Origin of the sequence: Vibrio bivalvicida, from assembly GCF_001399455.2 — a bacterium.
GTDB classification, from domain to species: domain Bacteria; phylum Pseudomonadota; class Gammaproteobacteria; order Enterobacterales; family Vibrionaceae; genus Vibrio; species Vibrio bivalvicida.
The window spans coordinates 1-55815 of sequence record NZ_LLEI02000027.1; the positions used below are offsets into that span (position 1 = coordinate 1).

At 44.9% G+C, this 55815-nt stretch carries 56 protein-coding genes, 1 tRNA gene, 1 rRNA gene and 1 riboswitch; of the genes, 17 read left to right on the forward strand and 41 right to left on the reverse strand.

The features are described from left to right. The first annotated feature begins 425 nt into the window (after nucleotides 1-425). On the forward strand, nucleotides 426-875 hold the full coding sequence (locus APB76_RS10045; RefSeq protein ID WP_049845341.1) for an RNA recognition motif domain-containing protein: 450 nt from the start codon (nucleotides 426-428) through the stop codon (nucleotides 873-875). Here the strand turns inward: APB76_RS10045 and murI are convergent. From murI to APB76_RS10060, 3 genes are read right to left on the reverse strand one after another with little or no spacing between them, the layout of a single operon-like run. Next, nucleotides 841-1641, reverse strand: a complete 801-nt coding sequence (murI, locus tag APB76_RS10050) for a glutamate racemase (RefSeq protein ID WP_054963405.1) — start codon at nucleotides 1639-1641, stop codon at nucleotides 841-843. The two genes, APB76_RS10045 and murI, sit on opposite strands and share 35 nt — an antisense overlap. Nucleotides 1642-1687: 46 nt before the next feature. Then, a complete protein-coding gene (locus APB76_RS10055; RefSeq protein ID WP_049845339.1) occupies nucleotides 1688-2359 on the reverse strand; it encodes a Dph6-related ATP pyrophosphatase in 672 nt (223 codons plus the stop codon). Between the two features lie 55 nt (nucleotides 2360-2414). After that, complete coding sequence (locus tag APB76_RS10060) at nucleotides 2415-4235, reverse strand: TonB-dependent receptor domain-containing protein (RefSeq protein WP_054963404.1); 1821 nt, start codon at nucleotides 4233-4235, stop codon at nucleotides 2415-2417. Between the two features lie 55 nt (nucleotides 4236-4290). After that, a riboswitch (cobalamin riboswitch) is annotated at nucleotides 4291-4492 on the reverse strand. A 199-nt stretch (nucleotides 4493-4691) separates the two neighbouring features. Here APB76_RS10060 and trmA point away from each other — a divergent pair. Continuing rightward, nucleotides 4692-5801 carry a tRNA (uridine(54)-C5)-methyltransferase TrmA gene (gene trmA, locus APB76_RS10065; RefSeq protein WP_054963403.1) on the forward strand — a complete coding sequence of 370 codons (1110 nt, stop codon included), beginning with the start codon at nucleotides 4692-4694 and terminating at the stop codon, nucleotides 5799-5801. A gap of 67 nt (nucleotides 5802-5868) precedes the next feature. Here trmA and APB76_RS10070 read toward each other — a convergent pair whose 3' ends face one another. Beyond that, nucleotides 5869-6258, reverse strand: coding sequence for a YijD family membrane protein (locus APB76_RS10070; protein WP_054963402.1), 390 nt, complete (start codon nucleotides 6256-6258; stop codon nucleotides 5869-5871). Beyond that, the gene (gene fabR, locus APB76_RS10075; RefSeq protein WP_049845315.1) at nucleotides 6258-6899 is read right to left on the reverse strand and encodes an HTH-type transcriptional repressor FabR; all 642 of its coding nucleotides are present in this window, start codon (nucleotides 6897-6899) and stop codon (nucleotides 6258-6260) included. Before fabR ends, APB76_RS10070 begins: the two co-directional genes overlap by 1 nt. Before the next feature lie 258 nt (nucleotides 6900-7157). Between fabR and sthA the strand changes: the two genes are divergently transcribed. Then, nucleotides 7158-8588, forward strand: coding sequence for a Si-specific NAD(P)(+) transhydrogenase (gene sthA, locus APB76_RS10080; protein WP_074181705.1), 1431 nt, complete (start codon nucleotides 7158-7160; stop codon nucleotides 8586-8588). Between the two features lie 63 nt (nucleotides 8589-8651). Here sthA and fghA read toward each other — a convergent pair whose 3' ends face one another. From fghA to APB76_RS10110, 6 genes are all read right to left on the reverse strand, one after another. Beyond that, entirely contained in the window at nucleotides 8652-9491 is an 840-nt protein-coding gene (gene fghA / locus APB76_RS10085) for an S-formylglutathione hydrolase (protein ID WP_054963401.1), read from the reverse strand. Nucleotides 9492-9566: 75 nt separating this feature from the next. Then, nucleotides 9567-10715 (reverse strand): S-(hydroxymethyl)glutathione dehydrogenase/class III alcohol dehydrogenase, encoded by a 1149-nt coding sequence (locus APB76_RS10090; RefSeq protein WP_054963400.1) that lies wholly within the window; start codon nucleotides 10713-10715, stop codon nucleotides 9567-9569. Between the two features lie 229 nt (nucleotides 10716-10944). Beyond that, nucleotides 10945-12282, reverse strand: a complete 1338-nt coding sequence (dinF, locus tag APB76_RS10095; RefSeq protein WP_049845311.1) for an MATE family efflux transporter DinF — start codon at nucleotides 12280-12282, stop codon at nucleotides 10945-10947. A 41-nt stretch (nucleotides 12283-12323) separates the two neighbouring features. After that, nucleotides 12324-13136, reverse strand: a complete 813-nt coding sequence (locus tag APB76_RS10100) for a class I SAM-dependent methyltransferase (protein WP_054963399.1) — start codon at nucleotides 13134-13136, stop codon at nucleotides 12324-12326. A gap of 89 nt (nucleotides 13137-13225) precedes the next feature. Continuing rightward, the gene (gene lexA, locus APB76_RS10105; protein WP_049845309.1) at nucleotides 13226-13846 is read right to left on the reverse strand and encodes a transcriptional repressor LexA; all 621 of its coding nucleotides are present in this window, start codon (nucleotides 13844-13846) and stop codon (nucleotides 13226-13228) included. 108 nt (nucleotides 13847-13954) lie between these two features. Beyond that, the gene (locus tag APB76_RS10110; protein WP_054963398.1) at nucleotides 13955-14317 is read right to left on the reverse strand and encodes a diacylglycerol kinase; all 363 of its coding nucleotides are present in this window, start codon (nucleotides 14315-14317) and stop codon (nucleotides 13955-13957) included. Between the two features lie 204 nt (nucleotides 14318-14521). Between APB76_RS10110 and plsB the strand changes: the two genes are divergently transcribed. After that, nucleotides 14522-16957 carry a glycerol-3-phosphate 1-O-acyltransferase PlsB gene (gene plsB / locus APB76_RS10115; protein ID WP_193395081.1) on the forward strand — a complete coding sequence of 812 codons (2436 nt, stop codon included), beginning with the start codon at nucleotides 14522-14524 and terminating at the stop codon, nucleotides 16955-16957. A 62-nt stretch (nucleotides 16958-17019) separates the two neighbouring features. On the opposite strand, the gene ubiA is transcribed toward plsB, so the two are convergent. After that, complete coding sequence (gene ubiA, locus APB76_RS10120; RefSeq protein WP_049845306.1) at nucleotides 17020-17874, reverse strand: 4-hydroxybenzoate octaprenyltransferase; 855 nt, start codon at nucleotides 17872-17874, stop codon at nucleotides 17020-17022. After that, the gene (locus tag APB76_RS10125; protein WP_054963396.1) at nucleotides 17875-18414 is read right to left on the reverse strand and encodes a chorismate lyase; all 540 of its coding nucleotides are present in this window, start codon (nucleotides 18412-18414) and stop codon (nucleotides 17875-17877) included. A 165-nt stretch (nucleotides 18415-18579) separates the two neighbouring features. Here APB76_RS10125 and APB76_RS10130 point away from each other — a divergent pair, with 165 nt between their 5' ends. Continuing rightward, a complete protein-coding gene (locus tag APB76_RS10130; protein WP_054963395.1) occupies nucleotides 18580-18987 on the forward strand; it encodes a flagellar basal body-associated protein FliL in 408 nt (135 codons plus the stop codon). Between the two features lie 44 nt (nucleotides 18988-19031). On the opposite strand, the gene glpG is transcribed toward APB76_RS10130, so the two are convergent. The 6 genes from glpG to ftsY form a co-directional block, all read right to left on the reverse strand. Further along, on the reverse strand, nucleotides 19032-19865 hold the full coding sequence (glpG, locus tag APB76_RS10135) for a rhomboid family intramembrane serine protease GlpG (protein ID WP_054963394.1): 834 nt from the start codon (nucleotides 19863-19865) through the stop codon (nucleotides 19032-19034). A 4-nt stretch (nucleotides 19866-19869) separates the two neighbouring features. Continuing rightward, a complete protein-coding gene (gene glpE, locus APB76_RS10140; protein ID WP_049845302.1) occupies nucleotides 19870-20196 on the reverse strand; it encodes a thiosulfate sulfurtransferase GlpE in 327 nt (108 codons plus the stop codon). A gap of 452 nt (nucleotides 20197-20648) precedes the next feature. Next, nucleotides 20649-21506 (reverse strand): RNA polymerase sigma factor RpoH, encoded by an 858-nt coding sequence (rpoH, locus tag APB76_RS10145; RefSeq protein ID WP_049845301.1) that lies wholly within the window; start codon nucleotides 21504-21506, stop codon nucleotides 20649-20651. 183 nt (nucleotides 21507-21689) lie between these two features. Next, a complete protein-coding gene (ftsX, locus tag APB76_RS10150) occupies nucleotides 21690-22658 on the reverse strand; it encodes a permease-like cell division protein FtsX (protein WP_049845300.1) in 969 nt (322 codons plus the stop codon). Next, a complete protein-coding gene (ftsE, locus tag APB76_RS10155; RefSeq protein WP_049845299.1) occupies nucleotides 22648-23322 on the reverse strand; it encodes a cell division ATP-binding protein FtsE in 675 nt (224 codons plus the stop codon). The genes ftsX and ftsE overlap by 11 nt, the downstream gene beginning before the upstream one ends. A gap of 78 nt (nucleotides 23323-23400) precedes the next feature. Next, a complete protein-coding gene (gene ftsY, locus APB76_RS10160; protein WP_064429700.1) occupies nucleotides 23401-24594 on the reverse strand; it encodes a signal recognition particle-docking protein FtsY in 1194 nt (397 codons plus the stop codon). A 208-nt stretch (nucleotides 24595-24802) separates the two neighbouring features. Here ftsY and rsmD point away from each other — a divergent pair, with 208 nt between their 5' ends. Beyond that, nucleotides 24803-25405 (forward strand): 16S rRNA (guanine(966)-N(2))-methyltransferase RsmD, encoded by a 603-nt coding sequence (gene rsmD / locus APB76_RS10165; RefSeq protein WP_054963407.1) that lies wholly within the window; start codon nucleotides 24803-24805, stop codon nucleotides 25403-25405. Between the two features lie 10 nt (nucleotides 25406-25415). Beyond that, a complete protein-coding gene (locus tag APB76_RS10170) occupies nucleotides 25416-25682 on the forward strand; it encodes a DUF1145 domain-containing protein (RefSeq protein ID WP_049845297.1) in 267 nt (88 codons plus the stop codon). Nucleotides 25683-25728: 46 nt separating this feature from the next. Here the strand turns inward: APB76_RS10170 and APB76_RS10175 are convergent, their stop codons facing one another. The 4 genes from APB76_RS10175 to APB76_RS10190 form a co-directional block, all read right to left on the reverse strand. Further along, on the reverse strand, nucleotides 25729-26313 hold the full coding sequence (locus APB76_RS10175; protein ID WP_049845296.1) for a YhgN family NAAT transporter: 585 nt from the start codon (nucleotides 26311-26313) through the stop codon (nucleotides 25729-25731). A 141-nt stretch (nucleotides 26314-26454) separates the two neighbouring features. Next, nucleotides 26455-26691: a YecH family metal-binding protein gene (locus APB76_RS10180; protein WP_054963392.1), complete on the reverse strand. Its 237-nt coding sequence runs from the start codon at nucleotides 26689-26691 to the stop codon at nucleotides 26455-26457. Nucleotides 26692-26753: 62 nt separating this feature from the next. After that, a complete protein-coding gene (locus APB76_RS10185) occupies nucleotides 26754-27377 on the reverse strand; it encodes a lysoplasmalogenase (RefSeq protein WP_054963391.1) in 624 nt (207 codons plus the stop codon). Nucleotides 27378-28311: 934 nt separating this feature from the next. After that, nucleotides 28312-28677, reverse strand: coding sequence for a hypothetical protein (locus APB76_RS10190; RefSeq protein ID WP_049845293.1), 366 nt, complete (start codon nucleotides 28675-28677; stop codon nucleotides 28312-28314). Nucleotides 28678-28944: 267 nt separating this feature from the next. On the opposite strand from APB76_RS10190, the gene APB76_RS10195 reads away from it, so the two are divergent. Beyond that, the gene (locus tag APB76_RS10195; RefSeq protein ID WP_054963390.1) at nucleotides 28945-29277 is read left to right on the forward strand and encodes a DUF2500 domain-containing protein; all 333 of its coding nucleotides are present in this window, start codon (nucleotides 28945-28947) and stop codon (nucleotides 29275-29277) included. Here APB76_RS10195 and APB76_RS10200 read toward each other — a convergent pair. From APB76_RS10200 to rhtB, 7 genes are all read right to left on the reverse strand, one after another. Beyond that, entirely contained in the window at nucleotides 29274-30287 is a 1014-nt protein-coding gene (locus tag APB76_RS10200) for an acyltransferase (protein WP_054963389.1), read from the reverse strand. The genes APB76_RS10195 and APB76_RS10200 overlap by 4 nt on opposite strands. Before the next feature lie 100 nt (nucleotides 30288-30387). Beyond that, complete coding sequence (gene arsJ / locus APB76_RS10205) at nucleotides 30388-31608, reverse strand: organoarsenical effux MFS transporter ArsJ (protein ID WP_054963388.1); 1221 nt, start codon at nucleotides 31606-31608, stop codon at nucleotides 30388-30390. Between the two features lie 71 nt (nucleotides 31609-31679). Next, entirely contained in the window at nucleotides 31680-32171 is a 492-nt protein-coding gene (locus APB76_RS10210; protein WP_054963406.1) for a cyclin-dependent kinase inhibitor 3 family protein, read from the reverse strand. 158 nt (nucleotides 32172-32329) lie between these two features. After that, nucleotides 32330-33331 (reverse strand): ArsJ-associated glyceraldehyde-3-phosphate dehydrogenase, encoded by a 1002-nt coding sequence (locus APB76_RS10215; RefSeq protein WP_054963387.1) that lies wholly within the window; start codon nucleotides 33329-33331, stop codon nucleotides 32330-32332. Between the two features lie 24 nt (nucleotides 33332-33355). Next, nucleotides 33356-33697, reverse strand: coding sequence for a metalloregulator ArsR/SmtB family transcription factor (locus APB76_RS10220; RefSeq protein ID WP_004745032.1), 342 nt, complete (start codon nucleotides 33695-33697; stop codon nucleotides 33356-33358). Nucleotides 33698-33794: 97 nt separating this feature from the next. Continuing rightward, nucleotides 33795-35021, reverse strand: coding sequence for an EAL and HDOD domain-containing protein (locus APB76_RS10225; protein WP_054963386.1), 1227 nt, complete (start codon nucleotides 35019-35021; stop codon nucleotides 33795-33797). Between the two features lie 21 nt (nucleotides 35022-35042). Further along, a complete protein-coding gene (gene rhtB, locus APB76_RS10230; RefSeq protein WP_054963385.1) occupies nucleotides 35043-35660 on the reverse strand; it encodes a homoserine/homoserine lactone efflux protein in 618 nt (205 codons plus the stop codon). A gap of 86 nt (nucleotides 35661-35746) precedes the next feature. Between rhtB and APB76_RS10235 the strand changes: the two genes are divergently transcribed. Next, a complete protein-coding gene (locus APB76_RS10235) occupies nucleotides 35747-36733 on the forward strand; it encodes an alpha/beta fold hydrolase (protein ID WP_054963384.1) in 987 nt (328 codons plus the stop codon). Between the two features lie 109 nt (nucleotides 36734-36842). After that, the gene (locus tag APB76_RS10240) at nucleotides 36843-37670 is read left to right on the forward strand and encodes a Cof-type HAD-IIB family hydrolase (RefSeq protein WP_054963383.1); all 828 of its coding nucleotides are present in this window, start codon (nucleotides 36843-36845) and stop codon (nucleotides 37668-37670) included. A 62-nt stretch (nucleotides 37671-37732) separates the two neighbouring features. Here APB76_RS10240 and APB76_RS10245 read toward each other — a convergent pair whose 3' ends face one another. Further along, complete coding sequence (locus tag APB76_RS10245; protein WP_054963382.1) at nucleotides 37733-38203, reverse strand: EVE domain-containing protein; 471 nt, start codon at nucleotides 38201-38203, stop codon at nucleotides 37733-37735. 38 nt (nucleotides 38204-38241) lie between these two features. Between APB76_RS10245 and APB76_RS10250 the strand changes: the two genes are divergently transcribed. Together APB76_RS10250 and APB76_RS10255 are read left to right on the forward strand one after the other, a co-directional pair. Continuing rightward, entirely contained in the window at nucleotides 38242-39774 is a 1533-nt protein-coding gene (locus APB76_RS10250; protein WP_054963381.1) for a COG3650 family protein, read from the forward strand. Then, nucleotides 39771-40400 (forward strand): tRNA-uridine aminocarboxypropyltransferase, encoded by a 630-nt coding sequence (locus tag APB76_RS10255; protein ID WP_054963380.1) that lies wholly within the window; start codon nucleotides 39771-39773, stop codon nucleotides 40398-40400. Before APB76_RS10250 ends, APB76_RS10255 begins: the two co-directional genes overlap by 4 nt. Here the strand turns inward: APB76_RS10255 and APB76_RS10260 are convergent. The 7 genes from APB76_RS10260 to lptM all read right to left on the reverse strand — a co-directional run bounded on the left by APB76_RS10260 (nucleotide 40384) and on the right by lptM (nucleotide 47549). Then, nucleotides 40384-42858: a bifunctional diguanylate cyclase/phosphodiesterase gene (locus APB76_RS10260; RefSeq protein WP_054963379.1), complete on the reverse strand. Its 2475-nt coding sequence runs from the start codon at nucleotides 42856-42858 to the stop codon at nucleotides 40384-40386. The two genes, APB76_RS10255 and APB76_RS10260, sit on opposite strands and share 17 nt — an antisense overlap. A 96-nt stretch (nucleotides 42859-42954) precedes the next feature. After that, nucleotides 42955-43677, reverse strand: coding sequence for a 5-amino-6-(5-phospho-D-ribitylamino)uracil phosphatase YigB (gene yigB / locus APB76_RS10265; RefSeq protein ID WP_054963378.1), 723 nt, complete (start codon nucleotides 43675-43677; stop codon nucleotides 42955-42957). Continuing rightward, complete coding sequence (gene xerC, locus APB76_RS10270) at nucleotides 43677-44606, reverse strand: tyrosine recombinase XerC (RefSeq protein ID WP_054963377.1); 930 nt, start codon at nucleotides 44604-44606, stop codon at nucleotides 43677-43679. Before xerC ends, yigB begins: the two co-directional genes overlap by 1 nt. Beyond that, entirely contained in the window at nucleotides 44578-45282 is a 705-nt protein-coding gene (locus tag APB76_RS10275; RefSeq protein ID WP_049845278.1) for a DUF484 family protein, read from the reverse strand. Before APB76_RS10275 ends, xerC begins: the two co-directional genes overlap by 29 nt. A 22-nt stretch (nucleotides 45283-45304) precedes the next feature. Continuing rightward, nucleotides 45305-46135, reverse strand: a complete 831-nt coding sequence (dapF, locus tag APB76_RS10280) for a diaminopimelate epimerase (RefSeq protein ID WP_054963376.1) — start codon at nucleotides 46133-46135, stop codon at nucleotides 45305-45307. 10 nt (nucleotides 46136-46145) lie between these two features. After that, a complete protein-coding gene (gene lysA / locus APB76_RS10285; protein ID WP_049845276.1) occupies nucleotides 46146-47399 on the reverse strand; it encodes a diaminopimelate decarboxylase in 1254 nt (417 codons plus the stop codon). Between the two features lie 30 nt (nucleotides 47400-47429). Beyond that, the gene (lptM, locus tag APB76_RS23535; protein ID WP_408058679.1) at nucleotides 47430-47549 is read right to left on the reverse strand and encodes an LPS translocon maturation chaperone LptM; all 120 of its coding nucleotides are present in this window, start codon (nucleotides 47547-47549) and stop codon (nucleotides 47430-47432) included. Between the two features lie 75 nt (nucleotides 47550-47624). On the opposite strand from lptM, the gene cyaY reads away from it, so the two are divergent. Further along, nucleotides 47625-47939 carry an iron donor protein CyaY gene (gene cyaY / locus APB76_RS10295; protein ID WP_049845274.1) on the forward strand — a complete coding sequence of 105 codons (315 nt, stop codon included), beginning with the start codon at nucleotides 47625-47627 and terminating at the stop codon, nucleotides 47937-47939. A 46-nt stretch (nucleotides 47940-47985) separates the two neighbouring features. Here cyaY and APB76_RS10300 read toward each other — a convergent pair whose 3' ends face one another. Next, nucleotides 47986-50514 carry a class I adenylate cyclase gene (locus tag APB76_RS10300; protein ID WP_049845273.1) on the reverse strand — a complete coding sequence of 843 codons (2529 nt, stop codon included), beginning with the start codon at nucleotides 50512-50514 and terminating at the stop codon, nucleotides 47986-47988. A 335-nt stretch (nucleotides 50515-50849) separates the two neighbouring features. Here APB76_RS10300 and hemC point away from each other — a divergent pair, with 335 nt between their 5' ends. Genes hemC through APB76_RS10320 form a run of 4 tightly spaced genes read left to right on the forward strand, consistent with a single transcriptional unit; the run spans nucleotide 50850 to nucleotide 54946 of the window. After that, on the forward strand, nucleotides 50850-51788 hold the full coding sequence (gene hemC / locus APB76_RS10305; RefSeq protein ID WP_054963375.1) for a hydroxymethylbilane synthase: 939 nt from the start codon (nucleotides 50850-50852) through the stop codon (nucleotides 51786-51788). A gap of 6 nt (nucleotides 51789-51794) precedes the next feature. Continuing rightward, a complete protein-coding gene (locus tag APB76_RS10310; protein ID WP_049845271.1) occupies nucleotides 51795-52538 on the forward strand; it encodes a uroporphyrinogen-III synthase in 744 nt (247 codons plus the stop codon). A gap of 3 nt (nucleotides 52539-52541) precedes the next feature. Further along, complete coding sequence (locus tag APB76_RS10315; protein ID WP_054963374.1) at nucleotides 52542-53759, forward strand: uroporphyrinogen-III C-methyltransferase; 1218 nt, start codon at nucleotides 52542-52544, stop codon at nucleotides 53757-53759. Next, the gene (locus APB76_RS10320; protein WP_054963373.1) at nucleotides 53759-54946 is read left to right on the forward strand and encodes a heme biosynthesis protein HemY; all 1188 of its coding nucleotides are present in this window, start codon (nucleotides 53759-53761) and stop codon (nucleotides 54944-54946) included. Before APB76_RS10315 ends, APB76_RS10320 begins: the two co-directional genes overlap by 1 nt. A 621-nt stretch (nucleotides 54947-55567) precedes the next feature. Here APB76_RS10320 and APB76_RS10325 read toward each other — a convergent pair. Beyond that, a tRNA-Asp gene (locus APB76_RS10325) sits at nucleotides 55568-55644 on the reverse strand. Between the two features lie 32 nt (nucleotides 55645-55676). Beyond that, nucleotides 55677-55792 (reverse strand): 5S ribosomal RNA (gene rrf, locus APB76_RS10330). Nucleotides 55793-55815: the final 23 nt, after the last annotated feature.

Below are 55815 nucleotides of genomic sequence, written 5' to 3' on the forward strand. Positions count from 1 at the left end.
TTGGATTATCATCAACGAGTGCCCACACAGATTGATAGGTCTATATTTTTAAAGAGCTTTTCTAACAAGCAAAGCGTTTATCGCTTCGTTGCCAAGGGTGCGTATCTTACGCTTCCCACCTTGAGAGTCAAGCATTTTTTAAAATTTCTTTTCTCTCTTTTCAACTCGGTGTGTGACATCTGTCTCACTCCGTGTCGATGAGGCGGCATTATAGGGAGGTCTGAGAGGAAGACAAGTGTTTTTTCGAAATTAATTTCCGTTTGGTTAAAAACAAATCAAAACCCTGAAAATAGAATAAAATTTCAACATTTGAGTCATGTCACACCAATACGTTGGAAAAACAACAACCATATACGTAAGATCCGTGTGTCTATTTTGTTAACGGTAGACCTAATTTTTCTTAAACCTAAAAGTTGTATTCCAATATGAGTTCAAACAAATCGACCTTAATGATTGTCGCCTTAGCAGTTTTGGGCGGAATCATCTTTTCGCAGGTATCTATCTCTCCTGCTTTAAGTTTTGTTCTGGGTGTTTTTGCTTCCGCTTTCATTGTTAAACTTTCTAACACCAATATTGAGCAAGACCATACAAACGATCCATCAACAAAAACACTTTATGTCGGTAACTTGCCTTATAAGGCCAATGAATCACACGTGAAAGAGCTGTTTGCTAAACATGGCGAAGTTTTTGCCGTTCGTTTAATGAAAGACAAGCGTACCGGTAAAAGAAGAGGCTTTGGTTTTGTCGTGATGGCTGCAGTAGACGCGCAACCCACTATAGAAGCACTCAATGAAAAGGATTATATGCAACGTACTCTTAAGGTGCGTATCGCTAACGATCCTAAATCTCAAGCGGAAAATACTGAACAGAGCTAAAGCCGAGTTCATGTAATGCAATATTCAATGCTCCCTCTTCCCAAGGGGGAGCACTTGATAAAATGTCTTTTGTTCCACTCCTACTCAACTGCGTATTCGCTCTATCGCTTAATAAGTCTGCCACTCGACGTGCAATCGCCTCCCCCGAATCCACCAGCAACACATTACTAGACAGTACCTGCTGTATTTCTTGCTTTATAAGAGGAAAATGAGTACAGCCCAAGACCGCCACATCTACTTTATTGTCGATAGGGGTCAATATGTGCTTCAACTCGACCAGATCGATAGGTTTCCCTCTTAACTTTTCTTCTGCCATATCCACCAATCGCGTTGAACCAAGCAGTTCAACGGGTTTATTTTGAGAAAAATTACGGATCAGGTCATGTGTATAGGGGCGGGTTATCGTCGCCGGAGTGGCTATCAGTCCTAACGCTTTATTGGCAAGATTTGAAGCTGGCTTAATGGCAGGCACAACGCCGACAACCGGAATAGACAGCTTGCCACGCAATGTTGGTAAGACAATTGTACTTGCGGTATTACAGGCAATAACAACCAATTCGATCTGGTACTGTGCTACCAATGAACAAACCAAGGCATCTACACGAGCAATCAGAGTCTCGTGTTCTAGTTCCCCATACGGGTAGGCAGCATTGTCAAAGATATAGAGGTAATCAAGCTGAGGGAGTTTTGTCTGTATCTCTTTATATACAGACAGACCACCGACACCAGAATCAAAGATTAAGATTTTTGCTTGTTGCTGGGACACTTGATTTGCTCACTACTTTGCGACTTGGCAATGATACTCGCTGTGGCTATTTTGGCAAACATTGCGCTTGATAACGTTGATGAGTAAAGCGATCTCCTCGCTCCTGATGAGTTAGCTTTAGTTCAATTTTACCTTTATAACTGCGAGTCTCTGTTACTAGAGTATGAAACTCTCCATCTTCACCACAAAGGTCAACACCGTTTGGTAAGCTATCTAGGAAGGCTTGGCTATACCACTGACCACAGTAGTCAGGTGTTAATGCATTGCCATCAATTGTCACAACCAAGGTTTTAATCCCTCGTTGGAGGATCTCTTGTGCTAAGTCTGCGCTTCGCTGCCCTAGTAGAGGAAACACACATTCCCATCCGGCAGGCTCGATAAAGCTACGACGATAGGCTTCTATACCATTACAGAACATATCGCCAAACGCGACGCCATCAATCGCAAGGCCGCTCTCTTTTAGCGCCTTGATAATCGTCGATTGATAAACTTCATTGGTTGGAAAAGCTTGGGGCATTTCTATCTTAATTAACGGCAATCCTAGTAGCTCCGCCTGCATATCAAGCACAGGAACAGGAGTCGCTTGGAAAGGGACTTCATCTTTGACATAGGTCGTGTATAGACCCACCACTTGATACTCTTCGCTTTCAATCAACCTTTCTAAGGTCAAAGTCGAATCTTTACCGCTCGACCAGCTAATAATGACGTTCTTTTTCATAGTTTGCTTATATAGATAAATAAAAACCGCCCGAAGGCGGTTTTTAAAGTTTTCGTTAGAATTGGTAAGATGCGTTTAGATACCACTCACGCTCTGCAGCAGGGTAACCTTTGGCCGTTTCGTAGCCCTTATCGAACATATTGCTTACACGCAGGCCCGTTGTAAACTTGTCCGTCACGCGGTAAGTAACAGCAGCATCAGCTGTTGAGTACGCCTCTAACTCATATAAAGAAGAGTCATAACGCTTACCTACGTAGTTAGCGATAAGTGAAACATCAATGGCATCAGAGCTGTAAGTTCCAACCCACTTATAGTTTTCTTTCGCACGGCGAATCAGCTGAGTATTTTTCTTTGTGTCTTTCGGATCTTTCCAATCACCAATCAACTTATGGTTGATTGGGCCAGCCTCAAATCCAAGCTCCAGTTCAATACCTTTGATCTGGGCATTTTCAACATTCGATGGCTTATAGTCGCTGCTACCTGGAGCAATAGGAGCCCACTCAATCATATCTTCGATATCGGTACGGTATGTTGTCAGACTCCAATCAATAACCTCATGGTAGCCTTTTACACCAAACTCAAGAGATTTTGATGTCTCTGGTTTTAGGTCAGGGTTCCCACTGGTTGGATAGTAAAGGTCATTAAATGTCGGCGCTTTAAATGCCGTGCCATAACTACCTACTAGTTCAATTGCCTCAGTAAGCGCATAGCCTGCACCTAGATTCCAAGTAGTATGGTTACCAAATGCGCTGTCTCTATCGTTGCGCAAGCTCGCTTCTAACGTTAGATCTGAAAATTGGGTAAAACCAGTGATAAACACACCAGTGTTGGTTTTCTTATTGTCACTGAAGTCACTGGTGTTTGTGCCGCCAAGTTGCGCTTTTTCTTGGTAATAGTCGACACCTAAGTTAATTGCACTATTTTCTAGCCCTGTATAAGTATTCACCCAAGATGCACTGTTACGTTTAGTCGTAATTGACGCTTTGCCTGATGCGCCGCCATCAGCCTTACCATCAGCAGAGTAACCTTTGTCAGTACTTAACTGAAGCTGAGACAACCAATTCTCTGACGAGTAATTTACACCACCAGCAAAAGTGTAGTTTTCTCGGTCTGACTCATATTTAGAGCCACGGTCATATTCCACGACCCCACTTTGGTAGTAGCCAGTAAAGAACAATTCCACTGAAGAAGAATAAGTATGGGTCAGGCTACCAAGAATAGTCTGAGCATCAAAACCATGTCTATCACTATCAGGGGCAGAGCTTGATACTTTGTAGCCTTTACTCTTTTCATTATTTACAAAGAAGCTACCTTTTGTCTTCTCAGAAATATCACCAACCGATCGCCAGCTTTGTTGAGCGTAGCTATTTGAACCAAATGTTGCTTTCGCTTCGTGCACGCTGCCTAACTTAGGCTTAGTGGTGATGCTAATTACGCCACCAAGTGCGTCAGAACCATAGACTGCAGCGCGAGGTCCGCGTACCACTTCAATTTTCTCAATAGCATTGGCAGGAATAAGACCAACTGAGGCGCCGCCTGCAGTAGCAGAGTTAATACGCACTCCATCAACCAGAACTAAGGTATGACGAGATTCAGTACCACGGATAAAGATAGAGTTAATGTTCGCTTTAGTACCTTGGTAGCTCAGCTCAACACCTGGAATAGTCTTAAGTACATCGAGCACGCTTTGCGCCTGCATCTTCTCAATATCTTCACGTGTCACAACACTCATTGGTGCAAGTACTGAGTCTGCTGACTGCTCAAATCGACTTGCAGTGACCACCATAGTTTCATCAGAAGATGCTTGTTGGGCGTAAGAAAGGGAGGCGTGCGGAAGTAGCGATGCCACGGCAATCGCTAGAATAGATCGGTTCATTTTTATAATCCTAAATCGCGTAAGTCCTACCGAGCATGGAGCGCTTGCTTCCAGTACCACTGCTCAGCTGCTGGCAGGTCTTCGGACTTAAGAGCTCGGCATTGCCACCTATTCACTCGACTTCCCACATAGTCCACTATGCAGTGTCATTTGAGTTTTCGTTCTCTTATACCGCTGCGCGTCAGTTCTGGATTCTCACCAGATTCCCTTTTCAGCCATCTATACATCTAGACAGCACCAGCTTGGTGATGATGTTATTAAGCAATCGGTAGTTTGTCCAGCGCATATTCACTATTTGTATCTTTTTGAATTGGTTAGCAGCGCTACTAAGTGGTGATTTACACACTATCTTTAAGGCATTAGTGGGACAAGACTGGACATAACGCTGAGATTGAATAAAATCTGCGCTCTTAAATTAAATACAACCTCGACAGCTACCAACCTAAGGTAATAATCATGGCGACTCTTGATGTAAACCCGCAACGCTACCAAGAACAATTGACTGAGAAGATCGATCGTCTCAACGAGATGTTCACGCCTTACCATGTACCTGAGTTGGAAGTATTTGAATCTCCCGAGCAACACTACCGTATGCGTGCAGAGTTTCGAGTTTGGCATGAAGGTGACGATCTTTTCTACATCATGTTCAATCAAGAAACACGCGAGAAGTACCGTGTCGATCAGTTTCCCGCTGCAAGCCGTTTGATCAACGACTTAATGCCATTACTTGTTGATGCAATGAAAGACAACGATTCACTGCGTCGCAAGCTATTCCAAGTTGACTTCCTTTCTACGCTAAGCGGAGAAATCTTAGTTTCGCTGCTTTACCATCGTCAGCTTGATGAGGAATGGACTGACAATGCGAAAGCGCTAAAACAACGTTTGAATGATGAAGGCTTTAACCTCAACATCATCGGTCGCGCACGCAAGATGAAGATTGTTCTCGATCGTGACTATGTGATTGAGAAGCTAGACGTCAACGGCAAACCATATATCTACCAGCAAGTTGAAAATAGCTTTACTCAGCCGAATGGCAAGGTAGCGGAGAAGATGCTTGAATGGGCTGTTGATTGTACGCAAGACAGTACCGGCGATCTTCTAGAGCTTTATTGTGGTAACGGTAACTTCTCGCTGGCTTTAGCGCAAAACTTTGACCGCGTACTGGCAACGGAGCTGGCAAAACCGTCTGTGGTTTCCGCTCAATACAATATTGCTGCGAACAAAATTGATAACGTGCAGATCCTACGCCTTTCAGCAGAAGAGTTTACTGAGGCTATTGAAGGCAAGCGTGAGTTCCGCCGCCTACAAGATGCTGGTGTCGATTTGAAAAGCTACAACTGCAACACCATTTTTGTCGATCCACCGCGCGCGGGTATGGATATTGATACTTGTAAGATGGTACAAGGCTACGAGCGTATTATGTACATCTCATGCAACCCAGAAACACTAATAGATAACTTAGATGTACTTTGCGAAACACATAAAGTCACGCGCTTTGCCCTATTTGATCAGTTCCCATATACCCACCATATGGAAGCAGGTGTACTGCTAGAACGCAAAGCATAATCGTACACGACACGAATAAAAAACGAGCCAACAGGCTCGTTTTTTGTATCTATTAAAATAACTGCGATTAAGATTCAGCTTTCGCTTTCGACGGTGCAGTCAAAAAGCCCAACTTCTTCGCAACCCAAAGGAGCAAGCCAAGGGTAATAAAGATTGCTAACATGTTAGAGCCAGAGTCTGGGTACTGAGCTTTAACAAATGCCGAGTGACCAAATGCACCAACGAAGAAACACGCTAGGCCAACTAACGGAATGTCTTCAGACACAGGGTTACTTAGGTACTCTCGGTAAAGCGCTTGTACTGACAGAACAAGCGCAATCAGTGGAAAAATTGAGAAAGAGACATCACTCATAGTGAGCCATGACAACATGGCGTCACCACACATACCCGCAATCAGTGCCAGTACCAGTGTTTTCTTCTCAGAACCACGATTAACTTGGTTTGTTTCATTCGACATTAATCTACCCCACCTTTTAATCGGTTACGTTCACGTTCTTTGCGATACCAGAAAGCCCCTTTGGCTACCATTCGCAACTGCATAATTAGACGTTCAGCGAGTTCATCGCGTTCACGTCGATTTAAATCTAGAGCTTCCGCACCTGAGCTAAATACTAGCGTGACCGACGCTTCTGCTTGAACAAAAGCTTCATCACGATCCATACCTGTACTGATCAGGTACTCTGTCATCTCGGCGACAAAGTGTTGCATCTCTCGAGCTACGGCAGTACGAAAGTCAAACGAGGTGCCCGAACGTTCACGTAATAATAGTCGGAAAACGTTAGGACTGCTTTCGATGAATTCCATAAAGGTCTCAACCGAAGTGCGAATCACACTACCCTCTTTGACGATACGCTGGCGAGCTTGGCGCATAAGTTGACGCAGTAGCAGGCCCCCTTCGTCTACCATGGTCAACCCTAGCTCATCCATATCTTTAAAGTGGCGATAAAACGAAGTTGGAGCGATGCCCGCTTCTCGCGCCACTTCACGCAAACTCAGGTTGGAAAAACTTCGATCAGCACTAAGCTGACTGAATGCAGCGTCAATCAACGAGCGACGCGTTTTCTCTTTCTGCTGAGCACGGATTCCCATGGATTTCATAGTTATTGTTCTATTTTTCTAACTTCGATAACCATTAATATACAACGATTGACCTAAGGAGATAAGCCAAAATCTTTCGCATTGATGACCAAGTGGCAATTAAACCGAGTTGAATTAAGAATTCAATCTTTTCCACCCTAATAAGAGACATACAACATACCCTTTAATCTATTTGCTTGGTTCGGCGTGATCTCGACGACTGTCTAGTATGCTTTAGGTGTACGCTGTAGCGGAATCAGTTAAAATCTCGCTAAAGCAATGTTAAGAATCTATAACAAGGAAGAAACTATGGCCCAGAGCAATCACTTTGATGTAATCGTTATTGGTAGTGGCCCCGGAGGTGAAGGGGCAGCGATGGGATTAACCAAAGCGGGCTTAGATGTTGCCATTGTAGAAAAGGAAAGCAGTGTCGGTGGTGGCTGTACTCACTGGGGGACTATTCCTTCAAAAGCTTTACGTCATGCAGTCAGCCGGATTATCGAGTTCAACAACAACCCTCTGTTTTGTCATAATAACACCAGTCTACACTCAACCTTTTCCAACATTCTCGGCCATGCCAAATCGGTGATTGACAAACAGACACGACTTCGCCAAGGTTTCTATGACCGCAACCAGTGCTCGTTGATTTTTGGCACTGCTCGCTTTATCGATAAATATACTATTGCCGTGATGCAAAGCGATGGCACAGAAGAGACCTACAGTGCCGATCGTTTTGTTATTGCGACTGGATCTCGACCATACCAACCAGACAATGTCGACTTTATGCATGAGCGTATCTATGACAGCGACTCAATTCTAAGCCTGAAACACGATCCTCGTCATATCATCATCTACGGTGCAGGAGTTATCGGTTGTGAGTACGCCTCTATCTTCCGTGGCTTAGGAGTAAAGACAGATCTAATCAACACCCGAGATCGCCTACTTGCTTTCCTAGACAATGAAGTTTCAGATGCATTGTCATACCACTTCTGGAACAGTGGTGTTGTGATTCGCAATGATGAAACATTTGAGAAAATTGAAGGCACGGATGATGGGGTGATTGTTCACCTAGAATCGGGCAAGAAAATGCGTGCTGACTGCATCCTATACGCCAATGGACGTACAGGTAACACAGACAAACTACATCTGACGGCCATTGGGCTAAAAGCAGATTCGCGCGGGCAACTAAAAGTCGATGGTAACTATCAGACCGAGGTTGAACATGTTTACGCGGTCGGAGATGTCATTGGCTACCCAAGCCTAGCAAGTGCAGCTTATGACCAAGGCCGCTTCGTTGCTCAAGCGATTACTAAGGGCAAAGCTGACGGCAACCTGATTGACGATATTCCAACTGGTATTTATACCATTCCAGAGATCAGCTCTGTGGGTAAAACAGAGCAAGAGTTAACCGCCGCGAAAGTACCTTATGAAGTTGGACGCTCTTCTTTCAAACACTTAGCTCGCGCCCAGATCGCGGGGAAAGATATTGGTAGCTTAAAGATTCTCTTCCACCGTGAAACGAAAGAGATTCTCGGTATTCACTGTTTTGGTGAGCGCGCGGCAGAAATCATTCACATCGGTCAAGCTATCATGGAACAGAAAGGGGAAGCGAATACTATCGAGTACTTCGTTAACACCACCTTCAACTACCCCACTATGGCCGAGGCTTACCGCGTAGCAGCACTTAATGGGCTTAACCGTTTGTTTTAATACCAACTAGCTAAGTATAAAAAGCCGCAACTAAATTAAGTTGCGGCTTTTTAGTTTGCTAAATTATTGATTCAGATAGGTAGCATGAAACTCTAGATGCTGATCAATAAAGCTCGAAATGAAGTAGTAGCTGTGGTCATAGCCCGACTGCATTCTCACTTCAACGTCAGAATCATGGGTTTTCGCTGCGGCAATCAATGCTTGTGGCTTTAGTTGCTCAACCAGAAAGCTATCCGCATCGCCTTGGTCGACTAAAATCGGCAGCTTTGCTTGTGCCTGCTTTAACAACTCACTGGCGTCATACTCTCGCCAAGCCTCAAAGTCATTACCTAGGTAGGCATTAAACGCTTTTTGCCCCCAAGGACACTGCATAGGATTAGTGATCGGACTAAACGCAGAAATTGAGCGGTACTGCTGTGAGTTTTTTAGCCCTATAGTCAACGCGCCGTGTCCGCCCATACTATGCCCAGCAATCGACTTAATCGACGAAACTGGGAAGTTAGCTTCAATCAAAGATGGCAGCTCTTGAGTGACATAGTCATACATATGATAGTGACGAGACCAAGGCTCTTGAGTTGCATTAAGATAAAAACCGGCACCCTGTCCTAGATCGTAACCTTCATCATCTGCGACCTCTTCACCTCTAGGGCTAGTATCTGGTGCTACGATGGCAATACCTAATTCAGCAGCCCGGCGAAGCGCCCCTGCCTTTTGCATAAAGTTTTCGTCGGTGCAAGTTAGGCCTGATAACCAGTAAAGCACAGGCACGGGTTTGGCTTTGGTTGCGTTGGGTGGCAAAAAGATTGCGAAACGCATGTTGCAGTTTAGAACGTTAGAATCATGCATGTACTGTTTGTGCCATCCACCAAATACTTTGGCTTGGCTTACGTTTTCAATGGTCATAACCACCCCAGATTAAAAATTCAAAAGACAACAACGCCCTTGTATCAGGGCGTTGTGTTTATCTATTTAGCTCAGTTACTTATCCATATGAAGAACAGTACGGATTGATTCACCTTTGTGCATCAACTCAAACGCTTCGTTTACGTCTTGCAGCCCCATGGTGTGAGTGATGAATTTTTGCAGGCCGAATTCACCCGCCATGTAACGGTTTACGATTTCTGGGAGTTCAGAGCGACCTTTCACACCACCGAATGCACTACCTCGCCATACTCGTCCTGTGACTAACTGGAATGGACGGGTTGAGATCTCTTGACCTGCACCGGCAACACCAATGATGACAGATTCACCCCACCCTTTATGGCAGCACTCTAATGCTTGACGCATCACGTTGACGTTACCGATACATTCGAATGAGTAATCTACGCCACCGTCCGTCATCTCAACAATCACTTCTTGGATTGGTTTATCAAAGTTTTGCGGATTAATAACATCCGTCGCACCAAGCTGTTTTGCTAGGTCAAATTTGCTCTCGTTGATATCAATACCGATGATACGGCTTGCACCCGCCATACGAGCACCAATAATTGCAGATAGACCGATACCACCGAGACCGAAGATAGCAACCGTGTCGCCTTTTTCTACTTTCGCTGTATTTAGTACCGCACCCATGCCAGTGGTAACACCACAGCCCAGAAGACAAACTTCTTCAAGCGGTGCCTCTTTGTTTACTTTCGCTAGAGATATTTCTGGCAGTACCGTGTACTCAGAGAAAGTAGAACAGCCCATGTAATGGAAGATGGTCTCGCCGTTAATTGAGAAACGGCTAGTACCATCTGGCATTAGACCTTTACCCTGAGTTTCACGCACAGCCTGACATAAGTTAGTTTTACCCGACTTACAGAACTTGCACTCACCACACTCTGCTGTGTATAGCGGAATAACGTGGTCACCAACTCCGACGCTTGTTACGCCTTCACCGACCATTTCGACGATACCGCCACCTTCATGTCCCAAAATCGAAGGGAAGATACCTTCAGGATCATCACCTGATAGGGTGAATGCGTCAGTGTGACAAACACCAGTTGCTACGATACGTACTAGCACTTCTCCAGCTTTAGGAAGTTGTACATCGACTTCTTCCATTTTCAGCGGTTCACCAGCAGCCCACGCCACCATTGCTTTTGATTTAATGTGAGTTTGACCAGGTTTGATTTCAAGCGCCATTGGATACTTCCTCTTTATATTTTATGTATATAGGGACGTCATAAGCGTAGTTGAGGAACTCACACTGCGCTGCGTCGTTTTGTTGCTGAGTATTTTAGGGCCTAATAGAAATTTGATAATCCCACCTTTTTGAAAATCATTTTTACGCATAGGTAATAATCTTAGGGCCTGTTGACCCTAGTAGAGATAGAAAAAAGCCGAGTGCATTGACTCGGCTGGTATCTTTTACTTAGGCGAGAAAAGTGTTTCTCCGCCACTGGAGGGTTAAGATTATCGCTAAAGTTAAACCACGCATGGCCATAAAGCTCAACATAGCTAGCCACAGAGCGTGATTACCTAAATCCATCGATAGATAGAAAATCGCAAAAAAGGCACAGGTTGATAAGAACATGCTGTTGCGCATCTCTTTACCTTTTGTTGCGCCAACAAAGATGCCATCAAATAGAAAGCACCACATCGACACAAGCGGCATGGCAATCAACCATGGCAAATACTCCATCGCCAAAACATGAACGGCTGAAATATCAGTGATCAATCCGATCAGATTCGATCCCAGAAGACCAAATGCTAAAGTCAGTAATCCACAGATGACCAAGCTCCAGAAAAAGGTGCCTATGAGCGATTGATTGAGCTGCTCTCGGTCTTTCGCACCAATGGCTTTACCTACCATAGCTTCCATCGCATAGGCGAATCCATCCATGCCGTAAGAAATCATCATCAGAAAACTCATCAACACAGCATTAGCAGCAACGATTTCATCGCCGAAACTCGCGCCTTGGAACGTCATAAAGGTAAAGGTGGCTTGCAAGCAGAGTGAACGTAAAAAGATATCTCGATTGAGCTTAACAAAGCGACTCAATCCATTGGTGGTGTCTTTAATCAAGTTCAACACTGGCGGTAGGCTGTCCCGGGTCCATTTACGCCATACGCAAATCAGACCAAAGCTCATTCCGGTGTAGTCCGCAATCACTGAAGCCAATGCCGCGCCCTCGACTTTCCAACCGAAACCAATCACAAATAGTACATCGAGTAGGATATTAGTAACGTTGGCTATGATCACCATCCACATCGGAGCTTTGGCATTTTGCGTTCCGAGCAACCATCCCAGTAAAACAAAATTAGCCAATGCGGCTGGCGCACTCCAAGCGCGGATAGCAAAGTACTGTGCACCATAATGCTTTACTTGCTCACTGGCATCACTATAGCTGAACACCCATTGTGCGATTGTTTGATGGAAGAGGAGAAAAAGTGCGGCAAAACCAAGGGCCATTGTCATGCCTTGAGTAAAGACCAAGCCAAGCTGATGTTTGCTCGCGGCACCATACGACTGAGCCGCAAGCCCCGTGGTCGACATACGCAAAAAGCCCAACAGCCAAAACGTCACGCTGATCATGGTGCTGCCTAACGCAACGCCACCCAGATACCAAGCATGTTCAAGGTGGCCTATCACAGCGGCATCAACCAGCCCAAGCAATGGAACGGTAATATTGGAAAGCACCATAGGAATAGCAAGCAACAAGACTTGCTTGTGTACGGTACGATTAGAAAGGGTTTGAAGAATTTGCACGTCGCCACTCTGATTAAAATTAAGTGACAAGTGTAACTAGATTACCAGCGAAGCTGAACCAATACCGGCGTTAATCTTTGCTTGAAGAAGTTCATCTTAGTCAGCCAGCGTTGCCATAGCTTCCAACGACCACAATCGCGATCGAGCGGTGAGTAGGTTTTTGCCCAGCGTGCCCAAGGCAAGTAACCTAACATAGCATCTCCTGGTGCGCTGTAGCCATGAGCGTATTGTCCCGCGCCCATTTTCTGCCCCAATTTGGAGTAGCTGAGATCTCCCGCTAGCACCACACAAGCGCGCGCTGAGTCAAAGTGACAGCCTAGCGATTGAATAAATTTAGCCACTTGCTGCTGACTACAATCCAGCAAAGCGTGTTCGCACACGATCATCACGGGTGTTTTTTCTGGGATAGGCAGTTGTTCTAACCAGCTGACATCATCAACGCTACCGCATACATGGTGATAACGTTCACTGCTGTGAAACAGCTTTTGACGCCATAACAAGTTTTCCGTCACGTCAAGCTCTAGCCAGTTGCAACGGCCGTTATCTACCCGGTAAAAACGCGTATCTAACCCAGCACCGACATTAACAATCCAACCATCTGGGTTACGTTTGATAAAAGCGCATACCTGTTGGTCACACAACTGAGTGAGCGTGGCATGAAGAAGCTGTTTCTGGTCGATATCGCCAGAGAGGCACTCAGGTGCTAGATGGCAGCGCTGACAGGCACGCGCTGCAATCGGATCGTAAACTAAGCCATTATCAACCAAGCTTTCTCGGCTACGAAGCCACAATGGTTGCAATAAATTAGCAGGGATTTGATATCGATGTTTAGCTGATGTGTGATCGACGGCCATTATCATCTTCCTTCCGTAGCCAGAAACTAGATGATAATGAATATCAATTACAAAATCAACAAGTGAGAATAAATCTCAAACAAATCGGATTACATCCAGTCAGTGTTACGAATAATACCTACCGCTAAACCTTCAATCGCTAAGTGCTGACTAGTTAAGTCGACTTTGATCGGCTCAAACTCTTCGTTCTCAGCGTGAAGCAGTACTGTCGAACCTTTACGCTCCAGACGCTTAACGGTGACATCATCGTCAACGCGTGCAACCACAACCTGCCCATCACGTACATCCTGTGTTTTGTGTACCGCGAGCAAGTCACCATCCATAATACCGATGTCTTTCATACTTTCGCCATTGACGCGTAATAAGAAATCAGCTTGAGGCTTAAACATGCCTGGATCAACTTGGTAGTGTGTTTCTACATGCTCTTGAGCAAGAATGGGCTCACCAGCTGCGACTTGACCAATTAGAGGTAGCCCTTCGTCGTCATTAGCCGCATCTTCAAGCAGAATACGGATACCACGAGAGGCACCAGGAATAATTTCAATCGCTTGCTTACGTGCGAGCGCTTTGAGATGTTCTTCAGCAGCATTTGCGGAGCGGAAACCAAGATCGCGTGCAATTTCTGCACGTGTCGGTGGCATACCGGTATCATCTATTTTGCTTTTGATCAGATCAAAAACTTGTTGTTGGCGGGGCGTTAACGGCTTCATAAGTCACCTGTCTTTTTATACAGTTAACTGTGAGTATATCCAGTAAATGTTCAAATGAAAAGCCAATTGCTTGTTTTTAGCGAGTTAGAAATTTCACCCTCACCACTATTACAAAACGAGAATGTCTAACCAGACATACCCCGTCAATAACATAGTAACCATTACCGCCGCAGAGCCGATATCCTTTGCACGCCCAGAAAGCTCATGATGATCTGTTCCCACTCGGTCAACCACAGCTTCAATCGCACTATTAAATAGCTCTGCGATCAATACCAGTGCCACTGTGGCAATCAATAGAATCCTTTCCCACTGAGTCTCCCCTATAAAACAGGCGGCAGGTATCATGATGGCAGCGAGTAAGATCTCTTCTTGAAAAGCAGGTTCATGTTTAAACGTAGCCTTTAGGCCTTGGTATGAGTAGCGTGTGGCGTTTTTGAGCCGTTTCAATCCATGGAGCGTTTTGTGAGGCAAATTAATTTCTCTTTAATAATTATCTCGATAGCTGAATAAGTAGAAAATTGACGTTTTCATAATCAATAATCAGTAAAAGGTTCGACCAGTTTCTGTTATCCTTGCCGGCTATAAAAATACACGCTTGGCTGCGTTTCCACTCTTACGGTTAGAGAAATGGAAATGTGCTTATGCAAACCATCTATTTTTGAGGCTAAGAACCTTATGTCTTCTGGACGAATGTTATCGCGAACCTTACTAAAACTGCCAATGTCAGTGTTAGTCAAAGGGACTACAATTCCTTCAAATCCTATTGAAGATCATAGTATTGATATAAACAAGCCCATTATTTACGCTCTGCCATATCGCTCGGCTGTTGATCTAATTGCATTGCAAAAGCAGGTTATGGATCTCGGATTACCCGACCCACTACAACCGGTCGAAATCAACGGCAAAGAATTTAACCGCTATGTATTCACCTCCGCTCGTCAGACGGTAATGGATAGCGATCAAAACATACCTAGCACATCAGTGACTCTTTTTTCTGATCTACTTGAACTGCACAAGTTTGATTCAGCACTTGATGTTCAAATGATTCCCGCGACTGTACTTTGGGGGCGTAAACCAGGTAAAGAATCACAGCAAAAACCTTACCTACAATCTCTAAACGGCCCACAAAAAGCAAAAGCAGTTTTGTTATCTGGTCGTGATTGTCTAGTCCGTATTAGCCCAGTTGTTTCTCTGCGCTATATGGCAGACTCGCATGGTACAGATGCTTCGATTGCCCACAAATTGGCGAGAGTAGCTCGTATCCACTTCTCTCGTCAGAAGCTTGCTGCTTCAGGTCCTAATTTGCCTAGCCGTCAGGCACTATTTAATCGACTGATGAAGTCTAAAGCGATTGAAAAAGTCATCATGGATGAGGCGAACTCGAAAGACATTCCGATCGAGAAAGTGCGTAAAGAAGCTCATGCGATCATGGATGAGATCGCCGCAGACTTCTCTTACTCCTTAATAAAAAATGGCGAACGCCTGCTGGGCTGGTTGTGGAACCGTATTTATCAAGGTTTGAACATCAACAACGCGGCAACAGTACGTAAACTGGCGCAAGATGGTCACGAGATAGTATACGTGCCTTGTCATCGTAGCCATATGGACTACTTGCTGCTTTCTTACGTACTTTACCGCGAAGGAATGGTTCCTCCACACATTGCTGCGGGTATCAACCTTAACTTCTTTCCTGCGGGTCCTCTTTTCCGTCGTGGCGGCGCGTTCTTTATTCGTCGCAGCTTTAAAGGTAACAAGCTCTACTCAACCATCTTTCGTGAATACCTAGCTGAGCTTTTCGCCAAAGGTTATTCGGTGGAGTACTTCAGTGAAGGTGGGCGCTCGCGTACAGGTCGCCTACTACAGGCCAAAACAGGAATGTTGGCCATGACTGTCCAAGCCATGCTGCGTGGTTTGAATCGCCCAGTGACACTTGTTCCGGTTTACATCGGCTATGAACATGTCATGGAAGTCAGTACCTATGCCAAAGAACTGCGCGGTAAACGTAAAGAGAAAGAGAATGCAGGTCTGGTCCTACGTACGATTCGCAAACTGCGTAATTTTGGCCAAGGCTATGTTAACTTTGGTGAACCGATTCCACTTAACCAGTACCTGAACGAACACGCTCCACAGTGGACTAAAGACATCGACCCTATGGGGGCGACCAAACCACAATGGCTCAACCCAGTAGTGAATGGTTTAGCCACCAAGATGATGACGCATATTAATGATGCTACAGCGACCAACGCACTGACACTCTGTGCTACGGCACTGCTCGCATCTCGCCAAAGAGCGTTGTCGCGTGATAGCTTGGTCAATCAGATCGATTGTTATTTGTCGATCCTAAAGAATGTGCCTTACTCTGCAACCTACACAGTGCCTGAAGATGATGCACAAGCGCTAGTCAAACATGCTGAAACACTGGATAAGTTCCTTATCGAGACGGACAGCATGGGAGAAATCGTGTCACTGGATCGTAACCAATCGATTCTAATGACCTACTATCGCAACAACATCATTCATTTATTGGCTCTGCCATCGTTAATTGCCCAGATGCTAGTTCGTCATCAACAATTATCTTTAGAGCAGATCAAACAGAATGTGGCGCTTGTCTACCCGTTCCTCAAACAGGAACTGTTCTTAAGTATTGAAGAAGAGAAACTGGGCGATCTAACTGAGGCTTATATCGAAGAGATTGCTCACCAAGGCTTAGTAACCATAGATAGTGAGCAAAACGTCGCAATGAATCAGGCTAATAACCAAGTATTAGTTCTGCTTGGTCGTACGATCACTGAAACACTGCAACGTTATGCGATTGCCCTTAATTTATTGGTAGCAAACCCTGAGCTCGGAAAGTCAGATTTAGAACTAAAGAGCCAAGATATCGCTCAGCGCTTAGGCCGCTTACACGGTATCAACGCGCCAGAATTCTTCGATAAGGGCGTCTTCTCTGCGCTGTTTACCACGCTGAAACAACAGGCTTACCTAGATAGTGATGGCAACTGCGATAGCGGTAAGAGCACGGAGTTAGCCAACCTACTTTACTCGATGCTTTATCCAGAAGTACGCTTAACCATCAAAGAGAGTATTTGCCAAACAACAGAGACTAAATAATTAGTAACTAGGGTCTGTGGGTTTAAGTACAAAAAGGGCATCCAATGTGGATGCCCTTCTCTTTACCAGAAAGCGAGAAATAAGCCTACAGTGACTATCATGCCAACATAGTTATTATTAAGAAATGCTCTAAAACACAGCTCCCGCTCACGATGACGGATCAGATGCTGTTGGAAAACAAACAGAGCTCCGGCTATCAGTAAGCTCCAGTAGTAACTCGCGCCAAGCTCAAACCAAATTCCAACGTACATTAACATCGCGAGAGTGATTAACTGAAGCACGCCAATCACCATCTTATCTAATCGGCCAAATAATATTGCCGTCGATTTGATACCAATTTTCAGGTCATCGTCTCTATCAACCATGGCATATTGCGTGTCATAAGCGATAGTCCATAAAGCATTAATGGTAAAGATAAACCATGTCATTATAGTCACTTCATTGGCCTCGGCTGCCCATGCCATAGGGATGGACCAACTAAAAGCTAAACCAAGAAACAGTTGCGGAAGATGAGTATAGCGCTTCATAAACGGATAGATGAAGGCTAAAAACAGACCGACAAAAGAGAGCTGAATGGTTAGCGCATTCATACTCAACACCAGTAGAAATGAACTAATGGCTAAGACCAGAAACAGCCCTATCGCTTCTTTAGAGGTCACTCGTCCTGATGGTAAGGGACGCAACTTAGTGCGTTTAACATGGCCGTCGACGTTGCGGTCGGCAAAGTCATTAATTACACACCCTGCCGCACGCATAAAAATAACGCCCAGAATAAACACCAATAGAACTTTTAGGCTCGGCATCCCCTGTGCTGCAATGATCAATGCCCATAGTGTCGGCCAAAGTAATAGCAAGGTGCCAATCGGCTTATCCATACGCATTAACTGCCAATAAGCGACTGCTTTATCTGCCGTCATCTAAACGCTCTCCTTTGCATAAATAGGGGCGGTAGGCAGAAACAGTTCTGCCACTAACATGGGTTTGTGATTCATCCACAAACGAGAGCGGCGCGCCAACAACTGCAGGCCGTCGATCTCAACAACACCGACTTGCAGCGCATCTCGCTTGACGTCATTGGCACTAAATACAGTTAATCCTAAAGGAATCTCTCCTTGTTGAGCTAAGTCATATTCTTGCCCCTGCATGGAGGAGTGAGGGATTAATGTACGACCTAGTACCCACGATTCTCCGTCTCCTTTTAAGACGACCTTACGCAACAAACATTCTTCGCGAGCCAATAGTTCTATTTCTTGCGCATTTAGCTTTTCTTTTCGAATGACCTTATTATGGAGCAAGTCGACGCTCAACGTTTGGCAGTACGACTCCAATAAACGTGATAATGAGCCCTGTTCTAACAGCCATTTTTTTGCACTTTGAGTAGGAAAGCTAAAATGATCTGGTTGTTGCCAATCGACTTGGCGAAGAGCAGATAAATAAAGCGCAGTTGGTTGATTCATACTAGTATTCAATAAATAGCCTTATCAACGTACAATAAAGCTTCAATCTTTAATGTTAACCACCACATCGTGTGCTTAACGCATTTTTATTACAAATAGATGCTCTATTGTAACAAGACTCAGGCGATTCGAGTATCGTGATTGGAAGAAAGAAAAGTTATAAATATGATTAAACGTTACCTAGCCCAAATATTTATCGCTTTGGGTATACTTGTCAGCCTGCCTGTTTTAGCCCAAGAAGAAGGCGCTCCTAAGCTCGCTTACTTTACCTTAGAGCCAGATCTGACCACAAACTTTTACACCAAAGGAAAAAAGCTTGGCTACATCCAAGTACGTATCGACATCATGGTCGCTAATGAAGCAGATCTTGGTATTATCGAACTTCATCAGCCCTTAATTCGCGACGCAGTGATCGAGCTACTTGGCAAGCAATCTGAAGATACCATTACCTCTCTAGCGGGGCGAGAGGATCTACGCAAGACTCTGGTTGAACAACTCAATGCAACGTTGTTGCCAGAAACAGGCAAAACCATTATCGCTGATTTATTGTTTACCAAGTACTTGTATCAGTAGCTCAGTTCCCCTTATTCAAACGGCGCTCCACGCGCCGTTTTTTATTACCTCTTTTTCGCTCTACCCGCATCAATCAAGCCAAACACTATACCTGATAGCAAGCCAACTAAATGCGCGGTATTCGCGATCGCCATATAAGGCTGAACAAAACCAAGTACTAACCACACCAACATAAAGCCAATAATAGGTTTGGGCATACCCAAGCCGAGCTGTGGTGCTTTATAACCCAACATCCATAAGTAACCCACTAATGCGTAAACCACACCGGATAAACCACCGAAATTTGCACCTTCAACCCAATATTGCCCCGCTCCTGATAAAGCCGCGGAAACTACAAACAGTTGCAATAATTTAGTCGAACCCAGTCTTTGCTCAATATCTCCACCTAACTGCCACCACCACAGCAAGTTAAAGGCAATGTGCATGATAGAGAAGTGCAGCACAGCATGGCTAACCCAGCGCCACAGCTGCCACTCTTGCCCAGCAAAAGCAGGAAAGTGTAGAACAGCAAAAACACCTTCACCTGAACCTAATTGCTGCATAGCGAAAATCACTAGACAGACCACCATAATTGACAAAGTTACAGGCCCGGCTTTCGCTTTTATCAGCGCCAGCATGCTCGGCGACTGATAATTAAACTGGTTCTTACGGCTTTCAGCCATATCCCATGACGCGGCCTGATATTTACTAGCATTGGGATCTGATAGAAACTGCTTTAGCTCTGCTTCAGTTTCTACTTGATGTTGACGATCAGTAAGCCATAAAGCAAATTGCCCTTCTCCCTCAGGCATCATCTGGATATCTATATGACGTGCAGCCATATAGTCGATAAATGCTTGTGCCATACGCGGATTATTGAGGGTGATGAGTCGGTACATAAAGCTACCCTAAGTTAGATTGTGTCGGAAGCTCAGCCCTTTGCCATGCTTCAAAGCCGCCATCAACACTATACACCTGCTCAAAGCCTTGGTTAATCAAATACTGTGCAGCACCTTGGCTACTAATACCGTGATAACACATCACAAGTACTGGCTGCTCAAACTCAACCTCTTCCATAAAAGCCACCATAGTGTCATTTGTTAAGTGGAAGGCATTTATAGCGTGAGACACCGCAAAAGATTGAGGGTCGCGAATATCAACCATTCGTGCATCTCCCTGCTGAAGAAGGTCTTGCGCATCGCCGACATCAATATGCTTAAACTGATCCATGAACTTTCTCTTTTATATTGTAATAAGCAATACCCTAACAACCTCAAGGTTATAGGTGTACTAGGTATGGCTCCATTGTAACCTATCCAGTGGTTAACAAGTACACGAGGTCAGTAAGGTTATCCACCAGCGATCATAAATCCACCAACTGTGGATAAATCTGTGGATTGCGTTGATAAAGTATCTTGCTTCTTTTTGATCCACTATATGTAGTAATGATCATTATTTTATTGTGTGTAAAAGTAAAACTATCCCCATCGAAGAACTCGTCGAAATGCCTTTATCTACCCTGCTTTCTGACAGATAGCAAAGAAATTTACCACAGAGTTACCCACAGGCAAGATGAGAGAAACTCGATCCCTTTCCTAACGATTAGAGCAATAAATGATCAGCAATAAAAAAGCCGAGATCATGAGATCTCGGCTTTCGATGTTCTTGCGAAAAATCAGTGGTTAGAATTCGCCTACCGCTGCTTTTAACTTTTTCATTGCGTTCTTTTCTAGCTGACGAATTCGCTCAGCAGATACGCCATAAGTCTCAGCTAGCTCTTGAAGCGTTGACTTGTTATCGTCTAACCAACGTGAACGCACGATGTGCTGACTACGTTCATCTAAACTCTTTAGAGCTAAACTCAAACGATTATTCGTGTGTGCTTCCCAGTTTGCAGCTTCAACATTGTCTGCAACATCAGAAAACTTATCTTCTAAGTACACCATAGGGGCAGTGTATGAAGCATTTGAGTCGTCGTCATCGGTTGGCATTTCAAATGTCGCATCTTGTGCAGCCAAGCGAGATTCCATTTCACGTACTTCTGCTGGCTCAACGCCTAGCTCACGTGCCACGGTTTCGACTTCACCATTGTTAAACCAACCAAGGCGCTTTTTCGACTTACGTAAATTAAAGAATAATTTGCGCTGCGCTTTAGTGGTTGCGATTTTCACAATACGCCAATTGCGCAGTACGTACTCGTGAATCTCTGCTTTGATCCAATGAACGGCGAAAGAGACCAAACGAACACCCACTTCAGGGTTGAAACGTTTCACCGCTTTCATCAGACCAATATTACCTTCTTGAACAAGGTCAGCCATAGGTAGACCGTAACCCGAATAACCACGAGCAACGTGTACAACGAAACGCAGATGCGAAAGGATTAAACCTTTTGCAGCCTCGATTTCACCGTCGTAATGCAGACGTTCTGCAAGTCCACGCTCCTCTTCAGGAGTTAGCATTGGATAGCTGTTCACTGAACGAATATAGCTGTCTAAGCTATCTTGTGTCACTACAGCCATTGGGTATGCTTGGTTAGCCATTCAAGTCCTCATCAATCTCTGATCTGGAGTATATTTTAACCCATCAATCTTGAACCTAAAATGAACAGGTTTCAAGCAGGGGTAGGTTATTATGCATAAACAATTCGTCTATACAAGAGAAAAAGTATACGGTAGCGTCTACTTTTTTCAATAGTATGACAACAGCAAAATAATCCGGTTCAATTAAACGGGTTCAATTTCTTTAAGATGACGCTGCGCTGAAACCTTTGCTGCTAAACAGCCAAGGAAGGTACCTAGCATGATAAGTAATAAGGACTCATCCCAGCTCAGACCGACCAATCTGAAGTGACTATCATACAAAAGTGCCAATTGCTCCACGCTACTATTCAGAAGAACTGTGATTACCGCTGTTAAAACCCAAGCGGTAATCGCTCCAATTAAACCTAACCACATTCCTGAATACAAATAGGGACGAAGAATATAGCTGTTGGTTGCACCAATCAGCTTCATGGTTTGGATCTCTTCTTTGTTGGCTAACACATTAAAACGTAATGTATTGCCAACAATTAAGAACACAGAACCAAGCATCAACACTGACAAGGTAATAACGATGCCACTGACAAGGTTCTTGATCGCATCCAGTCGAGTCAACCAATCTTCATCTAAACGGACATCGGTTATTCCATCTTCCATGGCGACGCGTGCCGCCAAACGCTTAATAGCTTCTTTATCCTCTTTACTCGGTGTAATCACCAACACACCAGGTAATGCATAGTCATCCAATAAACTCAGCGCCTGTTCAAAACCCGAATATTGACTCAGGTCATCTAGACCTTGTTGCGGAGAAATGTACTCAACTTTAGCCACATCAAGTGATGTTTCCAACTCGTCTTTAAGCACCATGATTCTTGCTTCTGGTGTGTGCTCCTTTATGTAAGCACTCACTTGCGATGGGCTAGTTACGTCAGTTGATGCCGCAGAAATATTCTTTCCCAGTAGATATAAAGCAGAAGGCATAGCAAGCGCCATTGAGATGACGGCTAAAGTCAGAATATTACCGAGCGGGCGTTGCCAAAACTCAGTCAATGAAAGCCGAGCTTGCTTTAAGTGAACAGTGAAAAAGCTGTCTTTCTTCACACGGTTTTTAGCTCGGGAGGTATTGCCATTCTTGTTGCGCTTATTACTGCCCATAGTCTTCAACCTCACTCAAAAAACCTTGGTTTAGCTCTAGGTGGCGGTATTGTGGGCGAGTATTCACTAACCCGATATCATGCGTGGCTAAAAGGATTGTCACGCCCGCACGGTTAAACTCTTCAAACAACTTCAATACTCGGCTAGAAAGCTCGGGATCTAGATTGCCAGTGGGCTCGTCGGCTAAAAGGAGGGTTGGGCGATTGACGACTGCACGGGCAATGCCAACGCGCTGCTGCTCACCACCAGACAATTGGCTTGGCAAACACTTCGCTTTATCAAGTAGCCCCGTTTTATCTAACGCCGCTGATACACGGCGTTTGATTTCATTTTCTGAGATCGACTCTATTCGCATTGGTAAAGCCACGTTATCAAATACGCTTCTGTCCATCAGCAAGCGATGGTCTTGAAACACGATACCGATATTACGGCGTAAGAAAGGGATATCCTTGTTTGGAATTCGAGTGATATCGTGGTCATTAAAGCTAATCTTGCCATCGGTCGGTCGCTCTATGGCACAAATTAGTTTAAGCAGTGTGCTCTTTCCCGCGCCGGAGTGTCCGCCGAGAAAGGCCATTTCACCACGACGAAGATGAAAGTCGACCTTCTGTAAAGCTTGCCGACCACCACGATAAGCCTTACTCACTTGCTGAAATTTTATCACCCGAAATCCCTCTTACGAACTTCTATACAGTATTTATACCCTAAGTAGTTGGAGCAGTTGCTTCCAATATGACGGGCATTAATCTTCGCGGCTAAATAATGCGTCAATAAACTCTTGAGTTTCAAATGGGCGCAGGTCATCAATGCCTTCACCCACACCAATGTAACGAATTGGAATCTGGAACTGATCAGCAAGCGCGAAAATCACACCACCTTTCGCAGTGCCGTCGAGCTTAGTTAGGGTAATACCGGTGAGAGGTGCTACGTCACTAAATAGCTTGGCTTGACTGATCGCATTTTGTCCAGTGCCCGCATCTAGGGTCAGCATTATTTCATGTGGTGCAGAGTCATCTACTTTCTTCATAACGCGGACAATCTTACGCAACTCTTCCATAAGGTTTGCTTTGTTCTGTAGACGACCTGCCGTATCAGCAATCACAACATCGACACCTTTAGCTATTGCTGATTCAATCGCATCATAGATAACCGATGCACTGTCAGCCCCAGTGTGCTGCGCTACAACAGGAACGTTGTTACGATCGCCCCACACTTGAAGCTGCTCGACCGCCGCGGCACGGAAGGTATCCCCTGCCGCAAGCATGACTTTTTTGCCGTCAGCTTGGAATTGTTTCGCCAACTTGCCGATAGTTGTCGTTTTACCGACACCGTTTACACCAACCATAAGAATCACATAAGGCGTTTTGGCGCTGTCGATCTCTAATGGCTTCTCAACATTGGATAGAATTTCTGCCATTTCTTCTTTTAGTAATCCGTACAGAGCCTCACCATCTTTAAGAGCTTGGCGCGTTGCTTTCTCGGTTAGGTTGTCGATAATTTTTAGTGTGGTATCCATCCCCACATCGGCAATCAATAATTGCTCTTCAAGCTCTTCGAACAGCTCATCATCGATCTGCTTACCTTTAAATAAGCCAAAGAAGCCTGCACCAATATTCGCTTTGGTACGTGCCAAGCTACGCTTTAAACGTGCAAAGAAGCTTTCAGTTGGTTTTTCTTGTTCAGCCACACGAGGTTCAACAGGCTGTACCACTTCATCAACTGCTTCTGCTTCTGCTTCTGCTTCTGCTTCTGCTTCTGCTTCTGCTTCTGCTTCTGCTAGTTCAGTTTTCGGCTGCTCAACTTGTTCGTCAACAACTTGTGTCTCTTCAACGACTTCTTCTACTGGATTTTGTTGTTCTTCAGCGGGTTGCTTGGTTTGCTCTTCATCGCCGAAACCAAGCCAAGAAAGTAATCCGCGCTTCTTTTTTTCCGTCATCTGGGGCTATCCTAGAACATCTTATGTAACTCGGGTTCTTTTCCGCAGAGATTATCCTCACACGGAAAAGGAAAATGACAACAAAGTGAAAAGTTTTCACTACCCATACGATGGTATACACTTTGTCATCAACAAATTTGGGCTGTATGTTAGCGCTCACAGCAGAGCGACTGGCTATAGTATCACTTTATTAGCGGTCAAAAAATCTATGGTAAGACGTCGCCAGCAAAACACATCACAAAAAAAGCCTTCAACTGGCTTTGTTCGTATTATTAGCGGTTTATGGAGAGGACGTAAACTCCCAGTTCATGATGCCGAAGGATTAAGACCGACGACCGATCGCGTGAAAGAAACGCTGTTTAACTGGCTCGCTCAGGATATTCCTCGTGCGAAATGCCTCGATTTATTCGCAGGTTCTGGAGGGTTAGGCTTTGAAGCCGCTTCACGCCAGGCTGAAATGGTCACCTTAATCGAGCTAAACCCAAACGCATTCCGTCAGTTAGAAAAAAATATCGCTTCCCTCAACACCAACAACTTGCAAGTGCATAATAGTGATGCGCTGAGTTATTTACAAAAACCAGGAACGCCGCATCATGTGGTGTTTATTGACCCGCCATTTCGTAAAGGCTTGCTGGATCAAACCATCGAACTGTTAGAGAGCAACGGTTGGTTGGCAGAGGATGCGATGATCTATGTTGAGACAGAGAAGGAACTCAACCTAGAGTGTATTCCTGCCCATTGGCACCTACATCGCGAAAAGAGTGCTGGCCAAGTGAGTTACCGCCTATTTGAAAGGCAGCCTAATCAATAAGGAAATATCGATGAAAATACTGCTTATGTTAGCCAAAGCCGGAATTGGTTTTGTATGGTTTATTCTTCTACTTAACTTTTTTGTGCCTTTTCCCGGCAAAGCAGCCATCGCGCTCTACATCATGACCGCTTTTCTGTTCATTATGCACGGTCTACAAATGGCGATTTTTATCGGTGCCTTTGGCGACAAAATAAAAATGAGCAGTTGGGAGAAGTGGTCCATTTTGGTCTTTGGCATATTTGCTTTGCTCGACATTCGTCGCAAGCATATGAGTTAACAAAAAATGCCGCTTGAATCAGCGGCATTTTTATCTGCTGAAAACCTTAGCCAAGGTAGCTCTTCACACCATCTAAGAACATCTGGGTGGAAATCATTATCAGCAGCAGCCCCATCAAACGCTCAACCGCTTTTAGTCCTCGTTCACCTAAGATACGGTGGAAGAAGTTGTAGAACATCAGAATAAAGAAGGTCACCCCCCACGCAGCCAATACCGCGGCAGATAACTCAAGCAACTTATCAGGGTGTTGACTGGAAAGAAGTAATAGGGCTGCGAGTACAGACGGCCCTGCAATCATTGGAATGGCCATGGGGACAATGAACGGCTCTTCACCTGCCGCAAGACCTGTAATGCTACCACCACTCGGGAAGATCATCTTAATAGCAATAATGAACAGAATAATACCACCAGAAATACTCAAAGTTTCTGGCTGCACATGCAAAAAGTTCAAGATGCTCTTACCGGCAAACAGGAATAGCATCAAAATGCCAAGCGCAAAAAACAGCTCACGGATAAGAACTTTGCGCCTGCGCTTAGGATCTAGGTGCTTGAGGATAGACAAGACAATAGGAAGGTTGCCTAACGGATCCATGATCAAAAACAGCATGGTCGCGGCGGAAAGTATGTCCATAAAAGCCTCCAGAAAATCGTGATAAGTCTAACCGCATAAAAAGTCGGCGAAGTATAGCAATCTCGTTCAACGATTTGGAGGCATTACGGCAATTTATCTAGCAAATAGAAACAGTCGTAACTCTAGCTTGATAAACTTGCTTTAGTGACTGCACACTCGCTCTGCATTGATCATCCATACGCCATCCTCAACAATCACCTTTTCGCGCTCTATAAAGAACTCAAGTAAGCTATCGAGGTTGAATCCATTACACTTACAAGTACGAAAACGCGCTTGCTCACCAAATGCTTCACTCACTGCCAGCTCTAACTCTGACTTCGACATGGGCCGCTCTCTTAGCAAGTTTAGAACGTTGTGGGCATGAATTTCAGTCGACATGAGCATTCCTCAATAATGTATTTGTATTGAGGATACCGTCAAACAGGAAAGTTTCTTTGATTTTAGATAATCAGCGAAGCAGTAATCAATGAGTGCGCCAGCAAATAACTGCCGGAAATCAGATAGCGTCCTTTGTAGATAGAATGTCTGTAGTCATGTATCGCCAGTAAAGCTGCCGACAAAGTTAAGGTTATTGAACCCACAAACCCCACAGCACTCGCGATACCACCATTGATCAACCATACCTCACCTGCTGCCCAGTTAAGTTGCAGCAAGACGATTCCCATCATCACCACAGGAAAAATTAATCGATCTATCTTAGGCAGCAGTAAGAAAAAGCTTACCACGCCTATCCCTAACAACATCGCAGGTAACCACCAGACGATGTCACCAGCAAGCTTGGACCAAAATGATGCACTGTAAAAAAGTTGTGCGATAACAAAGCCAGTAAAACAGAGCTTAAGATGTTTTCTATAGATGTAGAGCCAGTCTGCCATCATAGAAATGATTAGGCCAAGCGATACCCACCAAACTGCCGCTCCTACAAGACCTTCTTTGCTCCAGAGCATCACCACTAGCATTAGCAGCGACATTGTTTTAAACATCGCGGCTTGTCTTATGTGATTGCTTTCATTAGCGGAAATACTGATATACCCAGACAGGGCAACTGATAGCCAGCTCCACATTCGAACACCTCAATAAAAATGAGCTGCTAGTGTAGGCAGAGCATCTTATATGTCCACCGCCAATAGGCAAAACTTGGATCTCGATAATACTTATACCTCTCTAGAGTTAGCTCACCTCAAGTCACGCTTAAAACTCGCCTCTCTGTCATGTAAGTGGTCAATTGCTCTAATACTCTCTGATGCAGGGTTAAACCATTACCAGCAATCCAAACAGCCAAAAACACACCCTTTAAGCTCAAAAACAACAACACAAAAACAATAAACCATAAATAACAGCAAGTTATGAAAACCAAACTATAACGAACGGTGTCTCATTTTCCATTTTTATCGTTAAATCATCCGCTTATTGGCAAACGTCTTACTCTGCCCATTGTCAATCAACGACAAAATACAGTCATAAAATTGTAAATTGACACACAACCCAAACTGAAGAATCAAACCACCCAAAACATACAAAAAAACCTACAGCAACAACTTGAAAACATGCAAAAAACTTTTAAAAACAACCACATAAAAACTCACACAGTAATAATCGTCTAGTTTTCACGCAAACAGCCAACGATAAAAAACAAGAATAGTCACGACAAAATCGCCTAATCAGCCAAGAAAAGTTATATTTTTAAGGCTTATCCATTAAATAACTTGATCTAACCACTAAAATACTGCTATTCTTTAAAACATATCGTAAAACATCAATTTAAAGGAGCAGTGCCATGATTTCTTCCTCACAAAAACAAGGACTTGTAATGATCGCAGTCGTCGTTGGTTTAATGACACTGCCGATGATGTACTAAGAAAAGTAGACATAAATAAAAAGGGACGCAATTGCGTCCCTTTTTATTTTCTGGCGATTGAGCGTACGTTTATCAGCTAAAAGTTAGCCACTTGGTTAAACAAGTGCCACTTATAATAAATGCCATTTTTACGGTGTAAGCTATAAATGTTTGGATAAGATGTCCCAATGCGCATAATAAAACAGTAATGCCGCCAAAGTTATAAGCGTCATCAACGTAATTGCGGCTCTCCAAATGAATCGGCTACTTCTTGGCGTAAGTTCTTTTTCACATTCATCGCATACGCTGAGAAAGTCCCTACGACTGTCGAGCTTAAAATCATCTTCGTGAACCACCTTGTTACGGATGGTCGCGATATATCTCAGCTTATCAATCACATCATGAGGCAAGCGCTCTTCGCAACTGGTGATAAGCTGGTGCATTCCCTTACCGTCAGCATGATATTGCGTTCGGAGGAGTTTCTCGATTCTACGTGTTCGAGTGACCACTTTTTCAATATCAGACATAGTTTCCCTCCATCGCTATTAAGTTTAGGGGCTGTTTGATCTTTCTTCTATCTACTGTCCCACTTTTTATGCAAGTTTTAAGTAAATTTGTGTAAAAGAATCAATAGCTAAACAGAAACCCGTTTCCCTTACGCACCTCAGGGTGTGATATGCCTCGAATATTCTTATGCTATTGTTCACTTTGTTTCTACAGCAAGAGCCGTGCCCAACACATAATATGGATTCTCGATAATATATAGAGGAGACGATTGAAAAAGAGACCCCATCATGTCGCTACCATTGCTATTTACCTTTGTCGTGATTTTCGCTCTAGCGAGCGGCTGGGCATTCGTTCATTTCTATCGTAAACACATCCAAGGTGAAAATGCTCCTGAGCAAAGCGCAGAAGTGACCGTTCTTGATAAACAATCGATCGCTGTCGAGGATGCCAAACCAGGAGAAGAAGACCAAGAGTATTGGATTTACGTTCAAAAAGGTCGTATTGGGCCAAAGCGTGAATTCCAAGTGGGCATTCACTACTTCCACGCTCTAAGCCCGGGCGATCAAGGTACTTTAACTTATCAAGGTGACAAGTTTCTTCACTTTGCGATGAAACGCTAAGGTAGTAACCAACGTGTTCGCGAAGATTGAGAAAGTAACCAACTTAGTGTTAATGCCCCCGCTCCACTGAGCACAATCCATAGTGGGATAACCCACGCGGGGTGGCCTTGATGCCAAGCAAACTCCTTCATAGGCCAGAGGAATATCGGATGAAGAATATAGATACCTAAACTGTGCTGGCTGATAAACCCGATCACTTTATTTGATGCTTCTGAAAGCCCCTCCCCAAAGTAGCGGCAGAGCATAAAGATCATACTCGCGGCCAGTACGACATTAAGAGTCTTGTACGAGAGCCATCGACCAACGGTATATTCATCTACAGCCAGACTATCAGTAATCACTGTATAGCCAGTGGCAAACAATGCCGTTAATCCAAGCACAGTAAATAATGCAACATAAACCTTGGTCAAAGGCACTCTCTGATATAGTAAATAGCCTAGTGGTAGATAGCCACTGTACAACCACAGCTCATAATTCCAAGGCCCGTCGATTCTCAATAGAAACAGCAAAGTGGTCGCTAACCAAACAGCGACAAACGCGTACAGCGCACTGTCACCATATTGCCTAACCACCACCTGAAAAAACGGAATAACAAAATAGAGCGGAATAAAATAATAGAAGAACCCCAAGTGGTAATAAGTAGCATGGGTAGCGCTGTCTGCCAAAACCTGCTTCACTTGAGCGGCATCAAAGCCATTAAGTCTCCAACCTGACAGATACGCATAGAACAGTGACCATATTAAAAAGGGAACGAGGACCTTACCCAAACGCCTTTTGACATAATATTTGGCATCGAAGGGACGCTTGTCACTGAGCATCAATGCCCCGGTGATTAAGATAAACACAGGCACCGCCCAACGGCTGACGCTATTCACGCCGACAGCAGTAGCCCACTCACCAAAAGGGATCTGCCCAAGTTCGTGGCGGTACGGAGCAAGAACGTGAATCGCAATCACCGCAACCGCAGCTACGCATCGCAGTAAGTCAAAAAACAGAACTCTTTCTCTCATGCCACTCCCCTTGTACTAATAACCTATTGAATATAGCAATAAAAAAGCTGACCTAAGTATTACCTTGGTCAGCTTTTAGTCATGAAACAGTAGGAAATTTCTACGCTGTCGCGATTTGTTTAATCTTAGGTAGCTTAATCGAAATGACGGTCGTCAAAGCAAGGAAAGCAAAAGAGACCCATAAGCACGCAGCTAAACCGGCCATCTGGAACACAAACCCTGAAAGGATAGTACCAATCAAACGCCCCATCGCATTAGCCATATAGTAGAAACCGACATCAAGCGATACACCATCGCCTTTTGCATAGCTGACGATCAGATACGAGTGTAGCGAAGAGTTGACGGCAAAAATAGCACCGAAAACCATCAAGCCTCCAACAATCACTAATTGTGGCTGCCAACCAACTTGTACAGCATAGGCGATACCCGCCGTGACAATAGCAAGCCCACCTGCCCATAGCATAGCGGCATGGCCATCCGGCACTTTACCTTGAGCCTTACCCGTGATCTTAGGGGCGATACCTTGGACAAAGCCGTAGGCAATCGTCCAAACAGCAAGGAAACCACCTACCCATGAGTGATCCCAACCAAATACACTGCCAAGGTAGATGGGCAGAGCTATCACAAACCATACATCACGAGCACCGAATAGAAACAGCCGTGCTGCCGAGAGGATGTTAATTGATTCTGACTTAGAGAATATCTGCTTAAATTTGGGCTTAGTTTTCGCTTTACCCAAATCCGCTTCTAAACTCAATACACTTCCAATGAACACCAGTGTTAATACACCCGCCATGGCAAGCACGGCATATTTGAAGCCAATGGTAGAAAGCAGAAGGCCGCCAACAAAGAACCCCGCACCTTTTAATGCGTTCTTTGATCCCGTTAGAATAGCAATCCACTTATACAGTGAGCCTTGCTGCTGATCCGGAACCAATGTCTTGATTGAGCTTTTAGCACTCATCTTGTTGAGATCTTTAGCAATACCAGATAGTGCTTGTGCGGCCATGACCCAAGGGATAGTCAGCCATGCATTTGGTACCGCAAGCATTGACAGCGCGACTATTTGCATTGCAAGTCCAAGATTCATGGTTTTATTTAAACCGAGTCTCGCACCTAACCAGCCACCAATCAGGTTGGTGACTACGCCAAAAAACTCATAGAAGAGGAAAAGTGAGGCAATTTCTAACGAACTGTAGCCTAAATCATAGAAGTACAGCACCACCAGCATACGTAGCGCACCATCCGTGATGGTGAAATTCCAGTAGTTGAATGTCACCAACATATACTGGCGCACATTTTTGCTGAGATTGGAGAACATAAGGTGAAACCCTCTCAATTGTGCAGCGAATAGAGCTTTTGATCACCCATGTACCAAAAGCACCATAAAGATTATTGGTTAGCTACCGCTGTAATGTACTCAAGTTGCACTGGCTTAGTGAAAGCACCTGGCCGCAGCGCTTGAACTTCACGAACGATATCTTCCAGTTTCCACTGCTTTTCGAGCAATAGGTGGGCAGCAAAAAGCCCTGTACGACCAGAGCCCCCCATACAGTGCATCGCTACTTTACCGCCGCTATCAACGATTTTGTGTAACTCAGGGCTAGCGGTTTGCCACTTAACGGCAAACTCAGCACCTGGTGCGCAGTCATCTTCAATCTCAATTTGGAACCACTGCATACCAAGTTGCTGCGTTTTAGCCCCAAGCTCTGAGACATCTTTGCTGGCAAGTTCAGCGTCGTCTAATGCGGTCACAATCGCTTCAACACCTTGCTGTTGTAATTGTTTAAGCGAGCTGTCCAGATCAACACCTTTCGTCCCTGGACATGGAGTAAGCACTAACGCTCCGTTTTCTACATCTAATTGCCATATTGGATGTGTCATCGTCATCAATCTCTTAAAATTCTTATAGAACCAATACTTAAAATAATTGGAGTTGCAGCTAGGCAACAAGTAAGTTCAGCCCTATGAGCATAGGGGCTCTATGTGATTAGGGTGAACTTACGCAGTTAACAACGCTGCAGATTAAAGTATGAGGAGTATTATGCTAAGCCAACTTTACGCACTAACTCAGCAGTACGTGTCGCATAACCCATCTCGTTGTCGTACCAAGCGTAGATTTTCACCATACGCTTACCGACGAGCATAGTTGATAGCGCGTCAACAATCGTAGAGCGTTGGTCACCTTTGTAGTCAATCGACACCAATGGACGTTCTTCAAAGCCCAGAATGCCTTTGAATTCACCTTGTGATGCTTGTTTGAGTAACGCGTTCACCTCTTCCGCGGTGGTATCTTGTTTCACTTCAAAGATAATGTCGGTTAGTGAAGCGTTCGCCAGTGGTACACGCACTGCATGACCGTTAATGCGATTTTCTAGTTCAGGGAAAATCTCAACAATCGCTTTCGCACTGCCCGTCGTAGTTGGAATTAAGCTCATACCACAAGCACGCGCACGACGAAGATCTTTATGCGGTGCGTCAAGAATAGTTTGCGTGTTGGTCAAATCATGTATGGTAGTGAACGACGCATTTTCAATGCCTAACTTCTCATTGATGACCTTAACAATCGGAGCGATACAGTTAGTTGTACAAGAAGCGGCAGTCACTATCTGATGAACCACTGGATCGAATATCTCGTCATTCACGCCAACAACAATGTTCGCAATGCCTTGTTCTTTTACTGGCGCCGATACAACAACACGTTTAACACCTTGAGCTAGGTACTTGTTGAGGAATGAAGACTTGCGATGTACACCTGTAGCCTCAATCACCACATCGCAACCAGACCAGTCGACCGCATCAATCTCTTTCTCTTGAGTGGTATTGATAACCTGACCATTGATTAGGATTTGATTGCCTTCGGCTTTGACTTCGTGATGCCAGCGACCTTGCACTGAATCGAACTCTAGCAGATGTGCAAGCGTCGCAGTATCACCTGCTACATCATTAATCTGGACAAATTCTAGCTCCTGCCAATCAAAAGCCGCTCGAAGCGCTAAACGTCCAATACGACCGAAACCGTTAATACCTACTTTAATTGCCATAATTTTATCTCTTGCGTTGCTTAATTACTGACAGCAAACAGGTCGCGCCTGAATTGCATGAAGTCGTTCAATATCTTGTTGGTACTCTGTTTTAAGGCAGTTAGAAGCAACAAGATCATCAATCAATTTTTTCATCCATCCCGGTAAATCAGCAGCTAAACGGTAGAACACCCATTGCCCCTGACGGACATCAACCAAAATGCCATTTGAGCGTAGCTGAGCCAGATGACGAGAAATTTTCGGTTGGCTCTCTTGTAGCGCTTCGGTCAATTCACCCACACACAAACACTCTTCGCGCATAATCAACATCAGGCAGCGAACACGAGTTTCATCAGACAACAACTTAAAGAATTGGTGAGGTAACATAGAACATACTCATATATGGATATGCGTATATATTCATTTAAAAATGAGCTTAGATCAAGCCTGACATATGCATTGTCATAAAAGCTTAATAAATAAACTAAACGATGGTGTTGAGATCTTGGCTCCAGCGCTGAGCCTGAGAAATACGTGGCATAACTTCATTAAGTGATAGGTTAAGCTGCTCACACGCTGCTTCCATCCCCTGCCAATCTGCGCTTTCGTAGCACTCTTCCAGTCTGAGAAGGTCGCCAAAAGGGCCTTGCCTCTCTAACAAAGCGACCTTGATTGCCGCCGCTAAAGGGAGTTGCTCCACTAGGTCTTTAAGGGACATATCCAACATGGAGTCCAGCAGAGACAGTAAGCCAATCAGGAAAGCTTGTTCGCGGAATTGGTTGAAAGGATTGTCATTTGCCATCAGCAAGAAAAACTGGGCTCGCTGCAAACATAAGGTATAGATTTCTTTCGGCTTGTTAGCGGAAACGAACGAGGCAACCGCTAAAGAAACGAAGATTTTAAGCTTATCTTGACCAAGGTAGACCAAAGCCTGACGGAAAGAAGAGATAGGGACTGCGATACGGTTCGACATGGTATTAACGAAGCGCAGCAGTTTATACGACAGTGCCACGTCACGAGCGACGATTCGCTCGACCTTTTCAAAATCGACCTCCGACTGGCACACTTCTTTGAACAGCTCCATCGCTATAGCGTGCTGAGGGCTGACATAACGTTGTCGGACAATTTGTGGCTTGCTGAAAAAATAACCCTGAAAAAAACTAAAACCCGCGGATCGCGTCGCAAGAAACTCTTCCTCTGTTTCGACTCGCTCTGCAAGAAACTTACGTTTGATTCCCTTAGCTAAACGCTCCTTAACCAGAGCACAAGACTCTTCAAGCCCGGTCGCCATAATATCGATTTTGACTATTTGCACATACGGAAGAAACCGTTCCCACTCCGGCTTATAAACAAAATCATCCAGTGCAATTAAGTAACCACTGGCATGAATCTGCTTGATCGCTGCAAACAACTCATCATCTGGCGTACAGGTTTCCAGCACCTCAACGACGATTTGATCCTTAGGCAAAGAAAGGGGTAATAAACGTACTAAACTAGTGTGAGGAAAATTGATAAAACAGCGTGATGTTGCCAAGGCTGGATTAGTGCCTATGGATAGAAAATTTTCAACAATCAGGCGGTATGTCGCCCGATTAGATTCAACATGAGCAGGGTACGCGTTGTTTTCACCGTCGCGAAACAGCAACTCATACCCTAGAGTTTGTCGCTTGGCATTGAGTATAGGCTGGCGAGCCACATAGGTGTCTCTCATCCGATTAGGCATGATAGCTGACTACGCTTTTGCTGCCGCTAATAGAGCCCCACAGCCCATAAACATAGAGCCAAAGACTTTATTAATGCGCGACATGATCTTATCAGAGCGAATAAAGCGCCCCATTTGCGCCGCCAAGCTGGTATAGCCCAACATCACGCACGCGTCGATCGTCACAGTTGTCACACCCAATACCATAAGTTGGGTTAGTTGATCTTTAGTTGGGTCTATAAACTGTGGAAACAAAGCAACTAAAAACACAATAGACTTAGGGTTAGTCAGGTTGATCAATACTGCTTTACGCATCAAACTCCTGCTCGATAGGTGCTGAGTCGCTTCCGTGGCTGCTAAGCTAGAGTGATCGCGCCACTTTTGAATACCTAACCAAACCAAGTAAGCGGCACCCACCCATTTGATTATACTAAAGGCGAACGCAGACTGAGCCACCAACGCACCAATGCCAGCACCAACCAACATAATATGGATAGTTAGACCAATCTGAAGCCCTACAATTGCCGCCAGCGAACGACGAGTACCATAGCTCAAACCGTTACTAATTGAGTTCACCGTGCCAGACCCCGGCGCTAAGCTAAAAACAATCGCGGTGACCACATAAGCAAGCCAAACGTGCATATCCATAGTATTTCCTCTCGACTAAATGCAGCTAGAGACACATAATCTAACTCTGTCGCAAAAATGAAACCGTAATCAGGCGCTTAACAACCATGAATGATTCAAGCTTCAACATTACTCCTTCTTATACTCAAGAGTCCAATTTTGAGCAAGCAATCAATAACAATATTGCTAAATTATGGGAGTCTAGAGAAGAAGGTTATATAAAATCGTTCGATAAAACCGCGCTGTACTGGATTAAGCTCACTTCCCCAGAGCACAACAAAGCCATAGTCGTTGTCAATGGGCGTATTGAGTGCACCATAAAATACCAAGAGCTATTTTACGACCTATTCCACCAGGGTTACGATATTTATTCTTACGACCATCGTGGCCAAGGTTTGTCTGACCGCCTCATTGAAGACAAGCAGATGGGCTATGTTGAAGAATTCGATGACTACGTCAAAGACTTCGACAAGCTGCTGCATCATTTCAGCTTAGACATGTATCAGAAGCGCTACTTATTGGGCCACTCAATGGGGGGGAACATCGCAACTCGTTATCTGCAAACCTACGACTACCCATTTGATGCCGTTTCGCTCAGTGCACCTATGTACGGCGTGGATTTACCTTGGCATTTAAAGCCTATTGCGACAATTCTAGGCCAAATATTAACCGCTATTTATCCCAAACCCACATTCGCTCCAGGCCAGATGGCTTATTTCCCCAAACCATTTGACGGTAACTTACTAAGTCAAAGCGATGTCCGCTATCACTGGTTTCGTGATCTCTATGATCAACAACCTGAGCTTAAAATTGGTGGTGCAAGCACGCGTTGGGTGTGGCAGGGGCTGATGTCATGTAAGCAGTGCTATTTAATGACTCGCCACCTAAAGGCCCCTTTATTGGTCATGCAAGCGAGTGATGACCAAATCGTGTCAAATCAAGCTCAAATACGTTTTATGAAAAAACTTGCTCGCACCAATACCCAATGCGCATTTAAGATCGTTCACGGTGCGAAGCACGAGCTACTGTTTGAAAAAGATGAGCTTCGCAACCAAGCCCTTGATACCACATTGACCTTTTTCGAACAGCACTAAAATAGGAAATACCATAGGGTGATCTTTACCCTCTTTTTCCCCTTTATGTTCAAGTAAACTTACCCTCTCAACCCTAATGGGTAACTAACGCTGTACATACGAGGGTGACATGACCAAAACACGTAAAGATACTCCTTTTCACATTGTAGCCTCTGACCTTGATGGCACTTTACTCGCACCGAACCACCAACTGAGCGAGTTTTCTAAACAAACTCTCAAAGCGCTACACGAAAAAGGTTTCACATTTATCTTTGCGACTGGGCGTCACCACATTGATGTGGCAGGTATTCGCGAAATCGCCGGAATTCCAGCTTATATGATCACCTCTAACGGTGCCCGTGTTCATGACCAAAACGATCAACTGATGTACAGCAACAATGTCCCACAAGAGCTAGTCCAGCCAGTGATCGATGTGATCAGCGAAGATCCAAGCATTTTTATCCACATGTATCAAAACGAAGATTGGTTACTCGATCGAGAGGATGAAATGCTGGCTAAATTCCACAGCGAGTCTGGCTTTAGCTATAAGCGCTTCAACGCTTCTAAAGCACCTAGCGATGGTATCGCAAAAATCTTTTTTACCCATCCAGATCAAGATCACGATCACCTAGTCACATTTGAAAATAAACTGCGTGAAAAGTTTGGCGATAAGCTAAATATCGCTTTCTCTACCCCGTGGTGCCTAGAAGTCATGGCTGCAGAAGTATCAAAAGGCCATGCACTTGAAGCAGTAGCGAAATCGTTAGACTTGAACTTAGAAAACTGTATTGCTTTTGGTGATGGAATGAATGACGCCGAGATGCTAGAAATGGCCGGCAAAGGTTTGGTGATGGGTACCTCGCATCACAAGGTCAAAGAGGCGCTACCAAACAATGAAGTGATTGGCAGCAATGAAGATGATGCTGTGGCTCACTACCTGCACGATAATCTTTTTTAGATAGCGGCTATCGCAATCAATTCAATACAGGCTGCATTACGCAGCCTGTTTTGTTATCGCAGTTACCTTTGGCTAGGTAGTTTTTCTTTATCTAAAATCGCAGCCCACTCTTGCTCGGTGACTGGCATGATGGACAGCCGATTACCCCTTTTCACCAGCGGCATATTTTCTAGTTCTGGCATTGTTTTCAGTACTGTCAGTGGGATCAAACGATCTGTCTTACGCACGAACTCGATATCAACCATAAACCAGCGTGAATTGTCTGGTGTTGATTTCGGGTCGTAATAATCACTTTCAGGATCAAACGAAAAATGGTCGGGGTATGACTCCTTCACCACCTTCGCAATCCCTGCCACTCCGACTTTCTTACAAGATGAGTGATAGATCAGCACCAAATCACCGAGTTTGACTTGATCACGCATCATGTTACGTGCCTGATAATTACGTACTCCTTCCCAGCATGAGGTATTTTGTGTTCGGAGTGTGTCAATAGAAAAGGTGTCTGGTTCAGTTTTGAATAGCCAATATGCCATAATAGGCTCCGCCAGTTTCTTAATAGGGAAGATATAGCATGAAGGCGCTCCGAAACCCAGCAGCTGTGATCATTTTACTCGCATTACAAGCCTGTTCGACGTCAACAACCATCGAAGACAACGACCCTAAAACGGTCGTGCAAGCGAGCTTAGACAAGCCTGATACGATAAAGCCGCAAACCTTTGTTATGCGCGGTGAAGTCGTGCTTGGCCATGAAGTACGCTCCATTACACCCTGTGGTAGTAATCAACAGTATTGGCTCGATATCTCTGACGATCGCTTCCATCAAGCGCTAAAGTTAGTTCGCTCTCCTTATGCTCCTCTTTATGGTGAAGTTATCGGTCACCTTGAAACTGGCCAAGCGGATGGTTTTGTTGCTGACTACAGTGCACGCTTTGTTGTCGACTCGATTAACCTTCTTAGCGCAGAGAATCCAAAGCGTTGTGATCAAGCGCTTAAACCGACCAGAGCTTTTGGCAATGAGCCCTTCTGGTCGATTAATTTCGCCAGCAACACGCTGACTTTTCAGAAAATCGGTGAAGATAAACGCCAGTTAGCGCTCTCAGGTAGCCGTATTGAATCTGATCGACGTCGTTACCAGTTTGAAGGTGGTTCACTAGAGCTCAACCAACGTAGCTGTGTTGATGGGATGAGCGATTCACTTTATGGCTGGAGTGCAACACTTGAGCTTGAAGGCAACAGCTACCAGGGGTGTGCCACCCTATCTAATCAAGACACCACTCAGGATTGGACTGGTCTCTATCAAGCGGCCTCAACCAAATCGAGCAACTTTAGCGTCGCATTAAAAATCTTTCCGGATCACTCAGCAACAACCACCTACAGCTACACGACAGGAGAAGCGGATTCCGTTGAGAGTGGCTACTGGCAGCAGCTTAACAAAGACCAGATTCAAGTGGTGATGACTCGTCATCAACAGCAAGCATTATTGTCAGAGCGAATCTTCACTCGTGATGGCTACCAACTCAGCGCTAGCCAAGAGAAGGTAGGCAGTCTTATCTATCCTATTGCCGATGGTGGATTGACTCTGTTTAAAGCACCGCCAGACATGCAAAGCGCCACTTCGAAGGCGACTTCAAATCCGCAAGCCATCCCTTCTAGCGCCGAATTCAACCCTAAAGTCGACCAAGCATTACGTGATTACTTTAAATCCGAAAATACCGATCCAACTGGAACACGATACCGCTGGTTGGAGTACGACCTAAATGGTGATGGCAAGAAAGAACTGCTGACACAATTAGACTGGTGTGGCTCTGGTGGTTGTACCTTGCTGATTTTTGAAAATCACCAGCAAGCTTGGCGTTTCAACAGCCGTATAACTCTAGTCAGAACACCTATTAATCTCGGCTTAGGGCAAAGCAATGAATGGCAAGACTTAATCTTGTTTGTCAGTGGCGGTGGGACGATTCCTAATCAACACGTGCTAAAACATCAAGGTGGTAGCTACCCACTCAATCCAAGCTCCGCACCTGTTGCTGACTATGACCAAATCAGTCCAGTACAACTGTTCTCCGACGGACAAACGCCACATCAACAAGGTGTCCTGCTGTGAGCCCAACGAGCCTCCCTGAGGGTAATCCATGCCCTCAGTGCAAGTTGCAGTATCAATGTGTATGCCACAAGCTACCGAGCATCAACACTCGCTTCCACCTTGCACTGTTAACCCATGAAAATGAAGCTACGCGTGAAACCAATACCGGCCAATGGCTAGATAAGAGCCTATCTTCAACCAGTGTACATATTTGGCAACGCACCCAACCTTGTGACAAACTGCTAGCTATGCTGCAAAGTGAGAAATACCAGGCTTACTTACTGTTTCCTGGCGACAAAAGTGTCGCAGTAACTCAGGCAGTCGCTCAGGCTAAACAAAACAGCAAGACACCTTTATTTATCGTTCTCGATGGCACATGGCAGGAAGCAAAAAAGATGCTGCGCAAAAGTCACTGGCTTAAGGTGCTTCCTCTCATCCGTATTAACCCAACTAAAAATTCAAGCTATCAATTGCGTCGTAATCAAGAGCAAGGTCATTTGTGCACTATAGAAGTAGGCTGTGAGATACTCAAAGAAGTAGGTCAAACCGAGCAAGCCAATCAGCTACTCACCTTCTTTGACCACTATATGCAAGCTTTTAAGGCCGACAAGAGTGGTCATGCTTTAAAAACTAAAACAAACGACTAGGCTCGGCAAAGTAGAAACCTTGCAGATAGTCCACACCTAGGTTTTCTGCGATTTTGCACACTTCTTGATTGTGCACAAACTCAGCCACCGTTTTCGCATTGAGTACTTGGCATAACTTAACCAACTGACCTGTAATTTGACGCTGTTTGGGGTCTTGATCTATGGTTTTTATTAAGCTGCCATCAAGCTTGATCACATCTGGTTCTAAGCGAATGATTTCGTCAATATTCGAGTAACCAGAACCAAAATCATCCACCAGTAGTCGCACACCAAGTTGTTTAAAGTGAGCGCAAATTTCTGCCATGCGACCAAAATCTTTAATCCGCTCTGACTCTAAGACTTCAATACCCAATCGATAGGGATCATTCATCTGTGAGACGGCTTGCTCTAAAAGGTAGAGGGTTTTGTCACTGAGCATATCTTGCGGGGACAAGTTAACGGAAAATGAATCTTGCTTATCAGCCATATATTCTATGGTTGACGCCAGCATGTGGCGACTTAATCGCGTATAGAGATGCGTGCCTTCAATTATCGGCAAGAACCGACCAGGAGCAATAATCTCACCATCATCTTCAATACGCACTAAACACTCTTGCGATACCTGTTTGCGCGTGTGAGCAGCAAAGATTGGCTGACTGTAAGTTATAATCCGTTTATTGAGAATAGCGCGGCTAACCACCCCCATCAGATTGAGCTTATCCTGCTGCTCCATCGCACTAATTGAGCAATCACAAGCATTCAAAAAGTGCGTATTACGAACCTTGCCAGTTCGGCGGGCATCAATCGATTTAAGCAGTAACTCATCTCCTGAAATTGCCTGAAAATCCCGTTTACTCGCAATACCACCTGAGACGGACACCGATAGATAGTCGACTTCAGGCAAACCATAGGGCTCAAAGTTAATATGCTCAATCTGATCGGCAAACTGAGAAAACTCCTGCTGGATTTCTTCACCAGGTGCATCAGAGGAAAAAACCAATGCCCATTCCGCAGTGCCAATATAAAACAATTGATCGATAATTGGTGCCCAGCGAAGTTGTGAAAGGCTACCGATACAGTAGTCGCTTAAATCTCGAATAAGCTCATCAGCAACTTGATAACCATATTTCTCATTGATTTGATGAAAATTTGATAGCTTCAAAGTGACCACATGCTCATCATCTTTCACGACCTTCAACCTATCTTGCAAAGCCACGCGGTTTTTTAGCCCGGTACGCTTATCCAATCGATAACTGTTGATGAGCTTTTCGGTTTGCTGAGCGAGTTTGAACTCCATATTTTTCTGCGTTTGATTAAGATCATCGATCGTATAGCTGATCAAATGAAACAAAGGGGAAACGGGAAACTCTGCTTTTTCGTTTAAAACCAGCGCTGGGCGAGTCACGTCTTCACTGTAAGCCACGTAGGTCATACTGTGGTGAAGAGTTTGCTGCGTCTCACCTTGATAGAATTCACCCAGGCAGTATGAGCCACAACACGTTTCGAATTGGTCGAATAGCTGAGTTTCACTGACGCCTTCAATAAACTCCAAACGCGATTCACAATTATAGATAAATATCGACTCTGGATTGTGACGAGCTAAACCAATGACATCATGTCGTACCTGCTCCAGCGTTAGAGAGGGGTGGTTATAGCAAATTCGTACTTCATCACCGATATCCACTGCATTATCCACTTCAATACTGCCATCTGGATACAACTCTCTCGGACAGCTAACGACTCCAGAGCTACTTTTTAAAGGGAAGCTCAACATCTGCTCTAAGGTCAGAGTCCGACCTTCGGAAAGTCGAGTTTGATAAAGTGAATAAGCGGGTTGATAGTCTAACGAGCGTAATTTGGTGCCGTCGGCATCGGTGACTCTAAGTGGCCCACCAATCGGTGTCCATTCAGAAAATGCACGACGCCAAACCTGAAGTTTGTCACTGTGCAAGGCAACAGAAACCGTCATTTTTTGGAATGTTTGATTGCCAAACAACACCCACTCTTCTCGATCAGCAACATTCGCAGCCACGCCACCACTAATAGGGACATTGGTCAGCGTGCCTAAAGCTTGATAGAGATTAAAATCAAGCGAGCTGACATGTTGTGAAAAGCTAATGATCGACTTGGAATGATGGTTAAGAGCAAGTCCACAGATGATCTGTTTTGCTTCAGGAAGCGGGTTATCAGTAATAGGTACACAAGTAGAAGTGACACTCGTGTGCTCAAAACAGGATACAGAAACCAAGCTACCCCGGTGGATAACCTGACCATCAACTATGGTGTGACGAGTACTATGCCCGATGATATGGCATCCAGGAATATGCTCAAGAATATGGTCTGCATAGTCGCATACGACTTGCTCTGGATCCGTAGACAGAAGCTGAACAAGAAACGAAGAGTAATTCTTCGTCGGAATATCCCTTAGATACGCAATTAATTGCCGATTATTGGTAATCAACTTTGAATATGTGCGCATTTAAAAGCCTAAGACGTTGTCGATTTAGATTTATGTTTTGCTATACCGTAATCGAACTAAACCAATATGAAAAGTGTTGTTTTGATCTAAAGTTATTTACATCTCGCTCAATAATAGCAGGTCATTTAATCGATTCACTTCAACGTCTGGTAGCACGCGCGACTTATTGATGTGGTAAATATTCTTACCCTGATCGTTGTACCAACAAGCTTGTAAACCACTCAGCTTAGCACCGACAACATCTGAAACTAAGTGATCACCAACATGAAGGATGTTTTCCGCTGGTACGGATAAAAACCGTTGAGCTTTGTGGAACAACTCTTGATGGGGTTTAGCGTAACCGTCTGGCCCTGCTTTCAAGACCAAGGAAAAGTAGTTCGCTAAACCTATCTTATCTACATCGACGTTACCATTGGTTATCGCCACCAAAGGAAAGCGTTTTGCTAACTCGGCCATCACACCGTGTGACTCTTGCGGTACGGTAAAGTCGCTACGTAAGCGCAGCACCTCTTCAATAGCGTCATTGGCCGCTTGCTTTGCCTGCTGTTCTCGATAACCCAAAATATATAAACCTCGCTCAATCTGCTTAAAACGCCATAGTGTGACGTCATTGAGCAGCCAAGGGTCATCTTCAGATAAGGAACGCTTTAAGTCATACCACCAGCGCAAGGTTTTAGTGGCAGAAATAGGATGGTACCTGTGCAGCCATGCCACCATTTTTGCTTCCACCTGACGAATAACAGGGCGATTGTCATACAGCGTATCGTCAAGGTCGAAGGTCATCGCTTGGATAGGCTTCAAATGGCGGAAAAACTGCATTAGTCGCTATCCTTCTTTTTCGCTCTTGGGTGTGCCTGGTCATACACTTCGGCAAGATGTTGAAAATCTAAATGAGTATAGATTTGCGTAGTAGAAATGTTTTCATGGCCAAGCAACTCTTGTACAGCACGTAAATTGTTACTCGACTCCAACATATGAGTCGCAAAAGAGTGGCGCAACTTATGCGGACTAATATGGCTGGCTACCGACTGTTTTTGCCCCCACTCAGCCATACGCTTTTGCACACTACGGTGTGAGATTCTAACCCCAAGCTTAGAGACAAATAGCCCCTCTTCATCGCTGTTGGCCAGACTCGGTCTTAGTTTCAGCCATTTGGCAACCCACTCTGCGGCCATACCGGAAAATGGGACTTTACGTTCTTTGTCACCTTTACCAACAACTCTCAGCTCACCAGAAGAGAGACGAACATCTTTAACGTTGACGCTAACCATCTCGGCTAAACGCAAGCCCGCACCGTACATGAGCTCCATCATGGCTCTATCTCGCACTGCGAGTGGATCATCTTCATTAACTTCAAGCAACTGACCGACTTCATCCACATCGAGATTCTTAGGCAGTGGGCGCTTTTTACGTGGTGCAGACACCCCTTTTGCGGGATTGGCCGTCATTTCTCCACGCAAGATAAGAAAGTCAAAGAAGCTACGCAGCGATGAAAGGCGTGTCGCTAAACTACTCGCTTTCATTCCTTCGCGCATGCCTTTACTGGCAAGTTGACGAACCCATCCAGCATCAACCTGTTGCCACTCCTTCAAGCCAAGATGAGCGAGGTGTCGAGCCATAGTTTCAAGCTGCTGTTTATAATTACGTTGAGTGTGTAAACTCAGCCCCTTTTCGCTCCTTAGATATTCGTAGAAGCGTTCAAGGGGCCGTTGAAGACCTTTAGGCAGAGGTGCTAGTGATTCGCTCATGGTCTTCGCTTTGCCAAGGTAGGCTATCGATAAGATGGGAAAGAACAAGGGCTAAGTGGCGCAAGAACAGGGTATCCATATGAGGTTGGAAGTGTCCACCATCGCTGCTTGAAAAGACCAATACACCTTGCAGAGTTTGCTTGTGTAGTGGCAATACCACGTAAGAACCCATTTCTGGTGCACGCTGATTGTCACCAAATAAGAGTTCGCGATCCACTTTGCGCATACGGCCTAAGTAGGCATTTTTGCCATTAAGATGATTGGTCGAAAATCGTTGGTAACGCTCTTTACTTAGCGAATAGTAATTCGACTCGCTATCAAGCAGGCGAACATAAGCCACCAAATCGAGTGACTTTGCCATCTCTTCAATCGCTTTTACCACTGACAATAGCGAATCACATTTTAGGATCTGCTCCTGAAGCTGCATAAACTCATGGAAAGTACGATCATTGTTCTTCGCCAAAGACATTAAAGCCGTGATCTCTTCTTCCAACTCTTCAATCCGTTGACGCTGGCGATTCATTTGCACATGCACCAAAGAGACAGCGCCTTGTTCTTGATGAGGGAGCGCTAGCCGATCGACTAAATCACGTCGATGATGAAAAAAGTCAGGATTGTCACGCAGGTATTCGGCAACCACTTCCGCCGTTAGCGCATCCGCTTCTATTTGAGACACGTTAGTTCCTTATTTCTTATTATTAGCAGCTTAGTTGACCATCAAATACATGGGTAGCAGGTCCTGTCATATACAGCGGTTTACCTTCGCCTTGCCATGCAATTTTAAGTGAACCGCCTGGCAAGTTAACCGTCACTTTGTCATCCAACAGCCCTTGGACAATGCCAACCGCAACCGCGCCACATGCACCACTGCCGCACGCTTGAGTTTCACCTGCACCACGTTCATAGACGCGCAAATTCACCTCGTCACGACTTACGACCTGCATAAAGCCTGCGTTGACACGTTCAGGGAAGCGCTCATGAGATTCTAATAAAGGACCAAGAGTATCTACATCGGCTGTTGCAACGTCATCTACCACATTGACAACATGAGGGTTACCCATGCTTACGGCGCCACAGAATAGTGTTTTATCATCAGTACGAAGAATATAGGTTTTCTCAGTTTGCTTGGCTTTAAACGGAATCTTGTTCGGCTCAAATTCAGGAACCCCCATATTCACGGTTACCTGATCGTCTTCCTCAATGTTAAGAACCATTTTTCCTTTTTTGGTACTCACACTGACGCTGTACTTATTAGTCAGCCCTTTCATGCGCACAAAACGAGCAAAGCAACGCGCACCATTGCCACATTGCTCAACTTCACTACCATCAGCATTAAAAATCCGATAGTGGAAATCTGTTTCTGGATCATAAGGAGCTTCAACCACTAGTAGCTGATCAAAGCCCACCCCAGTATGACGATCCGCCAAGCGGCGAATAAGGTCTGGGGAAAAGAAAATGTTCTGGGTAATGCAATCAACAACCATGAAATCATTACCCAAACCGTGCATTTTAGAAAAATGGAAATGCATAAGACTCCAATTACTCCGGAAGTACGTTTTCAAGTGCCCAAAGGCTAGATAGCTCTTCTCTCTGGCGGACTAGGTGAGCTTTTTTACCATCAACCATCACTTCTGCTGCGCGGCAACGGGTATTGTAGTTAGACGACATAACAAAGCCGTATGCACCAGCCGAGCGCACTGCTAACAGATCGTTTTGTTGCAACACGAGGGCGCGGTCCTTGCCGAGGAAGTCACCGGTTTCACAGATAGGACCTACCAGATCATAGGTCACAGCTTCACCTTCACGTGGTACCACAGGTACAATATCCTGCCATGCTTGGTACAACGCTGGACGCATTAAGTCATTCATCGCTGCGTCAATAACGGCAAAATTCTTGTGTTCAGTGTGCTTAAGGAACTCAACTTTAGTCAGTAGCAAGCCTGCATTAGCGGCGATAGCTCTACCTGGCTCGAAAATCAGCTCAAGATCTTGATGGTTTTCTAAACGGCCAAGTAGCGCTTTAGCGTAATCGGAAGGCTCTGGTGGCAGTTCATCACGATAGACAACACCGAGACCACCACCAACATCAAGATGGTCGATAGTAATTCCCTGCGCTTTCAAGTCGTCAATCAGCGCAAGTAAACGGTCAGTCGCATCAATGAACGGCTCAATATCCGTTAGCTGAGAACCAATATGACAGTCAATGCCCTGTACGTTGAGGTTTGCTAAGCTTTGAGCAAACTTATAAACCGCAGGGGCACGATCAAATGCAATACCAAATTTGTTATCACGTAAACCAGTAGAAATATAAGGGTGAGTATTGGCGTCAACATCTGGGTTGATACGCAGAGAAATCGGCGCTTTGACACCCAATTCACCAGCAACCTTGTTTAGGCGCTCTAATTCAGGCTCAGACTCAACGTTGAAGCACTTAATACCTAACTCTAGCGCACGCTTCATTTCCGCTGCTGTTTTACCTACACCGGAGAAAACCACTTTACTAGGTTCACCGCCCGCGGCAATCACACGCTCTAGTTCACCACCAGAGACAATATCAAAGCCAGAACCCAAACGCGCTAAGGTATTTAACACCCCTAGGTTAGAGTTCGCTTTCACTGCGTAACAAACAAGATGTGGATGCTCTCCGACCGATTTATCAAATGCATGCCAATGGCGTTCAAGTGTCGCGCGCGAGTAAACGTAAAGTGGCGTACCAAACTGCTCTGCCAGTTCAGTCAGTGAGACGTCTTCGGCCCATAGCTGGCCATCATCCTGATAGTTGAAGTAATCCAAAGTACTTTCCCTTATATTCTGATTTTAGTTTTATTGCGAAGGTTGCTCTTGTTGTGGAGCGTCTTCAGGCATGTATAGAGGTCCAGTTTGACCACAGCCAGCTAAGCCAAGGACTGAAAAGATAAATAGCGCTAAGATTGATTTTTTCATCGGTTGTATCGTGATTATTCTGTCAATGCCCCCTATAATCGCACCACACTCAAGAAAAGCAATAGGATAGATTAGATGAACGATACTGAATTTCATCAGTTGGTAGATGTTCAAATGCAAATCATCGAGGAAATGATTGATGATTCAGGTGCGGACATCGACTACGAGACGTCTGGAAACGTAATGACATTGGAGTTCGAAGACCGTAGTCAAATCATTATCAACCGCCAAGAGCCAATGAAAGAGATTTGGCTAGCCTCAAAATCCGGCGGTTTCCACTTTGCTCTGATTGACGAGCAGTGGACATGCTCTAAAACAAGTCTTGAGCTGATCGCGATGGTAAAACAAGAGTGTGAAAAACACTGCGATGAAGAGATTGAGTGGGTATAATCTCCCATCAACGACAAAGAGCATCAATTGATGCTCTTTTTTGTATCTAGGCGTTAGCTATTTTACTTGGTCTTGAATAACTTGCCCCATCGTTGCGATAAGGTACGATGTATGGCTCATCTTCTTCAGGATGGACAATCTGATAATACTGCGGCAAGTTGAAATTGATCAGCTTAGACGACAGGGGATTCTCATCTTGCACCGAGGTGTAGAAACTGTTCACGCTCGCAATCATTTCGTCTTTCTCACCTTTAAACTGGTGGTAGACTTCAACTCGATTCGCTTCATCAAGCACATAAATATTAAAGCCCAGCTCACTGTCTTCAAAGAAGAACTGAATCAAACCTTCGCTGGCAAAACCGTCTACAATATCGGGCAGTTGATAATCTTGCTCTTTATCGAGCATTAACAGCGGTGAACCTTTGAGTTTATTGGTTGAGATACTGCGGTAGAAATCCACCGAGTTTTCCAACATTTGCACAGAAACGCCACGACGTTCAAAGAACAATCCATAGGTTTGCTGACCAATACGCAACGCTTTAAAGCGGCGACGTTTCTCCTGCTCAATCGGTTTTAAGCGCAAATCGATACACTCAGCAAGGAGTTGATAGACCATGTTACGCATCACACCACGTAAATTTTTACTGTAGCAGAATACATCTACTGACTCAGGTGGAATGGCATCTTGGTGCATTTTACCCAACACTGTTTTTAGAGCATCAAGCATCGCTGTCTCGCCTTTAAAATGCAAAGTGCGCACTTCGTGCCAAGAGTTGCGGTACACCAAGTCGACACTGCCGACTAAGCACTTCTGCTCACGTCCAAAGCTGAAAATATCCGTGGTCTTAGGATCAAGCTTAAGTGATTTGCCACTTAACTCCGACGTTGGATCATTCTCGAAGTTAATAAACATCGCTAACTGGCTAATCTCACACGGGCTAGCTAATGCCTGCATCGTTGGACGACGCTTACGTAGCGAGAAGGTATTACGCAAATCACTCACCATCTGATAAAACTTGTCGATATCAAGGTGAGCATCGCGTATAACCGAGTGCAGTCGAGTCGACTCGGTAATTAAACCATTAAAGAATGACCAAGCAACTAGCTTACTTAGGTACTCATTATGCTCAAGTGGGGCCTGACCAAGAATTCTGTGTGGCGTCAGCGGCTGCTTATACAGATACCATCCTGATTGATTAGTACGACCAGGGCGCACTTCAATAAAGGTTAAATCTGACTCGTGTAAATCTGGCGAGATCTGTGGGTTGAGCAATGTCACTTTGCCCGGTAACACTTCAAATGCCGCGTATAACTTACGTGCAAGAATACTGATATCCTGAGGACTGATCGCCGAGGTAATATCATTGCGGCGCGCAAACTGAATTAGGTTACGGTAACTTTGCATCAAAGCATCAAGCAAAGCGTGATGCACCACCTTAACTTGTTCTACCTTCCAATTACGGCGGTCATCCAATTCAGCAATAACAGATGTATCCCAATCCCACTTCTGAACCATGTCGGCTAAAGCTTCACGTCGCCAAGCGACAGAGCCAATACTTGGCTCTCGAGACAACTTCTCATGAGTTTTAAGGTAAAAACAACGACGAACAAGATCTAAACGAGTACTGTCACCGATTCGCTGTAAATAACGCGTCACCTTTTCGAGCATCAGATAATATGCATCCATCCCGTAAAGATCGGGTTCGTGAGCAAAAAAACGGCGTTTAGTATCAAGGCTTAGAAGTTGAGTATTAGGGTACTCCCACGAATAGGCTTCTAACAGAATGGCTTTTAGAACTGACTTATATGGCGAATCGATACTCTTGTATAGCTGCCATAAGTTCGAACCAAAATACTCCTCTGCAGGAATTCGGTTGAGCTGACCGAAATCGATCCATTTCGAACAATCGATATAACCTTTACTACAGAGGTCTGTAACATATTCGTCGTAGCACTCTTCCATTTCAGGAGGAACAATTTGCCACAATAAACGCTGACCAGCGAGTCGCACTGCACTACGGTAGAATTCATCGAGCAACAACAAATGTTGGGAAGAACCACAGTTATCGCCTGTCATCTCTTCAGAGTGGTTTGAGCGGAAACGCTGCTCATCCATCAAGAAGAAGTTTGCTTCCACACCCTGAGTTTGAGCCCAGTCAGTAATCAACAAACATTTGTTGGTGAGGCTTTCACGTTCGTCACAACTCATGCTTGGCGAAACGCACACCCAAATATCTAGGTCGCTTGATGTACTTTGACCAATAGAAGAGGTACTACCCATAGTGTACAGCCCTAAAATCGCAGGGGTATCACTAGTAGTAAGAAGCTGACCAATGGTTAACTGAGTGTCTTCAACGAACTGCTGCTGAATATCATTCAATTCGAATTCGCGAATACCGAATGGTACTTGCGCGTCAAAATATCCAGGAATAACCGGATGATTGAAATGAAGCAATGTCGGGATCAGGTGGAACACTCGCTGACTTGGCAAATCCATAAGAGCCAGCGCACGTTCAACACGTTGCTGGTTTAGGTTATCAAGTCTTTTAACTAGCGTCTTAGTGTAAGCCTGCAAGGGAGTTTCCTTGGTTCATATCCTAGATGGCACCTTGACTATTAATTGTTCTAAAGCACCAACAAAACGTGATCAATCTATCACTTTTCTTTGGATTGGTAAAGAAATGTACGATCGATTCGACACATTTTTGTCCATCTGAAGTCGTCGCTCTTAGTGTGGTACGTAACTACTATTAATAATAATAGCCTACTTTACAAACGAGACCTTAATCACACTCTTTTAATCATTTTGTGCTAGCAAACATCTAAGCCTCATGTGAACAAATAAGCAATAATACTTTTTTTGCCGACAGTGGTAGGATTAGAGCATTATTTTGTTATCAGCAGAACACTATGACTCAACAAACCCCAATTCGAATCGCTACTCGCAAAAGCCCTCTTGCCCTTTGGCAAGCTCACTACGTTAAAGATGCTTTGATGTCTGCTCACCCGGGCTTGGAAGTTGAGCTAGTAACCATGGTAACCAAAGGCGATATCATCCTAGATACCCCTTTAGCAAAAGTTGGCGGTAAAGGTTTGTTCGTAAAAGAGTTAGAAGTGGCCATGCTCGAAGGACGTGCAGACCTTGCCGTTCACTCGATGAAAGATGTTCCTGTCGACTTTCCAGAAGGTCTTGGCCTAGTCACAATCTGCGAACGTGAAGATCCTCGTGATGCTTTCGTCTCGAACACATTTAACAATATTGATGAGCTACCTCAAGGGGCGGTTGTGGGTACTTGTAGCTTACGACGACAGTGTCAGCTAAAAGAATATCGTCCAGACTTAGTGATCAAAGAGCTGCGTGGTAACGTGGGGACACGTCTAGGTAAACTCGATGATGGCCAATACGATGCCATTATCCTAGCGGCGGCAGGCCTTAAGCGCCTAGAACTTGAAGAACGTATTAAAAGCTTTATCGAACCAGAACAATCTCTACCAGCCGTAGGGCAAGGCGCAGTAGGCATTGAGTGTCGCCTTGATGACGAGCGCCTAATTCAACTGCTTGAACCACTCAATCATAAAGAAACCACTGATCGCGTCCTATGTGAGCGTGCTATGAACCTAACTCTAGAAGGGGGCTGTCAGGTACCTATTGGCAGCTACTCTCTAATCGATGGCGATAACATCTGGTTGCGTGCTCTAGTCGGCGAGCCTGATGGTTCAAAGATAGTTCGTGGTGAGATTCGCGGCTCTCGCACTGAAGCTGAAGCATTGGGCGTTAAGCTTGCAAATCAGCTACTCGACGATGGTGCGCAAGAAATCTTAACCAAGCTATACGCGGATCACGAGTAACTCTATATGGCAGTACTGGTCACTCGGCCGGGACAACAAGGCCGCTCACTATGTGAACAATTATCAGGAATTGGTATTGCAAGCTACCACCAACCTCTGATTGAAATCCAGCCCGGAGAGCAATTGCTAGGGCTGGAGGTATCCATTTCCCAATTCAATATTATTATCGCTGTCAGTCAGCATGCGGTGACAGCCACAGATACTCACCTTAAGCAGCAAGGTCAAAACTGGCCAACCAACTCCATCTACCTTGCCGTTGGTCAAAAAACAGCGCACGTTTTAAGCAAAGCGACTCAACAAAAAGTACACTACCCACAAGTCAGTGATAGTGAGCACCTGCTCCAGCAAGAGCCCCTTTGCTCCATCGCCAACAAAAAGATACTCATCTTACGTGGCAATGGCGGCCGAGAGCTGATTTTCGACACACTCGTTGCTCGAGGGGCTTTGGTCGAATATCGCGAGGTGTATAAACGAGAAAACCTAGCTTTCCGCTCAGATTTGCTCGTTCCTATCTGGCAGAATGAACGAATAACTCAATTAGTCATCACCAGTTCAGGTCAGCTTAGTTACTTTGTTTCTCTGCTAACTGATGACCACAAGAACTGGTTATTTACGCTCCACCTTTATGTACCTAGTGAGCGAATAGCGCAACAAGCACGAGAAGTCGGTTTTCAAGTTGTTACCAACACCTTCAGTGCCTCAAATAAAGTATTACTGGCTGCTCTCCGGCCAAGTGAAACAGGACAATAAGTAATGACCAACAAAAATAACAACGATAACAACACCCCTGACCAAGAAAAAAAATCGGCAGAGGAAGTAACCAAAGCAGCACCAATAGCGTCTGAAACTATTCAAGCTCCAGCGGATGAAACTACCGTAGAGAAAACAACACCATCTGATCCTAATTTGGCTTCAAGCACTCCGCCTGAGTTTGAAGAAAAGCAAGGCAAGCGCGGTGTCAAACTCGGCACTATTGCGATTGTTATCTCTTTACTGTTTGGTGGTGGCCTCACCTTCCAAATGCAGCAGAAAAATGCTCACTATCAAGCGCAAATAGAAGCACTACAAACTCAGCTCAAAAATACGCAAAGCACGATTCAATCCGAACTTGAATCAACTCAACAGCAAGCCATTGCCAAAGCGACTGAGGTTACCCACCGTGCTGAAACCATTCTTGAACAGCAACAAAAAAGTATTGAAAGTTTGCAAGTGGCTGTTGCTGACGTGAAAGGTCGACGACCAAATGACTGGCTGCTTGCAGAGGCCGATTACTTAGTCAAACTGGCAGGTAGAAAACTGTTTTTAGAACACGATGCGGTGAGTGCCACCAAACTAATGGAAAGTGCCGATCAGCGAATCGCGGCTCTTAATGACCCAAGCCTAGTACCTCTACGTAAATCTATGGCTAACGACATTACCAAGCTAAAAACTATTCCGCTTGTCGATAGAGAAGGCTTAGTGCTGCGAATTACTGCGCTGCAACAGCAGGTTGATAGCCTGCCGTTAGCCAATGCACTGTTACCAGAAGCGCAGCAGGTCGAGAAACAGGTTGTTTCTGAAGATGTAAATGATTGGCAAAATAACTTAATGGCCTCTCTAAAAGACTTCTCCGAGAACTTCATTACGTTTAGAACTCGTGATGGTAATGTCATCCCGCTACTATCGCCGGAACAACACTTTTACTTGAAAGAGAATATTAAGGCTAAGTTAGAGACAGCAATTAAAGCCGTCTATGTAGAACAGCAAGAGATCTACAGCACCGCATTAACTACAGCAGATAAGTGGTCAGCGACTTTCTTTAATCAAGACTCCAATGAAGTGAAAGAATTCAATAAAGCACTTGAGCTATTAAGTAAACAGAAGGTAGAAGTTGAATACCCAGTAAAACTGGAAACTCAGCAACAACTATCCGATGTTATTCGTGAACGCTTACGCCGCGAAGTTACTACCTTAGTAAGGGAGGAAAACTAATGTTTCGAATTATTTTCCTCTTTGTCGTTCTTGGCTTAGGTCTGTTTGCCGGAACTCAGTATGCAGGCCAACAAGGCTATGTGCTGATTTCAGTTGCTGGCAAGACGATTGAGATGAGTGTGACGACTTTGGTGATATTTATTATTGCTACACTCGCCGCTCTGTTCGGCCTTGAGTTTATAGTGAAAAAAGCACTGAGCGCCAGTTCTTCAACATGGAATTGGTTCAGTGTGCGAAAAATGCGTCGCTCACGCCGTTATACCAACGAAGGTATCATCAAGTTACTAGAAGGTGACTTCAAACTCGCGGAGAAAAAGGTCACACGCTGGGCAAACCACCATGACATGCCGCTGCTATGCTACCTGGTTGCCTCAGAAGCTTCGCAAGGTATGGGCAATAATGAGCAACGTGACCGTTACTTAGAATTAGCCGCCCAGCAAGATGATTCTCTGTTAGCCGTTGAGCTTACCCGTGCAAAACAACAGATTCGTGACGCCAACTATAACGATGCTTTCGATACACTTTCTAACTTAAAAGGCCCCTATCCCAATAACGCGATTGTCTTGAACCTTCTCAAGCAAGTTTATATTGAACTCAAGCTGTGGCAGCCACTAATCGAGCTATTGCCTAAATTAGTCAAGCACAAGATCGTCTCAAAAGAAGAGCAGCCCCCCCTAACTCAACGCGCTCAATGCGGTCTACTCACTGAAGTCGCTGAGCAAAAAGGCAGTGAAGGGTTAATTGCTCACTGGAATGCTCTGCCGCGTAAAGCTAAGGTGGATGCACACCTTGTCGAATGCTTTGCCAAACAGCTAATCGCTCGCCAAGCCGATAGTGAAGCCTTCACTCTAATTAAAGAGACACTTAGCAAACATCCTAACTCTAATCTCTACGCTCTATTGCCAGAGCTGAAATTAGTAGACAGCCACCCTGTGGTTACCTTCTTAGAAGGTGCTCTGCGCAAAGACTCTAACAACGCGGAAGCGCACAGCGCAATCGCTCAGTTCCATTTACGCAATGAAGAGTGGCCGCAAGCTCAGCAGCACTTAGAGAAGGCACTGTCTGTACGCTCTAATGTGTCAGACTACAGTTACCTTTCTGATGCATTAGAGAAGCAGAACTTAACTAAGGCAGCTCATGAGGTATCGAAGAAGGCTCTTACTCTTATCAAAGAACCTGCCGCTTAGTAAATCAATTAGAAATGAACTGTCCAAAGCCACTCACTCGAGTGGCTTTTTTAATATCTAATCAATACGGCGCGAATCGAAAAACATTAAGGGTTGCAGTGAGAGTACTCACGTTGTCTGTTCGCTATAGAACAAGGATACGGGAACGGACTTCGTCCTACGGAAAACTGGAAAACTGGAAAACTGGAAAACTGGAAAACTGGAAAACTGGAAAACTGGAAACGATAGAAGGGTAGATACCTAGTGTCCACTCTCCTTTTACTGCTGTCGTCCTCAAGATCGAGGGATGCGTGAGTTGGGGGATCTCTTCTAGCGAGTTGATAACCTTGAGAGATTCCCTACTCGCTCCTTCGTCACTCTATGGAATGACCGAAGCTATAAAGATTGTAGACCTGTATGAGCAGCTCTTTTGGGAGTCCGGTAATTCAGTTCATTGTAAACCATCGGCTCTGTCAGCCAACACTCACCTCTCGCAGGGTGAAGCCCGTTCTCGTATCTCGAGTGAAACGTTCTCGAGGACGTAGTCCGTTCCACTTCCCCTAAAACGCAAGAAGCCCGTTGCGTTAGCAGCGGGCTTCTAAAACGACAAAACCCAGTCCGAAGACTGGGTTTTTAAATAAGTGGCGGAGCGGACGGGACTCGAACCCGCGACCCCCGGCGTGACAGGCCGGTATTCTAACCAACTGAACTACCGCTCCGCACTGGTTAGACTCTTGAGTCTAAATTTAAAGCCTGGCGATGTCCTACTCTCACATGGGGAAACCCCACACTACCATCGGCGCTAATTCGTTTCACTTCTGAGTTCGGCATGGAATCAGGTGGGTCCAAATCGCTATGGTCGCCAAGCAAATTCTTAATTCGGAAAGCTG

Bases quoted from the DNA above. Each gene is read 5' to 3' on its own strand.
- ftsY (WP_064429700.1), bottom strand. From the start codon at position 24,594: ATGACGGAAAAAAAGAAGCGCGGATTACTTTCTTGGCTTGGTTTCGGC.
- glpE (WP_049845302.1), bottom strand. From the start codon at position 20,196: ATGGATCAGTTTAAGCATATTGATGTCGGCGATGCGCAAGACCTTCTT.
- trmA (WP_054963403.1), top strand. From the start codon at position 4,692: ATGGCGACTCTTGATGTAAACCCGCAACGCTACCAAGAACAATTGACT.
- APB76_RS10175 (WP_049845296.1), bottom strand. From the start codon at position 26,313: ATGGACATACTTTCCGCCGCGACCATGCTGTTTTTGATCATGGATCCG.
- APB76_RS10225 (WP_054963386.1), bottom strand. From the start codon at position 35,021: ATGAGAGACACCTATGTGGCTCGCCAGCCTATACTCAATGCCAAGCGA.
- APB76_RS10195 (WP_054963390.1), top strand. From the start codon at position 28,945: ATGTCGCTACCATTGCTATTTACCTTTGTCGTGATTTTCGCTCTAGCG.
- rsmD (WP_054963407.1), top strand. From the start codon at position 24,803: ATGGTAAGACGTCGCCAGCAAAACACATCACAAAAAAAGCCTTCAACT.
- lexA (WP_049845309.1), bottom strand. From the start codon at position 13,846: ATGAAGCCGTTAACGCCCCGCCAACAACAAGTTTTTGATCTGATCAAA.
- APB76_RS10125 (WP_054963396.1), bottom strand. From the start codon at position 18,414: ATGAATCAACCAACTGCGCTTTATTTATCTGCTCTTCGCCAAGTCGAT.
- rpoH (WP_049845301.1), bottom strand. From the start codon at position 21,506: ATGGCTAACCAAGCATACCCAATGGCTGTAGTGACACAAGATAGCTTA.
- APB76_RS10100 (WP_054963399.1), bottom strand. From the start codon at position 13,136: ATGGCCGTCGATCACACATCAGCTAAACATCGATATCAAATCCCTGCT.
- APB76_RS10190 (WP_049845293.1), bottom strand. From the start codon at position 28,677: ATGTCTGATATTGAAAAAGTGGTCACTCGAACACGTAGAATCGAGAAA.
- xerC (WP_054963377.1), bottom strand. From the start codon at position 44,606: ATGAGCGAATCACTAGCACCTCTGCCTAAAGGTCTTCAACGGCCCCTT.
- APB76_RS10060 (WP_054963404.1), bottom strand. From the start codon at position 4,235: ATGAACCGATCTATTCTAGCGATTGCCGTGGCATCGCTACTTCCGCAC.
- APB76_RS10185 (WP_054963391.1), bottom strand. From the start codon at position 27,377: ATGTGGAGCTGGCTATCAGTTGCCCTGTCTGGGTATATCAGTATTTCC.
- APB76_RS10235 (WP_054963384.1), top strand. From the start codon at position 35,747: ATGAATGATTCAAGCTTCAACATTACTCCTTCTTATACTCAAGAGTCC.
- APB76_RS10220 (WP_004745032.1), bottom strand. From the start codon at position 33,697: ATGTTACCTCACCAATTCTTTAAGTTGTTGTCTGATGAAACTCGTGTT.
- APB76_RS10320 (WP_054963373.1), top strand. From the start codon at position 53,759: ATGTTTCGAATTATTTTCCTCTTTGTCGTTCTTGGCTTAGGTCTGTTT.
- cyaY (WP_049845274.1), top strand. From the start codon at position 47,625: ATGAACGATACTGAATTTCATCAGTTGGTAGATGTTCAAATGCAAATC.
- glpG (WP_054963394.1), bottom strand. From the start codon at position 19,865: ATGTACCGACTCATCACCCTCAATAATCCGCGTATGGCACAAGCATTT.
- APB76_RS10200 (WP_054963389.1), bottom strand. From the start codon at position 30,287: ATGAGAGAAAGAGTTCTGTTTTTTGACTTACTGCGATGCGTAGCTGCG.
- hemC (WP_054963375.1), top strand. From the start codon at position 50,850: ATGACTCAACAAACCCCAATTCGAATCGCTACTCGCAAAAGCCCTCTT.
- plsB (WP_193395081.1), top strand. From the start codon at position 14,522: ATGTCTTCTGGACGAATGTTATCGCGAACCTTACTAAAACTGCCAATG.
- fghA (WP_054963401.1), bottom strand. From the start codon at position 9,491: ATGACCATTGAAAACGTAAGCCAAGCCAAAGTATTTGGTGGATGGCAC.
- APB76_RS10045 (WP_049845341.1), top strand. From the start codon at position 426: ATGAGTTCAAACAAATCGACCTTAATGATTGTCGCCTTAGCAGTTTTG.
- APB76_RS10310 (WP_049845271.1), top strand. From the start codon at position 51,795: ATGGCAGTACTGGTCACTCGGCCGGGACAACAAGGCCGCTCACTATGT.
- APB76_RS10250 (WP_054963381.1), top strand. From the start codon at position 38,242: ATGAAGGCGCTCCGAAACCCAGCAGCTGTGATCATTTTACTCGCATTA.
- fabR (WP_049845315.1), bottom strand. From the start codon at position 6,899: ATGAAATCCATGGGAATCCGTGCTCAGCAGAAAGAGAAAACGCGTCGC.
- ftsX (WP_049845300.1), bottom strand. From the start codon at position 22,658: ATGGGCAGTAATAAGCGCAACAAGAATGGCAATACCTCCCGAGCTAAA.
- dapF (WP_054963376.1), bottom strand. From the start codon at position 46,135: ATGCATTTCCATTTTTCTAAAATGCACGGTTTGGGTAATGATTTCATG.
- APB76_RS10210 (WP_054963406.1), bottom strand. From the start codon at position 32,171: ATGACACATCCAATATGGCAATTAGATGTAGAAAACGGAGCGTTAGTG.
- APB76_RS10130 (WP_054963395.1), top strand. From the start codon at position 18,580: ATGATTAAACGTTACCTAGCCCAAATATTTATCGCTTTGGGTATACTT.
- arsJ (WP_054963388.1), bottom strand. From the start codon at position 31,608: ATGTTCTCCAATCTCAGCAAAAATGTGCGCCAGTATATGTTGGTGACA.
- lptM (WP_408058679.1), bottom strand. From the start codon at position 47,549: ATGAAAAAATCAATCTTAGCGCTATTTATCTTTTCAGTCCTTGGCTTA.
- APB76_RS10315 (WP_054963374.1), top strand. From the start codon at position 52,542: ATGACCAACAAAAATAACAACGATAACAACACCCCTGACCAAGAAAAA.
- APB76_RS10260 (WP_054963379.1), bottom strand. From the start codon at position 42,858: ATGCGCACATATTCAAAGTTGATTACCAATAATCGGCAATTAATTGCG.
- APB76_RS10240 (WP_054963383.1), top strand. From the start codon at position 36,843: ATGACCAAAACACGTAAAGATACTCCTTTTCACATTGTAGCCTCTGAC.
- APB76_RS10170 (WP_049845297.1), top strand. From the start codon at position 25,416: ATGAAAATACTGCTTATGTTAGCCAAAGCCGGAATTGGTTTTGTATGG.
- APB76_RS10245 (WP_054963382.1), bottom strand. From the start codon at position 38,203: ATGGCATATTGGCTATTCAAAACTGAACCAGACACCTTTTCTATTGAC.
- ubiA (WP_049845306.1), bottom strand. From the start codon at position 17,874: ATGACGGCAGATAAAGCAGTCGCTTATTGGCAGTTAATGCGTATGGAT.
- APB76_RS10070 (WP_054963402.1), bottom strand. From the start codon at position 6,258: ATGTCGAATGAAACAAACCAAGTTAATCGTGGTTCTGAGAAGAAAACA.
- rhtB (WP_054963385.1), bottom strand. From the start codon at position 35,660: ATGGATATGCACGTTTGGCTTGCTTATGTGGTCACCGCGATTGTTTTT.
- APB76_RS10090 (WP_054963400.1), bottom strand. From the start codon at position 10,715: ATGGCGCTTGAAATCAAACCTGGTCAAACTCACATTAAATCAAAAGCA.
- APB76_RS10215 (WP_054963387.1), bottom strand. From the start codon at position 33,331: ATGGCAATTAAAGTAGGTATTAACGGTTTCGGTCGTATTGGACGTTTA.
- APB76_RS10055 (WP_049845339.1), bottom strand. From the start codon at position 2,359: ATGAAAAAGAACGTCATTATTAGCTGGTCGAGCGGTAAAGATTCGACT.
- APB76_RS10180 (WP_054963392.1), bottom strand. From the start codon at position 26,691: ATGTCGACTGAAATTCATGCCCACAACGTTCTAAACTTGCTAAGAGAG.
- sthA (WP_074181705.1), top strand. From the start codon at position 7,158: ATGTTAAGAATCTATAACAAGGAAGAAACTATGGCCCAGAGCAATCAC.
- yigB (WP_054963378.1), bottom strand. From the start codon at position 43,677: ATGCAGTTTTTCCGCCATTTGAAGCCTATCCAAGCGATGACCTTCGAC.